This window comes from Aliirhizobium sp. YIM B11859, from assembly GCF_057163345.1.
Window position 1 is genome coordinate 672,944 of the sequence record NZ_JBXHAY010000002.1, and the last position, 56,651, is coordinate 729,594.

Sequence of the window (56,651 nt, forward strand, 5' to 3'; positions counted from 1 at the left end):
AGCGATTTTTTCGCAGGCTTTGGCGGGTAGTCGTAAAAGCCCTGGCCGTTCTTGCGGCCGCGGCGATCCAGCTCGTTGACCATCTTGTCGATCAGCGCCATGTGACCGGGCTTGACCGAGGCCTCGCCCAGATCGGCGATCGAGGCCCTCATGATCTTCTGGGACAGATCGACGGCGACCTCGTCGTTGAGCGACAGCGGCCCGACCGGCATGCCGGCCATCTTGGCCGCATTTTCGATCATCGCCGCCGGTACGCCTTCGGCCAGCATGTCATAGGCCTCGTTGATATAGCGGAAGACACAGCGGTTGACGAAGAAACCGCGGGTATCGTTGACGACAATCGGTGTCTTCCTGATCTTCGCGACGAAATCCAGCGCGACGGCCAGCGCCTTGTCGCCACTCTGTTTGCCGAGGATAACTTCGGTCAGCATCATCTTTTCGACCGGCGAGAAAAAATGCACCCCGATAAACTGGTCCGGCCGCTTCGAGTTTTCGGCAAGGCCCGAGATCGGCAGGGTGGAGGTGTTGGAGGCGAAGATGGTGCTGGCCGGGATGACCGCCTCTACCTGCTCGATCACCGCCTTCTTGACAGCGCGGTCCTCGAAGACGGCTTCGATGACGAGATCAGCATCGGCAAGAGTGGAATAGTCCGGCGTGGGGGTGACGAGCGAAAGCAGCTTTTCGCCCTCTTCCTTGCCCAGGCGACCCTTGGCGATGCTATCGGCAACCAGCTTTTCGGAAACGGATTTCCCCTTGTCGGCCGCTTCCTGGGTCTGGTCGATGAGAACGACGGGAATGCCGGCGGCGGCCGTGACATAGGCGATCGAGGCACCCATGAAGCCCGCGCCGACAATGCCGACTTTCTTGAATTCACTCTTTGGAACGCCGGCCGGGCGGCGGGCACCCTTGCCGAGTTCCTGCATCGAGATGAACAGCGAGCGGATCATCGAGAAGGCTTCGGTCGTCTGCAGAACTTCGGTGAAATAACGCTGTTCGACCTTGAGTGCCGTATCGAAAGGTAGCTGCAGGCCTTCATAGACACATTTCAGGATCGCCAGCGCGCCGGGATAATTGCCGGCGGTCTCGCGTCGCAGGATCGCCGGGGCGGCCGGAAAAAGTTGAGCCGCCTGAGGCGTCCAGACACCGCCGCCGGGGGCCTTGAAGCCCTTTTCATCCCATGGGGCGATGGGCTTGAGGCCATCCCTGATCATCTGTTTTGCCGCGGTGACGAGCTGATCCGGCTCGACCACCTGATGCACGAGGCCCATCGACTTGGCACGTTGCGGGGTGAGCGACTGGCCGGTCGTCATCATCTGCAGGGCGGACTGGGCGTCGGTGAGGCGCGAGACGCGCTGGGTGCCGCCGGCGCCCGGGAAGATGCCGACCTTGACCTCGGGAAGCGCCAGTTTCACCGACTTGGCATTGGACGCGACACGGCCGTGGCAGGCGAGCGACAGTTCGAAAGCGCCACCCATGCAGGTGCCGTTGATGGCCGAGACCCAAGGCTTGCCGTTGGTTTCGATGGCGCGGAACAGCCAGGTCATGCGGCCGGCGGTATCGAACAGCTTTTGGGCAGCATTCGCCGGGTCCTTGGCGCGCTCATCCTGGAGCATCGAGAACATGCCGCGGATCATGGTGAGATCGGCACCGCCGGAGAAAGAGGACTTTCCGCTGGTGAAGACGACGCCCTTGATGGCGGCGTCTTCGACGGTTGTTTTAAGGATCGCCTCGAGTTCGTCCATCACCTCCTGCGTGAAGACGTTCATCGATTTGCCGGGCATGTCCCAGGTGACAAGTGCTATGCCGTCTGCATCGGTCTCGATGGTGAAATTGGTGTAGGTGCTCATGATGGGATTTCCTCTTCCCTGAAATTTCTGTCCGCGGGTGGGGCGTGCCCCTCATCCGGCTGCCGCCACCTTCTCCCCGCTTGCGGGGAGAAGGACCCGCGTTGCGGCCTCCCCGTCCCCTCCGGTGTCGACCGGGGCACGTCCCCTCGCCCCGTTTACGGGGGAGAGGGCTAGGGTGAGGGGCAAGCCACGGGCGCCAAACTCAAACCCTCTCTATGACCGTTGCCGTACCCATGCCGGCGCCGATGCAGAGCGTGACCAGCGCAGTGTTCAAATCGCGCCGTTCCAGTTCGTCGAGAACCGTGCCTAAAATCATCGCGCCGGTGGCGCCGAGCGGGTGGCCCATGGCAATCGCCCCGCCATTGACGTTGATCATGTCGTGGGAAATGTCGAAAGCCTGCATGTAACGCAGGACGACGGCGGCAAAGGCCTCGTTCAACTCGAACAGATCGATATCGGCAATCGTCATGCCGGTGCGGGCGAGCAGCTTTTCGGTGACATCGACCGGGCCGGTCAGCATGAGTGCCGGGTCCGAGCCGATATTGGCAAAGGCGCGGATGCGGGCGCGAGGTTTGATGCCCATGCTCTCACCACCCGCCTTGGAGCCGATCAAAACGGCCGCCGCACCATCGACGATTCCGGAAGAATTGCCGGCGTGGTGGACGTAATTGATCTTTTCGATTTCCGGATGGGCCTGAATGCCGACCGCTTCGAAACCGCCCATTTCGCCCGGCATCTGGAAGGAGGCATTGAGCGAGGCGAGCGCCTGCATGTCGGTGCCGGGGCGCATATGTTCGTCACGATCAAGAATGATCAGACCGTTCTGGTCCTTGACCGGGATAACCGAGTTCCTGAAATAACCGGCATCCCAGGCCTTTGCGGCGCGCTTCTGGCTTTCGACGGCATAGGCATCGACGTCATCGCGGGAAAAACCGTATTTGGTGGCGATCAGATCGGCGGAAACGCCCTGCGGCATGAAATAAGCCGGGAAATTGACCGAAGGGTCCATATACCAGGCACCGCCGGACATGCCCATGCCGACGCGCGACATCGATTCGATCCCCCCGGCGATAACGATGTCGTCGGACCCGGCGGCGATCTTGGCTGCACCGAAATTGATGGCATCGAGGCCCGAGGCGCAGAAACGGGAGATCTGCATGCCCGGCGCTTTGGTCGAATAACCCGCCTCGAAGGCGGCCGCCTTGGGGATGACGGCGCCACTGTCCATCACCGGATCGACGCAGCCCATGATGATGTCATCGACGGTCGATGTGTCGAGGTTGTTGCGGTCGCGGATGGCCTCCAGCGTTTTTGCGGCGAGACGCACGGAAGGCACCTCGTGCAGCGATCCATCCTTCTTGCCGCGACCGCGTGGCGTGCGCACATGGTCGTAAATGAAGACTTCGGTCATGCTGTCATCTCTCCCTACAGCCGTCACCGGCAGCTAGTATTATTTCAGAGTCCATTTCCCTCGCCGGTCGTCGTCGGCTGGGACCATTAAACCCTTTTTTCTGAGTTCGGTGGCAGCCCACCGCATGTCGTATTGCCAAGAATAAAACAGGTCATGACCTTGGAGATCCTTTTCGTGATGATCCCAAATATGGCGAGCGACATACAGGATCGATGCCTCCCCACCATTGGATTTAAGGGCATCAACCACCCAGCCAGTCAGATCAGCCTTTGCCACCATCAAAGTCCCTTCCCTGCCTCTCCCCACAAGGTGAGGAAGCGCCATGGCGCAGATCAAAACGCCTCGGCTGCCAGTTCCATCACGCTATCCGCACCGGCCTCGATGCGCAGCTTGCGCAACGCCGTTTCCGGCATCAGCTTCTCCATAAAGAACTTTGCGGTAATCAGCTTATTCTTCAAATACGCCTCACGCGGGTCTCCCGCTGCAAGCCTCTCCTGCGCAGTTTTTGCCATCTTGGCCCACATGTAGCCGAGCGTCACGAGGCCGAAGAGGTGCATGTAGTCGGTGGAACCGGCGCCGGCATTGTCGGGTCTGGCCATGGCGTTCTGCATAAACCACATGGTCGATGCCTGCAGGTCGTTCAAGCCCTTCTTCAATCCCTTGGTATAGAGAACCATCGCTTCGTCGGCGCGATTGTCCTCACAGAAATCGCCGATTTCCTTGAACATGGCCATGACGGCGCGGCCGCCATTCAAGGCCAGCTTGCGGCCGACCAGATCGAGCGCCTGGATGCCGTTTGCGCCCTCATAGATCATGGTGATGCGGGCATCGCGGACATACTGGCTCATGCCGTGTTCCTCGATGTAACCGTGGCCACCGAACACCTGCTGGGCCATGACGGCGTGGTCAAAACCCTTGTCGGTCAGGACACCCTTCAGGATCGGGGTCGCAAGGCTCAGGAGATCGTCGGCATTCTGGCGTTCCGCTTCGTCCGGCGAGCGGTGGGCGATGTCGGATTTCAGTGCCGTCCAGAGAAGGAAGGCGCGGCCGGCCTCGTTGAAGGCTCTGATGGTCATCAGCGCGCGGCGGATATCCGGGTGGAAGATGATCGGATCGGCCTGTCTGTCCGGTGCCTTGGCGCCGGACAGCGACCGGCCCTGGATACGCTCGTTGGCGTAGGCGACGGCATTCTGGTAGGCGGTCTCGGCGATCGACAGGCCCTGCAGGCCGACGCCAAGCCGGGCCTCGTTCATCATCACGAACATGGCCGAGAGGCCCTTGTTCTCCGTGCCGATCAGATAGCCGGTGGCATCGTCGTAATTCATCACGCAGGTGGAATTGCCGTGAATGCCCATCTTTTCCTCGATGGCGCCACAGGTGACGGTGTTACGGGTGCCGGATGAGCCATCTTCATTGACCATGAACTTCGGCACGATGAAAAGTGAGATGCCCTTGGTACCCTCGGGCGCGCCTTCGATGCGGGCAAGAACCAGATGGACGATATTGTCGGTCATCGAATGTTCGCCGGCGGAGATGAAGATCTTCTGGCCGGAAATCCTGTATGAGCCATCGCCCTGCGGCACAGCCTTGGTGCGCAGAAGGCCGAGATCGGTGCCGCAATGGGGTTCGGTCAGGTTCATCGTGCCGGACCATGTGCCTTCGATCATTTTCGGCAGATAGGTGGCCTTCTGTTCGTCCGAACCGTGGACAAGGATGGCGGCGATCGCGCCTTGTGTCAGGCCCGGATACATCATCAGCGACATATTGGCCGAAGACATATATTCGCCGACGGCGGCATGCAGCGTGTAGGGCAGCCCCTGCCCGCCGAATTCCTCCGGCACCGCCAAACCGATCCAGCCGCCCTGACAATACTGGTCGTAAGCCTGCTTGAAACCCTTCGGCACCGAAACCGTGCCATCATCATGGCGCGTGCAGCCTTCCTGATCGCCGGAAAGATTAAGCGGGAAGAGTTCTTGCTCGGCCAGGCGGGCGGCCTCTGCGACGATTGCCTCGACCATGTCCGGCGAGGCATCGGCGAAACCGGGAAGGTTGCCGTAACGCTCCAGGCCCAGGACGTCGTTCAGAATGAAAAGCGTATCGGCAGTCGGCGCCTTGTAGACTGGCATAGATGGACATCCTCCCTGTCATCATGGCCCGCAGCGTCACTCCCAGATGCTGCGAACTCTTGCATTGGTCATTTAATTGACGTGCGCGTAAACGTCAATCGGTGGCGAAGATCAATTCCGGGCGAAGATGTCGAGATACAGGGGGGTTGAGGCCGAACGCAGTCGGCATCACCCATATTAGGATATTATGAAATGGTTAAGACGCGGCACATTCTTAACGGCTTATTTACCATGTTTTCGCACATAGTGGGCGATATGGCGGCGTGAAGCATTTAGCTGAAAAGGCTTCACATCGTCACAATGGCAAGTCTTGCGTAAGGTTCATCTAATATTCGAACTTACTTATGGAGGAATACCTCCCGGGGGAAGTTCGGATTCGAACCGGCAGGATCAACGTCGAAGCGAGCGAGCACATGAACGGATCACGATCGGCACCCCCACGTCATGGCGACCGAGACCGCTCGTCCCTGGATGCGCTGAACCGCACCATAGAGGGACTGGAAGCGCGTATTCAGGGCTTGATGGCCGGGGTCGGCCGACAGGCGGCACCGCCGGCAGCGCCTGTGCGCGTGGCCGATACGGCGCGCGTGCCGGCGCCACAACAGCCTGTCGCTCCAGCCGCTACCCTGCCTCTGGGACTGCAGCGTTCTCAGGCCGCCGCCTCGCCACGCCCCCCACTTCCCCGTGACCCGCTGGCCGAAATCCGCGAGCGGCAGCGTATTCTCGAACAGGCGAACCAGCCCGCGCACCGAAACGAATCACCAAGAGGCAATGTTGCGCCGGTTGAAAGCCCGCGGTTTGCCGAGATGCGTGTGGAAGGTCGCCCCGAAGGTCGCATTGCCACCCCGACCCGCCGGGAAGACCTGCGACAGCCGGCAATCTCCACCCGGGTTGCCGAAGCCAACCAGCGCCGCGCGGATCTGCGCGAGTTCACCGATGCGCTGACCAGTCTGCGACAGGACCTGAAGCAGGATATTTCCGACGGGCTTTCGCGTGACATGCAGGCGCTGAGAGAAGAAGTGCGCGCCATCAAGACACAGGCGGAAGACCAGCATTTTGCCCAGGACGTGCAGGCCGACATCGCGCGGCTTTCGCAGAGCATCGATCAGCTGACCATGATGCAAGCGACGCCGGACGCAGCCAAGCTGCGCGCCGACTTCGACGACCTGCGCTCCGTCATGGACGGGCTTGCCCGCGAAGAATCGCTGCGGCAGATGCAGGACCAGTGGATCGGTCTGGAAGAACGCATCCAGGATACCGACACCGTTTCCGCGATGCGCGAGGAACTGGTTGCGCTCGCTTACCGGATCGACGATATCCGCAACCAGCTCGGCCTGATGGCCGACAGCCCGGTCATCCGGGCGCTTGAACAGAAGCTTCTTTCCGTCGCCGGCATGATGGAGCAGCTCGGCTCGCGAATGAAGCCTTCGGACACGGCGTTCGTCGAACAGTTCGGCCAGCTCGACCAGCGCCTCGACGAGATCACCCGGGCGATCGCCGCCAACGCCCGCACCGCCACCAGCGCGCAGGACGAGCTTTCGATGCAGCGGCTCGAAGGTGGGCTTTCGGCGCTGATGGACCATGTCGAGACGATCGGCCGCTCCGCATCCGACCGCAGCGCCACGGACGGGCTTTCGCAGCGGATCGAGCTGCTTGCCGGCAGAATCGAGCAGATGGCGGAAGAACAGGCTGCGGTCAGGCTGGAAGAGCGGATCGAGCAGCTTTCGGCCCTCGTGGTTCAGCTGCAGCCGTCGGGACAGCAGGACGAATTCGCCGGTTATCTTTCCGACATTTCACGCAAGATCGATGCGCTGGACAGCAGTTTCACTGCCGAAGGTCTCGGCGACCGGCTGGACTATCTTGCCCGCCGGATCGAGGAAATGGAACAACAGCCGCGACCGCAGGACGGTGCCGAGGAGGCCGCCTTCGGCCGAATCGAAGACAGGCTGAGCGACATCGCAGCACGGCTGGATGAGGCGAGCAATACGCCGCACAGCAATGACGAGGCCCTGCGCGGTCTCGAAGCCCAGATCGCCAATCTCTCGTCGCTGATTTCCGAGCCGAACGGCGCTTCCGTCAGCTGGCCGCCGGAATTCGACAACCGGATGGCTGCGATCGAAGGCTATATGGCGACCAATGACGAATATATCGTCGAGGCGGCCCGGCAGGCGGCCGAAGCCGTCGTCGAGGCCTATTCGCGCAATGTCGGAACAGGGACGAATGTCTCGGCGCCGGACATGGCAGCACTTGCCGCACTCGCCGAAGATCTGAAACATCTCGAAGACCTGACGCGCGGCTCCGAAAGCCGCACGCACCAGACATTCGAAGCGCTGCATGGCACGCTGGTTCAGATCGCCGACCGGTTGGACCATCTCGAAGGCCACGTCACGACTGCAGCAGCGATATCCTACCGCGCCGAAGAACCGGTGCGACAGCCGGCGTTTGCCGCAGCGCCGATCCACCGGGAGGCGCCTGTCGCACGCGACGCTGCGATGCCGGCGCTTTCGGCAGAGGTCGCGCACGAACTGGCAAGCCTCGACATGCCACGCACGGAGGCCCGCCTGCGCGAGACCAGCGCGATCGGCTCGACCATGTCCGAGCATATCCCGGCCCTCTTGAAGCCTGCAGAACCGGAAACCGAATACGAAGAAGACGACAAGCCGGCGAAGAAAAGCCTGCTCGGCGGCCTTGCTCGCCGTTTCCGTCCGGCCGCCAAACAGAAGGACGACACGAGCGCGCGCACCTATGTGGAGCCGACGCCTTCCATCGATCCGTCGATGGAGCCGGACGACGTTCTGTCTGCCGAAAGTGAAAACGAACTTCTGGAGCCGGGTTCGGGTGCTCCCGATGTGAAGAAGATCCTCGAAAGGGTCCGGGCGAGCCAGGCCGCCGGCGAATTTAGCGGCGACCGGACCGGCGACAGGGCAGATTATATCGCCGCCGCGCGCCGCGCTGCCAAGGCCGCAGCACAGGAAGCCGACCCGTCGCAGATGGGCTCGATGCCGAAGGGCCAGGTCAAGCTCGCCAAACCGAAGCCGGGTCAGGCGAAGGATACCAAGGGAACGCCCGGCATATCGGCATTTTCGCGCCATCGCCGGCCGATCCTGATGGCGGTCGGTGCCGTGTTGCTGGCGTTGATGGCGATGCCGCTGATCAAGACGGTGACGGGTGGCGGCAACGCTCCACAGGTGGCGACGATCGAGCGCCCGGCCGCGTCGGTCAGCGCGTCATCGACTGGAACGCCAAGCAATCCGGCGGTTGCGGTTGCACCGCAGGCCTCCGAGACACAGACAAACGCACCGGTTGCCGATCTTGGCCCGTCGCCCGAGGTTCCGGCAGACGGCGCGGTTACGAGTGCGCCGCTTGGAGCACCTTTGGCGCCGGACAGCGCACCCGATACGGTAGCCGAGGCCCCCGCAGCGGAAAGCGTACCGGCGGCACCGGATGTTTCCACCAATATTGCACAGGCACAGCCCTCTGCCGGCATCGACGTTCCGGCCGGGATCGAGCCGCAGTCGCTTGCAAGTGCCGCGGCGGGCGGTGATGCCAATGCATTGTTCGAAATCGGCGCCCGCTACAGCGAAGGCCGCGGCGTCACCACGGATATGGCTGAGGCGGCCAAATGGTATCGCCTTGCCGCCGATCGCGGCCTGCCGCCGGCCCAGTACCGAATGGGCAACATCCTGGAAAAGGGAACCGGCGTCCAGCGCAACCTCAACGAGGCGATCTCCTATTACCAGGCGGCAGCCAATGCCGGCAATGCGAGCTCCATGCACAATCTCGCCGTGCTCTACGCTTCAGGTGCTGCAGGGCAGCCGGACTATGCGAAAGCCGTCTCATGGTTCAGCAAGGCGGCAGAACTCGGGGTGGCCGACAGCCAGTTCAATCTCGCCATCCTCTATGCCCGCGGCAATGGCGTGAAGCAGGATCTGGAAGAGAGCTACAAGTGGTTCGGCGTCGCTGCCAAGGGCGGCGATACGGATGCCGCCGCCAAGCGCGACGAAGTGGCCAAGGCGATGCGCAAGGAACAGCTGGACAGTGCCCGCGCCAAGCTTGACGGCTGGGTTGCCAAGCCGCTCGATCCGCGCGCCAATGCCGTCAACCTTCCCGACGAATGGGCGTCCGGCAAGAAGCTGACCACTGCTTCGGTCGACATGACCAAGGCGATCCGCAATATCCAGGCGATCCTCAACAAGAACGGCTTCGATGCCGGCACGCCGGACGGCAAGATGGGTGCAAAAACAGTTTCGGCGATCAAGGCATTCCAGACGTCGATCGGCCATGAGCCGACCGGCCAGGTGGATGATGCCATGGTGCGTGAACTGCTGGCACGAAACGGATGAGCTCCAGTCGCTGGGCCGGATGCCGATCCTTTGGATCCCATCCGGTCCGGCTCTTTTTTGACAACGGACGCTTTGAGCAAGCTGTGCATCGCAGTTTGCGAAAACCCCACGCGATCTTAAGGCCGATGCAGCCCCCCAATCACGACTAAACCGACCGGGTAACGGGTGACGAGGCATATTCGCCACGCCGTGAATAAATCGGCAAATCAAGGGCTTGCGGAACCGTTTGGAGCCTTACCGGGTTTGACTTGGCGCACGCCCTGACGGCATGAGGGGGAGACATCTTCATGCCTTGTTCACCCGGCATGTGAGAGACTTTCCAGCCAGCAGATCGGACAGGCCTATCATCGCCTGCCGGATGCCGTCGTCCTGTTTCGCCTTGTCGGGGTCTGCCGTGACAATCTACCTGCCCATAGCAGAGCTGTCGGTGAACATCTTCATCATCCTCGGCATGGGTGCGGCCGTCGGTTTTCTGTCCGGCATGTTCGGCGTCGGCGGCGGATTTCTGATCACGCCGCTGCTGATCTTCTACAACATTCCGCCGGTCGTGGCGGTGGCAACCGGTGCCAACCAGGTGGTCGCCTCATCGGTTTCCGGCGCAATCACCCATTTCCGGCGCGGCACGCTGGACATGAAGCTCGGCACGGTGCTTCTGGTCGGCGGTCTTGTCGGCGCCACTGTCGGCGTCTGGATCTTTTCCTGGCTGCGCAGCATCGGCCAGCTCGACCTGTTCATCTCGCTGCTCTATGTCGTGCTGCTGACGACGATCGGCACGCTGATGCTGCAGGAAAGCCTGCGCGCGATGCGCAAGGCGAAGCTCAACCAGCCGCTTCCGCTGAAACGTCCCGGCCAGCATAACTGGGTGCACCGGCTGCCGCTGAAGATGCGGTTCAAGAAATCGAAGATCTATCTCTCGGCCATTCCAGTGGTGCTGCTCGGCTTTATGATCGGTATCCTGACCTCGATCATGGGTGTAGGCGGCGGCTTCATCATGGTGCCGGCGATGATCTATCTCTTGCGCATCCCGACCAATGTCGTCGTCGGAACGTCGCTGTTCCAGATCATCTTCGTCACCGCCTACACGACGATCGTGCAGGCCGCGACCAACTATTCCGTCGATATCGTGCTCGCCTTCATGCTGATGGTGGCGGGCGTGATCGGAGCGCAATACGGGGTCAGGGTCGGGCAGAAGCTGCGCGGTGAACAGCTGCGCGCATTGCTGGCACTGCTGGTCCTGGCGGTCGGCATCCGCCTGGCGATCGGCCTGTTCATCCGGCCGCAGGATCTCTATTCGGTCATCGTCGGGGGATCATACTGATGTTTCCCCGGCTTGCGCACCTCCCTGCCCTTCTCGCCTGCCTGCTGCTGATGCCGGCCGGGCAGAGCCTGGCGCAAATGCCATTCGGCGAGGCCTCGAGCGCGAAAGAAGGGCTCGATATCGGTGTGTCGACGACGGAAATCGCCATCACCTCGGATTTTCGCGGCGCCGATCTCACCGTCTTCGGCGCCATGACCAATCCCGACGACCTGCTGCTTGCGATCGGCAATTACGATATCATCGTGACGCTCGAAGGGCCGCGCGACTATGCAACCGTGCGCAAGAAGGAGCGGATCTTCGGCGTCTGGGTTAATACGGATTCGATGACCTTCGAACAGGTACCGGAAAGCTATTCGATCGCCAGTACCCGACAGCTCGACGATCCGACGCAACTGCCGCCGATCGATCCTGCCGGCGTCGGGATCGAGCATCTTCCACTCAACCCGACCGGCTATATCCGCGATGTCGGCGAGCTCTCCGATTTTCGCGAGGCCTATCGCCGGCTCAAGCTTTCAGGCGGGCTCTATCAGAAGGAGGCGAGCGGTGTACGCTTCGTTTCCTCCAGTCTGTTCCGCGCGTCGCTCAGACTGCCGGCCAACGTGCCCGACGGCGTCCATATCGTGCATGCATATCTGTTCAAGGGTGGATCGCTGCTTACCCAGCGAGAAATTCCGCTCAGGGTGACCAAGACAGGCCTCGAACAGGCAATCACCGACGCGGCACATAACCAGCCACTGCTCTATGGTCTGTTCAGCGTGCTGATCGCGCTTCTGACCGGCTGGGCCGCGAGTATCGCCTTCCGCAAGGACTGACCGCTTTGCTTCACCCTTTGCTGCTCTAATTAGGGCCTATCGTCGCCCGTCCCGTACCAGACCACATTGCCATCATGCTGAAACATATCGTCGACCGACTGCCCGATTTCCGCCACCTGTTGAAACCGGCACAGTTGCGTGTGCTGATCAGGCGCAGCGAATTCGGCCTGATCCTGGTTGCGGCAATCGTCGGCCTGCTCGCCGGCCTGGCCGTCGCGGCAATGAGCTTCATCGCCCATGAACTGCAGGTGCTGATCTTCGATATCGGTGCGGGTGAAAGGCTCAGCGCCGCCGCCAACCTGCGTCCGATGGTGGTCCTGTGGGCGCCGGCGGCCGGTGGCGTGGTGATGGGTGGGCTTTTGCTCATTCTGCGCAAGTGGCGCAAGAAACCGATGGTCGACCCGATCGAGGCCAATGCGCTTCACGGCGGGCGGCTGTCACTGACCGATAGTATCGTGGTTGCGGTGCAGAACCTGATCTCCAACGGCTTCGGTGCGTCGATCGGGCTTGAGGCCGGTTACACCCAGCTTTCCTCGGGGATCGCCTCCAAGATCGGTCTGCTTCTGCAGTTGCGACGTGGCGATGTCAGGATCCTGGTCGGCTGCGGCGCAGCGGCCGCCATCGCGTCCGCCTTTCACGCACCGCTGACGGGCGCGTTTTACGCGTTCGAGCTGATCATCGGTACCTACACGATCATGAGCCTTGCGCCGGTTGTCGTCTCGGCACTGGCGGCGACCTTCGTGACACGGCTGTTCGTTGGCGATGCCTTCCTGATCGATATCGACAGCATCGGCACCGTGGTGCCGGCCGACTATCTGCCGGCCGTCGTGCTGGGCATGATCTGCGCCGGCGGCGGCATTCTTTTGATGAACGGCGTGAGCTATGTGGAGGAACTGGCACGCAAGAGTTCGATCTCGCCGATCTTCCGGCCGGCGATCGGCGGGGTGGTGGTCGGCCTTCTGGCACTCATCGACACACGGGTGCTATCAGCCGGTCACGGAGCGCTGCACGAGAGCCTCAACCAGCATATGGCGATCGGCGCCGTCGTCGCCCTGCTGCTGTTGAAATCCGTCGCCTCGGCGATCAGCATCGGTGCCGGCTTCCGCGGCGGGCTGTTTTTTGCCTCGCTGTTCCTCGGCGCGCTGATCGGCAAGCTGTTTGCCTATTCAACGCCCTTCCTGTTTGCCAATGCGACGCTTGCGCCGGTCACCTACGCAATCGTCGGCATGAGCGCATTGTCGGTGGCGGTGATCGGCGGGCCGCTGACGATGACGTTCCTGGCGCTGGAGGTGACCGGCGACTTTCCGATCACGGCGCTGGCGCTTGCCGCCGTCATCACCTCATCGGTCGTGGTGCGCACCACATTCGGCTATTCGTTCGCGACATGGCGTTTTCACCTTCGTGGTGAAAGCATCAGAAGTGCCCACGATATCGGCTGGATCCGCAACCTGACGGTCGACAAATTGATGCGTGCCGACGTGAAGACGGCGAAAGCGGGCATGACGATGGACGAATTCCGCAAGGAGTTTCCGCTCGGCTCGACGCAGCGGGTGATCGTGATCGATGAGAACGACAAATATGTCGGCATGATCCTGACGCCGGAAATCTATGCGGCACCACGAGATGACGGAGAGGAGGCGCCGGAACTCTCATCTTTCCTGCGCTACAGGAACGACGTGCTTTTGCGGAGCATGAATGCCAAGCAGGCTGCCGCGATGTTCGACAGGACGGAGTCCGAAGCGCTGGCGGTGGTCAACAACCAGATCGAGCGCAGGGTGGTGGGCCAGCTTTCCGAAAGCCATACGCTACGGCGCTACACCGAAGAACTCGACCGACGGCGGCGCGAGATTTCCGGCGAACTCTGATCCCGGCTGGTTGAACGAGGGGCACGGAAATTTCTGCGCCCCTCGTCCCTTGCGTCACATTGCCGGAAGAACGGCGATGTCACGCACCTCGTTTTCAACGCCGGTAATGGCTCCGACTTCGGTTGCCGCGCCGGTTTCAAGGTTGACCGTGTAGAGCATCTTGTTTGCCGCGAGATAGGCGGTGTTCTTGCCACCTTCCATGCCTTGGATATCGAAGGCATAGGTCGCCGGCATGGCCTTGATGCCGAGCTTGCCGATCGCCTTCAGCGTGCCGTCATTCGGCTTGGTCTGCTGAACCAGCGCGCCGATGGTGGCATCGATATTGTACATCGCGGTCTTTTCAGGCTTGCCGACCGAATTGGTATAGCCGGCCGCGACAATGTTCGGGGTCTCACCCTTGTGCATATCGCCATCCTCATAAGCGAGGACGCCATCGACGGTGACAGCACCAGTATCCGGATGGACGCGGTGGTTGGTGGTGCCGGTCATGAAGCGCAGACGATCAGCCATCGGATTGAAATCGACCACGACCGGCGCCTGCGTCAGGGTCAGCATCTTGTCCATCTTGGCGACTTCGGTGGCGGCGCCGGTCTCAAGATTGATGGAGACGATCGTGTGTTCCGGCGTGACACCGATGACGGTTTTCGTGCCGGGGCGATAGTCGATACCAACAAGCTTGGTCACGCCGGTGACATCCATGGTCTTGGTGACGGCAGGCTTTTCAGTGTCGAACATGACGAGCGTCTTGTCTCCCGTCAGACCGAGAACCGGAGCAGCGGAGACGGCAGCGGCCGATGCGGCGAGGATGGTGGAAGCGGCGAGGATGGTGCGAGCGATGTTCATGGCTTTCTCCCGTTGTGTTTCCAAAATCGTGGAGAGCGATCCGGCACTCAGCCTGTGAACCACTCTCGGAAGGGAAGACACACGGGGCGATGCGTCTGGATGCAGCGCTTGAAAATATTTATTCGCCTGCATCCATTTCCTCATTCGCCGTGTCTTCCATATGCGGCCCTGTAGCGGCTGCGGGAAACTTCAAGGACTGGACGAGCGCATGTCCGCCGTGGCAACAGCAGAGATGGAATATTCGCGAATGCGCGAATACCTGGGGAGAGAGGACGACCGGGCCTTGGCGACAGACCAATCGACGGATCTCGCAGCAGCGCTTTTTGCCTGCGCGAAAGGCGATCGCGGCGGATTGCGTCGCATCTTCGACCACGAGGCCGGCCGGCTGGTCGCCGTTGCACAGCGGATCGTCAAGCGCCGCGAGCTCGCCGAAGACGTGGTGCAGGAGGCCTTCATCCGCATCTGGACCCATGCGCATCAATACAGCCCCGAGCGCGGATCGGCGCGCGGCTGGATTTACGCGATCGTGCGCAATCGTGCGCTCAACATGGTGCGTGACGGAAAACGCGAAGATCTGGTCGGCGCAGACCGGCTGGAGGTGCTGCAGGACGATGAACAGCTGGCGCAGATCATGGCGGCCTGGAACCGCCTGGACCGCAACAGCCGGCTGAAGGAATGCCTCGGCCGGCTTGATGAGATCAAACGGCGCGGCATCCTGATGGCCTATGTCGGCGGTTATACGCATGGCGAAATCGCCGGCCGCCTGAGTCTGCCGCTCGGCACCGCGAAATCCTGGATCCGGCGCGGGTTACTGACGCTGCGGGAGTGCATGGCATGAAGCTTACTCCCGAAAACCTTGCCGCTATCGCCGACGAATACGTGCTTGGACTTCTCGACGACGCCGATATGGCGCAGGTGGAAGAAGAGAGCCAGAATAATGCCCTTCTGGCCGAAGCAGTGGCGGAAGCCCGCGAGCGGTTTCTGCCGCTGGATACCGGTATCGAACCGGCATCCATATCACCGGCGTTATGGGAGAAGATCGAGACACGGCTACCGAACAACGAGCCGGATGTTCCATCGATCGCTGACGTTTCTCCGAGATTTCCGGTCGCTCTAAACGACAATCGGCGCGGCGGCTGGCGGGCGACGGCAATCTCGGCGATTGCCGCCTCGCTGATGCTGGCCGTCGGGCTGGTGTGGAGTGTCGGCCGCACCGTCGAGCCATTGGTCGTGGCCGTGCTCTTGAACGAGAGGGGAGAGGTGCAGGCGGTGGTCGAGGATTTCGGCAACGATACGGCCAGTATCAAGCTGCTTACCGACTTCACCGTTCCCGCCGACAAGACGATGCAGGTCTGGACCCTGCCATCGCGTGAGATGGGACCGATGTCGCTCGGCCTTCTGGATGACAGGCATTCGGCCAGACTGAGCGGGTGGACGCTGCCGCGGCCTCAGGATGCGCAGCTTTACGAGATCACGCTCGAACAGGCGGGAGGCTCGCCGAGCGGGCGTCCGACCGGGCCGATCCTCGCCAAGGGATTTGCCAGACTGGCACGCTGACCGGTCGCCTCCGGAACGAGGCGGTCAATCGACGGGTCGGGGAACCGGTTTGAGACAGGTCAATGTGCGGCACCGTGCCGGTGCGAAGATGACCTTGACCAGGGAGGTCACCCAAGGAGGTCAAAAAATGTTCAAACATATTCTCATCCCGACCGACGGTTCGCCGCTTTCCACACAGGCGCTTGAAAAGGCATTCGACTTTGCCCGTGAAAGCAATTCGCAGGTGACGGTTCTGGCGGTGATCGAACCGCTGCAGGTGTTTACCGTCTACCCGGTCGGCATGGACATCGCCTATGCCGAATACGAGCAGCGGGCAAACGAACAGGCAGACGGCATCTTGGCCGATGCCAAGACGGCCGCGCAACATCGCAACCTTACCTGCGAGATCGTCAAGAAACAAAGCGTCGACGCAGCTGGCTGCATCGTCAAGACGGCGGAGGCTCAGGGCTGCGACGCGATCGTCATGGCATCGCATGGACGCTCGGGCTTCAAGGCCTTCATGCTCGGCAGCGTGACGATGAAGGTGCTGGCCGGATCGAAACTGCCGGTGCTGGTTTATCGGTGATCGGGGACATAGCTGAGAAGATCGATCGGAGCCCCGATGATCATCCGGGGAATTCCGACTTCGTCGAACCGGCAGTCTGCAATGGTGAGGTCCACATATTGAATCGGGCCTCCCTCCAGATAACCGTCTCTGGCTGCTCTGCCGTCACCGCAATCAAGGCGGAACTCGGATTCACCGTATCCGGCGCGGAAAATAGACCATGTCGTGCCGCTGCCGGCGGGTAGCTGCACGACATGATCCCACGCGCTCAGTTGACCGCCCGCGAAATTGTCGCGGGTGATGCGCAGCACCAACACGTCGGACCGACAGCCAATGGCGATGAGGAGTACCAAGGCCGGGACTACGGCGATGACGATCTTGGTTGCCCGACGCATGTCAGCCCATCAGACTCCCATAGCGCACGGAATAGATGCGATCGCGGCCGAGGAGATGGGCGACCAGCGTTTCGCGGGCGAACAGGCCCTGCAGCGCCCGATGGCGCAGATCGAGGCCGCCGGTCAGGACGCCGAAGGCGGGCATGAGCAAACGATGGCCATCGCTGGCGAAACACGGGCGGCGAACCGACTTTTCGCGGCGGCGGACGGTGGCCGCAGGATGAAGATGGCCGGCAATCTCTCCCTTTGACGATATCAGGCTCGGTTCGTGGCGGAAGGTAAGGCCGCCATGGACGAGTTCGTCGCTCGACAGGCCCGGCAGACCGGTGGTGCCGTCGGGATCGTGGTTGCCGTTGATCCAGATCCAGTCGCGGCCGCGCGCCATATCGGAGATCGTCTTCCTGAGATCGACGGGCAGGTGTTCGGAGCCGCGGCGGTCGTGGAAATTATCGCCCAGCGATATGACGATTTTCGGATCGTAGCGGGCAATGACGGCAGCCAAAATGTTGAGGGTCGCGATCGTATCATAGGGCGGCAGCAGCATGCCGCGGCGAGCGAAGGCGGCCCCCTTTTCAAGATGCAGATCGGAGACGACGAGGGTTGCGGTATCGGGCAGGTAGAGGCCACCCAGCGGATCGCAGACGGCTGCAACACCGTGGACGAGGATGTCCTCGGTGCCGGCGGGCTGGCCTGCGATCATGGTGCGGGCGGCAAGCCCGAGGCGGTGCATCACGGTGGTATCGTCTTCCTGTTCCATTCGGGTAAGAACCCGACACTACAATCCGGCCTCCGCAATCAACTCGTCCGCCGCTTCCTGCAGCACCGCCTCATGCGCTTCGCCCGGAATGTTTTCCTTGCCGATCTCCAGCATGATCGGCACCGCGAGCGGCGATACACGATCGAGGTCACGATGGGTGATGTGCCCCTTGATTCGAGACAGCATATCGCCCAACCGGCCGATATCCAAAAGTCCCGAGGCTGCATCACGCCGTGTCGCCTCCAGAAGCACGTGATCCGGTTCGTGGGTACGCAGCACGTCGTAGATCAGGTCGGTCGAGACCGTCACCTGCCGGCCGGTCTTTTCCTTGCCCGGATGGCGCCGCTCGATCAAACCGGAAATCACGGCACAATTGCGGAAGGTGCGCTTGAGCATGTAGCTTTCGTCAAGCCAAGCTTCGAGATCATCGCCCAGCATGTCCTCGTCGAACAGGTCGGAGAGGCTCAAGGTGCCTTCGTCGATCATGGCGCCCATGTCGTTCAGACCCCAGATCGCCAACGAATAGTCTGTCGCGACGAAACCAAGCGGGCGGGCGCCTAGGCGCTCCAGCCGTCGGGTGAGAAGCATGCCGAGCGTCTGATGCGCCAGGCGGCCTTCGAAACAATAGGCGATCATGAAAAAGCGTTTGCCGCGTGGAAAGGTCTCGATCAGCAGCTCATCCTGTTTCGGCAGCATGGAGCGCTCGCGCTGCATCGACAGCCAGTCGCGGACCTGATCCGGCAGGCCGGTGCGACGGTCGGGATCGGCCAGCATGGCACGCACCTGGTCGGCCAGATAGGTGGTGAGCGGAAACTTTCCGCCGGCATAAGCCGGGATTTTCGGGTCGAGCGAAAAGGCATTGGAGACCAGGCAGGTGTTTTCGCGGATGCCTTCGAAACGCAGAACCTTGCCGGCGAACAAGAAGGTGTCGCCCTGTACCAGCTGTTCGAGAAAATATTCCTCGACCTTGCCCAAGGTCATGCTTCCCCTGCCAAGGGTGCCTTTGGCATTGCGCTTGACGAGCCGGACATTGAGCTCGGCAGCCTCGACGATGGTGCCGAGGTTCATGCGGTATTGCTGGGCGATCTGCGGATTGGAGACGCGCCAGCGACCATCGTCCATCCTGCGGATCTTTGCGTAACGTTCATAGCTGCGCAGCGCATAACCGCCGGTCGCAACAAAATCGACGATGCGCTCGAACATTTCCCAGGAGAGGTCGCGATAGGGCGAGGCCGAGGTGATCTCTTCATAAAGTTCGAGCGGATCGAAAGGCTCGGCGCAGGCCATGCCGAGAACATGCTGGGCCAGCACATCGAGCGCGCCCTCGCCGACCGGCGGCGTGTCCTGGGCGCCGAGATAGTTGGCGTCGAGGGCAGCCTGGCATTCCATCACCTCGAAACGGTTGGCCGGCACGAGGATCGCCTTGGACGGTTCGTCCATGCGGTGATTGGCGCGACCGATGCGCTGGGCAAGGCGCGAAGCGCCCTTTGGCGCGCCGACATGGACGACGAGATCGATATCGCCCCAGTCGATGCCCATGTCGAGCGTCGAGGTGGCGACGACAGCGCGCAGCTTGTTGTCGGCCATCGCTGCCTCCACCTTGCGGCGCTGGCTGGCATCGAGAGAACCGTGATGCAGCGCGATGGGCAGATTGTCCTCGTTGATGGTCCAGAGCGTCTGGAACAGGAGCTCGGCCTGGAAGCGGGTATTGACGAAGATCAACGTTGTCTTGTGGCGGCGGATCTCCTCGTAGACCTCGGGGATGGCATAGGTGGAGACGTGGCCGGACCAGGGAATGCGGGTCTCGGTGGAAAGAATGGTGATGTCGGGGGCGGCCCCGCCGGTGACATGGACGAGCCCGGCGGGAGGAGCCGGATTTTCGCCTTGCGGAACCAGCCAGCGCTGCAGATCCATCGGATCGGCGACGGTTGCCGAGAGGCCGATCGTCTGCATGTCCGGTGCATGTCTGCGCAGGCGGGCAAGGCCGAGCGACAGGAGATGGCCGCGCTTGGAGGTGACCAATGAATGCAGTTCGTCGAGGACGACATATTTCAGGTCCCTGAAAAACCGCTCCGCCTCCTTGTTGGCCAGAAGCAGCGCCAGCTGTTCGGGCGTGGTCAGCAGGATATCGGGCGGGTTGAGCTTCTGGCGCTGGCGCTTGGCCTGCGGCGTGTCGCCGGTGCGGTTTTCGACCGTGACGGCAAGCCCCATCTCGTTGACCGGCTTCATCAGGTTGCGCTCGATATCGACGGTAAGCGCCTTGAGCGGCGAGATGTAGAGCGTGTGGATGCCGGTGAAGGCGGAACCCGGCGGAATTTTTCCGCGTGTAACGAGATCGGTGAGCGAGGGCAGGAAACCGGCCAGCGTCTTACCGGCACCGGTCGGGGCGATCAGGAGCATGTTCTCGCCGGCTTGCGCGCGGGCCAGAAGTTCCAGCTGATGGGCGCGCGGCTGCCAGCCCTTGTTCGCGAACCATTTCAGGAACGGCCGGGGCAGTGTCACGGCGTCATGGCCGGAAATTTTGGTGTCGACGAGATCCACGCTACCAAAGATAAGCCTTAGACCGCGGAAAAGAAGATCGGCTACCGGACGATGTAGCGGTCGGTGCGGTGGTTGATGGCGAGCGTCAGGTTAAGCGTCAATGCGGCAGCGACCGAACAGGCGATGACGAAGGGGCCGGCGACAAAGAAGGACAGGACGAGCACGACGCAGTCCAGTCCCAACTGGACGAAGCCCGCACGCCAGCCGAACCTGTCCTGCAGATAAAGCGCCAGGATGCCGAAACCGCCGAGCGAGGCGCGGTGGCGGAACAGGACAAGCATGCCGCAACCGATCAGCAGGCCGCCGAAAAGCGCGGCGGTGATCGGCTCGAGGCTGCCGAAGGTGATGAGCTGCGGCAGGACACCAGTCAGCACCGAGGTGAGCGCCACGGCGGCAAAGGTCTTGACCGTGAAAACAGCGCCGAGACGTTTATAGGCGAGCCAATAGAATGGCAGGTTCATGGTGAAGAAGGCCAGGCCGAAGCTGACGCCGGTCGAATAACGCAGCAGAAAACCGAGGCCGGCGGTGCCGCCGATCAAGAGATGGGCCGCCTGCAGCATGATGACACCGAGGGCTGCGAGCATGGAGCCGGCAATGACGCCCTGGATATCCTCGATGATCGAATGTCTTTCCGTCGAGGAGGCCCAGAAGCCGATCGGGCTTTTCTTCTCGGAAACACGTGTCATCAGCGCACCGCGATATACCGGTCGGACCGGTGGTTGATGGTGAGAAGCAGGTTGAGGACCACGGCGCTCAGAAGCGACCACATGACCGTCACCGGGCTGACGACGAAAAAGGCGGCAGCCATGACGCAGAGATCGAAGGCGAGCTGGACAAGGCCGGCCGGGATCTTGAACCGGTCCTGAATGTAGATTGCCAGAATGCCGATGCCGCCGAGCGAAGAGCGGTGACGGTAAAGCCCGAGCAGACCGAAGCCGAGCAGAATGCCGCCGAGAAGGGCCGTCCAGAACGGGTCGAGATGGCTGAAAGTGATGAACCGGTGTTCCAGTTCCGCAATGATCGATACCAGCCCGATGGCGACGAAGGTCTTGAAGGAAAACCCGATGCCGAGCCTGCGGATCGACAGGTAATAGAACGGCAGGTTGACGATGAAGAAAAGCAGGCCGAAGGACCAGCCGAAAGCATAATGCAGAAGAAAGGCAACGCCCGCGATGCCGCTGGTCAAAAGTCCGACCTGGTTGAGCATATAGAGACCAAGGGCTGCGACCATGGCACTGATGAAAATGCCCTGCGCATCCTCAAGCGGCGTATGACGCGCCGGATCCATGCTGTAGAAGCCCAAGCGGCGCTTCTGTGCGCCCTGTTCGTCAGCCAAATTCGTCCCCTTTTTTTGCGGCGATTGTGCATCGCGATAGCGGCTTCTTCAAGCGCCATCAACACGGCGTGATGGGGGGACGCAAAATCGCAAGAAAACGCCCATTCAGGCTGTTTTGCGCGACACAATCATAATGCCTTCGACCGGCTTTTCGGCATCCATGCGAATGGTGGTGCGCTCCAGGTTCAGCAATTCGAACCGGTGGCGGGCAAGAGCCAGGCGAAGATAGGCTTCGGTATGGGCATAACGCAGGCTGTCACGCAGCACCAAGCCGTGTACCTGGTTTTCCTCGTCGAGCGCATCCTCTACCGAAAAGGCAAACAGCCCGTCTTGGGCAAGCAGGCCGCTCGCCAGCAGGAAGACGTTTTCCAGGGAGCCGAGATACATCATCACGTCGGCGGACGACACGAGATCGGCACGGTGCGCAGGCAGGTTCGGGCCGAAAAGACCACTCTCATCTGCCGCAAGGTTCAAGTCGGTCTGGCCGAGATGGTCGTAGAGGCCCTTTTCCTCGGCCTTGGCCAGCATGTTCTGGGAGATGTCGAAACCTTCCAGCCGCAGGCTGAGCCCGCGAAGTTCGGCGCCGAGCAATCCGGTGCCGCAACCGAGATCAATCGTCAGCGCAAACGGCCCGTGCGGAGCAACGAGCGCTGCCAGCTTGCCGGGAATGGAATAATGAAGCTTTTCGACGAGCGACGTTTCAAAGCGGTCGGCGTATTGGTCAAACAGGCTTTCGACATAACGGCTCGGCGGCTGGTCGGGCGTATTTTCGGCACCGATGACCGCGAGTTTCAGGGTCGAACCGAAGACATCGTCCGGTTCAAGCTGCAGGGCCTGACGATAGGCGTGTTCCGCACTTCCAAGCTCGGCCTTCTCGCGATATTCGCCAAGGCGGAACCAGCCCGCGGCCCAGCCGGGCGTCAGTTCAAGTGCCTGCTCCATCAGTTCGGCAGCGGCAACGAAGTCCCGCCCTTCCGCCAGCATGCGGGCATAATCGGCGCGACGGTCGGCGATCACGTCACCGGAAGAGAACTGGCTCATCTTTTATTGTCCTGAAGTGTCGCCGGTCATTGCCGAAGCCACAAAAAAACTCAAGTTCTATTTGAGGAGCGAGCCAGAGTGACTATCTGAAGGTTGAACGCCGCTGCTGCTGCGGCTATGGCATCTGGACGCAACGGAGACGATCGAGAATGGCGGACGGCATGAACAGGTTCCTCGGCGATTCCATCGGTCGCACGATCATCAAGCTGATCGTCGTGTGTCTCATCGTCGGTTTCGTGCTCGCCTTCTTCGGCTTCACGCCCGACAATATCGTCGACAGTATCCGATACTACTTCCTCGACCTCTGGTATAACGGTTTCCGCGCGCTCGGACGCGTCGGCGACTATCTGCTGCTTGGCGCGATCATCGTTATTCCAATCTTCGTCGTCCTTCGCCTGATGAGCTATCGCCGCTGACATGACTGGAAATGCTGTTTCTTCACGGCGAGGTTTTCTCGCTCTCTCCGGCCTGACACTGGCCGGAACAGGCCTGATGCTGGCCGGCTGTTCCACCACGACGGCGCTTGCGCCGACGCCGGGTTCGAAAGACGATACCGTGGCAGCGTTGCCGATGGTCAACAAGCTCAGGGCCAGCAAGGGGCTTTCCGCGCTGACGCTGGATGCACCGGCCCGCACGGCAGCGGCCATTCAGGCGATCCGGATGGCCAAGGCCGAGGAGATGAAACACCTGATCGGGATCGGCGACGATTTCGGCGCCCGCATGAAGCGCAGCGACGTCAAGCTTCCGGCGGCGGAAAACATCGCCAGCGGCCAGCATTCGGTGGAAGCCGCGGTTCAGGCCTGGATCGATTCCCCCAAGCATCTGGAAAACATGCTCGGACACTATCGTGGCCTCGGCGTTGCCATGGCGACAGCTGCGGACGGGCGTTCCTACTGGTCGATGGTTCTGTCCGGCTGACGCCGAAAGACTGAGGCGGGGGCTTTTCACATGTCGGGGACGATGGGCCAACAGTCAGGCGAGCATGGCGGCACCGGCGGCGATCCGGCAATGCGCCCGTTCACGGTGACCCACAAGGCCGTGCTGTCGATCGCACTGCCCATGACGCTCGGTTACCTCACAACACCGCTGCTCGGGCTTACCGCAACCGGCGTCGTCGGCAGGCTCGGTGATCCGGCAGCACTTGCGGGGCTTGCCATCGGCGCCATCCTTTTCGACCTCATCTTCGGCAGTCTGAGCTTCTTTCGTACCTCGACCACCGGGCTTACGGCGCAGGCCTATGGCCGGGGCGATGGCCGAGAGGAGCAGGCCGTATTCTGGCGCGCCTTCATCAGCGCGATCGGGCTCGGCCTGATGATGCTTCTTGCGACACCGCTGATCATTGCCCATGCGCCCGGACTGATGACGGATGATGCAGCCGTCGGCGACGTGACGCGACATTATTTCGGCATTCGGGTGTTGAGCAGCCCGGCGACATTCATCAATTTCGCCATTCTCGGTTATGTGCTGGGACGCGGCCAGGGCATGACCGGGCTTGTGCTGCAGATCGTCATCAACGGCAGCAATATCGTCCTGTCTATCCTGCTCGGGCTGCATTTCGGCTGGGGCGTGGACGGGGTTGCATGGGGCACGGCCTGTGCCGAGACGATCGGCGCCCTGGTCGGGCTGGCAATCGTTTTTGCGCAGCTTCGGGCGATACCGGGCAACAGACCAAGCCTTGCCGAAATTCTCGACCGAGACCGGCTGAAAGCGTTGTTCCAGCTCAATGCCGACATCCTGATCCGCACGCTGGTGCTCAACAGCGCCTATGCGATCATCACCCGGATAGGCGCCAGCTTCGGCGCCGTGACGCTTGCGGCCAATGCGGTGTTGATGAACGTCTTCATGCTGTGCTCGTTTTTTCTCGACGGACTGGCGGGCGCGGCCGAGCAACTGGCCGGGCGCGCCATCGGTGCGCGCTACCGCCCGGCCTTCGACGAGGCACTGAAACTGACGGCCCTGTGGTCTTTTGCCATGGCGGGACTGCTCGCGTTGTTCTTCGTGATCTTCGGCGCGGATATCATCGCGCTGTTGACGACATCGGAGCCGGTGCGCGCCGAGGCGCAGGCGCATCTCGGCTGGGCAGCGCTGACCGGCATTACCGGGGCGCTCGCCTTCCAGCTAGACGGCGTGTTCATCGGGGCGACATGGTCACGGGCGATGCGCAACATGATGCTGGTTTCGCTTGCCGGCTTCTGCATCAGCCTTGCCGTGTTCGTGCCGGCTTTTGCCAATCACGGCCTGTGGCTGTCGCTCAACCTTTTTCTGGGCATGCGCGGCCTGTTGCTGCTCGCCATGCTGCCATCGAAGATTCGCCAGAGCTTTTAGCTAGATTGTCAGAGAGGCCCAGTGATCGACGCGGCTATCGCGCAGATCGCGGATCGATTTCACGCCTTCGCGGTCGAGAAGCTTCGACAGCCCGCGGGTGATGGCGCCCGGCAGGCCCGGGCCTTCATAAACCATGCAGGAATAGACCTGGACGAGATCGGCACCGGCGCGGATCTTTTCCAGTGCATCCTCGGCACTGCCGACACCGCCGACGCCGATGATCGGCAGGTCGGGACCGACGCGCTTGCGCATGCGTGCAAGAACCGCCGTCGAGCGGGCAAAAAGCGGCGCGCCGGACATGCCGCCCGCCTCCTTCGCCTGGACTTGATCCTTCAGGCCCTCGCGCGACAGGGTGGTGTTGGAAACGATCAGGCCGTCAAGCTCATGCGCCAGCACTTCGGCGGCGATATCGTCCAAACCTTCCTCGGTGAGATCCGGCGCGATCTTGAGAAAGACAGGCACTTTTCGGCCCGACTTCTGCGCCTCTTCATTGCGCGCGGAAAGCGTTGCCGACAGAAGTGCATTCAGGCTTTCGCGCGCCTGCAGGTCGCGCAGGCCGGGCGTGTTGGGAGAGGAAATATTGGCGGTGAAATAGGAGGCGACCGAGGCGAAGCGGCGAATGCCGGCGACGTAATCGGCGATCCGGTCTTCGCTGTCCTTGTTGGCACCGATATTGACGCCGATAATTCCGCCGGTGGCGCCCCCGCGGCCGATCTTCGACAGGCGCGCGAAGGCGGCTTCATGCCCCTCGCTGTTGAAACCGAAGCGGTTGATGACGGCCCTGTCCTCGACCAGCCGAAACAGCCGCGGCTTCGGATTTCCGGGCTGCGGCTTCGGTGTGACAGTGCCGATTTCGACATGGCCGAAACCGAGTTTCAGCAGCGTCTCCGGCACTTCGGCATTCTTGTCATACCCAGCGGCAAGGCCGATCGGATTGTCGAAGCGGATGCCGGCTATCGTCTGCGCCTGGCGCGGGTCCGGCTTCGGGGCGCATACCGGTGTGATGCCGGTCTTCAGCGCGGCGATCGACAGGCCATGGGCGGTTTCGGGATCAAAGACGAAAAGACTGCGGGAGGCAATTCCCGCAAGGCGGCCGATCATGGCATTTTCTCCGGAAAGGCATGCTGGCCATCAACGCCGATCAGAAGCGGCATTTCCCAAAGGACGGCCGTCAGCGGCAAGGTGCCATAAAGGTGAGGAAAGAGATCGCCGCCGCGGGACGGCTCGAATCTCAACGCCTCCCCGAGGGCGAGTGCATTGACGGCCACCAGGATCAACCCGGTCAGGCCGGAAAAATGCAGCCGGGCCGTTTCCCGCGCCTGGATACCCGTCGAAAAATGGATGTAGCCGTCACGGTGGTCGATCTCGGCGCCATCGAAGACACCCTTGGTCTTGGCGTCACGCCAAATGCTGTCCGGCACGATTTTGTAAACGGTATCCGTCATCACACATCTCCAGAGCGAGACTGGCCTCGTGATCATCAGGCCTTCGAGAACTTTGGGCGCCGCAAGCCGTTAACCCCGACAGGCGGCGGGTGCCGACCGTTTGCCGCAAAGGAAGCCAAATGTCCATCACTATCGGAGGAGACAAATATGCGCAGATTGGCAATCATCGTGGCCGGCCTCGTTCCGGCAGCATTGCTCGCCGCCGGTGGGGTGGAGGCGCAGCAGCGGTTTCAACTGGAGCGGACGGACCAGGGGATCATACGACTGGACACCGAGACCGGCGCCCTGACGACATGTCATGACCAGAACGGCGAACTGACCTGCCGGATGGCTCCGGACGAACGGGCCGCCTACGAGAAGGAACTCGACCTTCTGGAAAAGCGGGTGACCGCGCTGGAGGAGCGCCTCAGTCAGACGCCTCCCGACCAGCTGCCGGGCGACGCCGAGGTCGACCGGTCGCTTTCGATCATGGAGCGGTTCATGCGAGCCTTCATGGGGATCGTACGCGAATTCACGGACGGGAAGCCTGAGGAGCCGCAACCGGATCGGACCTGAAAGAGACTCGTGCCGTCTGCCCGGATCGCCATTGTCGCAAAACCGCGACACATTGCGGCAGACGAGGCTGTGATGACGCAAAAGTCCACAGGCCGCGCCTGAACGGCGCCCTTGTTTCGAAACGTCAAGAAGGTTACAAATTTAGGCAAGGCCTTGAGGAGGGCCCCGGGATATCCATCCCAGCACAACTATGCCTTTGGGAGGAGGCGTGGGAATGCAGACATTCACAATCATCATCGCAGACGACCATCCCTTGTTTCGCGGCGCGCTCGTCCAGGCCCTGCAGGCCATGGCGGAGGATGTCGTGATCATCGAATGCGGCGAGTTTTCCGCCGCACTCAAGGCGGGCGAGGATAATCCCGACGCCGACCTTTTGCTGCTCGACCTCGCGATGCCGGGCGTCAGCGGCTTTTCCGGGCTGATGACGCTGAGAGCACAGCTTTCGACCTTACCGATCGTCATCGTCTCTGCCACCGACGACTGTGCCACCGTGCGCCGATCGATCGAGCTCGGCGCTTCGGGTTTCATTCCGAAATCCTCGGGCCTCGACGATATCCGCAACGGTATCCGCACGGTGCTCGAAGGCGGCATATTCATGCCCGGCGGCGATGCCGGTCCTGCCGACGACGACCCGGCGGTGAACGAGATCTTCGACCGGCTGAAAACGCTGACGCCGCAGCAGAACCGGGTCCTGACGATGCTCGCGGAGGGGTTGCTCAACAAGCAGATCGCTTATGAGCTCGGCGTTTCGGAGGCAACGATCAAGGCGCATGTTTCGGCCATCCTGTTGAAGCTTAATGTCGACAGCCGCACCCAGGCGGTGATCAAGCTCGGCAAGATCAATATGGCGATGGTGGCGTAAGACCGATAAAAGGATTTTATTCCTCTCATCCCTTTACGCCGGGAGGCTGCTCGGCTAAAATCCCGATTGCCGGAGACGATCGTTTCCGGCACCAATGCAGGCTGGCAGATGCCGGCTGCTTCACGTTTGGCCGACGCCTTGGCACCATGCTGCTCCGATCGATTGCGATCCATGCCGATTGACCGGCAGCGCAGGAGGGCCAGGGCAAGGTGCCGGGCAAAGACCGGGGCATGAGCCACGATGCTGTCACATGATGCCATATGGAGCGCGATCGACAGGCTGGCCGAGGGTCATCAGCTGACGCCTTCCGGCCTTGCGAGAAGAGCGGGTCTCGACCCGACATCGTTCAACCGGTCCAAGCGGCTCGGCCCCGATGGACGGCTGAGATGGCCATCGACGGAATCGATCTCCAAGGTGCTCGACGCCACGGGCGCGACGATCGACCAGTTCATGAGCTACCTGCCGGCAAGCGGCCGCAACCAGATCCCCGACGGCAGCTTTCCGCCGCAGGCCGGCACGATCCCGCTGCTCGGCTTCGCCCAGGCGGGGGCCGGCGGCTTTTTCGACGATGGCGGATTTCCGGCCGGCCAGGGCTGGGATGTGGTGGAATTTCCGGTGGACCCGTCCCGCAAGGCCGGCGTCTACGCGCTCGAAGTGCAGGGCGAATCGATGATGCCGCTTTATCGCGATGGCGACGTGCTGATCGTCGAGCCCGGTGCACAGGTGAGACGCGGCGACCGGGTGGTGTTGAAAACCCGCGAGGGCGAGGTGATGGCCAAGGTTCTCGCCCGCCAGAGCCCACGTAGCGTGGAAGTGATGTCGCTCAATCCCGATCATCCCAACCGGGTGTTCGAGCTTTCCGACGTGGAGTGGATGGCGCGCATTATCTGGGCAAGCCAGTGAGGCACGCGGCAGACCGCTTTTGCGGGACGGCGGACAGGCTTGGAGCGGATCAGGTTGCGGTTTCGCCTGGACGGAGACTGGCTCCCCAACGGGATGAGGAACAAATTCCCAGACCTCAATAGAGGCCGTTGGGGAAATAACGCAGGTAGAGATCCTGCAGCCGGCCATTGCGCGACAGCTCCGCCAATGCCTGATCGAAGGCTGAGACGAGAAGCGGATCGGTTTTGCGGACCATGACCGACAGGCCCTCCCCGAGAAACCGCTCCGACACATAAGGTCCGTCGAACAGGGCGCAGCATTTCGCCGAAGCCTCGCTCGACACCCAGAATGGTAGCCGCAAGCCGTCGGAAAAAGCGAGATCGACGGCCCCGTCCTTCAAGGCTGCCGTCATCTCCTGCTCGGTCGCAAAGGGAACCGCCGTGACGACCGGAAAGAAGGCTTTCAGCATCGCTTCATGGGCGCTGTCCTTCACCACGCCGACACGCTGGGTGGTCAGAGCGGCGGCAGTATCGCCCGGCATGACCATTGCCCGCCTTCTGGCAAAACGGGCCGGAATGCCGATATAGGGGCGCGAAAACAGAAAACGCTGGCGCAGTTCCGGTGTCACGGCAATGCCGGCCATGACCGCCTCGCCGCCATTGGCCTCAAGGGTATTTTCGAGGTCCTCGAAAGGCAGCGCCTGGATCTGGCATTTCGCCTCCAGTTTCAGCTCGGCGCAGATTTCGCGGGCAAGATCGACGTTGAAGCCGGACAGCCGACCGGTCTGGTCGGCGAAATTGAAGGGCGGAAAGTCGACTGTGGTCAAAATGCGGATGCGAACGACGGCCGACAGATCGGGCCGCGCCAGCCGCTCGCGATTGTCGAACATCAAGGGAAGTGTACCTGCCGCATCGCTGCCATTTGCAGCCTGAGGCTCGGCCGCCGGCACCTTTGCGGGTATCAAAAACATGACCGCAACCCCGAGGCAAGCTGCCAAGAGATTGCGTGCCCCCTGCCAAACTGGGGATGTAATCATCCGGTGCCCCTTTATGATGCCATGCGGGATAGGGTCGGGCGTCCCAGCCGGGATGCCTTAGGGGACGGTGTAACAGAACCATGCGCATCGGGGAATATCCGCCGCAGGGGGCGGTAGCTTGCGACGATCGTTTGGCCGCGGACGGCGGCACGGCGGAACAGACAGAAGACCAAACGACAGAACCGGATTTGTTGGTATCAGAACCCGGTGCGCTGGCGGCACTCGGCTTTTCCAAGCCGATGATTGCTGCCTTGCGCGAGCGTGCGCTTGCCAATGGCACCTCGCTGGAAGCCGAACTGCTTGTCTCCGGTGAAGTTCACGAGGCTGCCTATTACGGTGCGATCGCGCGACTTTTGCGACTGCCCTTCGTGGACGAGATCGATGCCGACCTGGTGAAGGACGCGTCAGGGCTCGACAGCCAGCTCAAGCGGCCGACAATGGTGCGTCTCGCCCACCGCAATCGCTCGCCGGAGACTGCGATCGTGCCACAGGCGGGCAGGCTCGCAGCGCTCGCCGCCGCACTCGCCACCATGCCGCTTCTCGGGCGCGACCTGCTCGTCACCACCCCCTCCGCCATCCGCCGTGCGGTCTGGTCGGCAGGTGCAGGGCGACGTGGCCGGCAGGCGAGCAATGCCCTTTTCGAAACGCTGCCGCATTTTTCGGCGCGGGTGGTGATGTCGGGTGGGCAAGGCTTCACCGCCGGGACGATTGCCGCGACGACAGCGGCGGCACTGCTGATCGCACCGATGCCTGCTCTTTTTCTCCTGCATGTGGTGTTGTCGCTGACCTATCTCGCGTCGATGCTGCTGCGGCTGGTGGCGCTGGCGATCAAGATGCAGCGCCCTGCGGCGGCAGGCGGGATCGAGATGCCGCCCGGGCCGCTGCCGCGCTATACGGTGATGGCGGCGCTTTACAGGGAGGCGCCGGTCGCCGGTCAGCTGGTGGCGAGCCTGTCGCGGCTCGACTGGCCGCATGCGCTGCTCGAGATCAAGCTGATCTGCGAAGAGGATGATGCGGAAACGATCCGTGCGATCGAGGCGCTCAATCCCGGCCCGCTGTTCGAGATCGTCAAAGTGCCACCAATCGGGCCGCGGACAAAACCGAAGGCGCTCACCTATGCGCTTTCCTGCGCAAGCGGCGAATATCTGGCGATCTTCGACGCGGAGGACCGGCCGCATCCGCATCAGCTGCGCGAGGCCTATGCGCGCTTTCATGCCGGTCCGCCGGAACTTGCCTGCCTGCAGGCGCCGCTGATCATCGCCAATCCCCGGCAATCCTTCATCAGCGCGCTGTTTTCACTGGAATATTCGGCGCTGTTCCGGGGGCTTCTGCCGCTTCTGGCGGAAAAGCGGATGCCGCTGCCGCTGGGCGGGACCTCCAATCATTTCAAGACGAAGATCCTGAAGGACGCGGGCGGTTGGGATCCTTTCAATGTCACCGAAGATGCCGATATCGGGCTTCGCCTCTATCGGCTCGGCTACCGATCCGACGTGATTACACGGCAGACGCTGGAGGATGCACCGGTCGAGATACGGGTATGGATGGCGCAGCGCTCCCGCTGGTTCAAAGGTTGGTTGCAGACATGGTTGGTGCTGATGCGCGAACCTTTGAAACTGATGCAGCAGATGGGGCCGACCGCCTTTTTCACCTTTCAGCTTCTGGTGGGCGGCATGCTGGTCTCCGCCCTGCTCCACCCGCTGATCTTCATCTTTCTCTGGCTCGGGGCCTCAGCCCTTCTGGACGCACCGAAGGAAGACCTGCCGCTGGGAACGCTGTCGCTGTTCGCCATGGATTTCGTCAACATTCTCGGCAGCTATCTGATCTTTCTGGGGCTTGGCGTCGGGTCGATGATCGACCACGAGAAACGACTGATCGGCTGGCGCTGGGCTCTTATCCCTTTTTACTGGCTGATGATATCGGCGGCCAGCTGGCGGGCGGCGATCGAGCTCAAAACCAAGCCATTCCACTGGAACAAGACGCCGCATACACCGTCCACGAAGGCATGAAACCTTGATGCGAACCTTACGGGCCGGCGAGAAGCGCCTTCATGCGTGGATCATCGGCGGTTGCGCCGCTGAAATCCTGGACATCGGGACCGCCCGGATCAAGCGCATACCAAAAACCCTGATCGGGCGTGTGATAGCCTTGTTGCCCGGCATAGACCCCGAACCAGGTGTAGCCGGTCCAGACATCCTTGTTGTTGCCAAGATAGGCCAGCATGTCGGAAAGCTCGCGGTAGCAGGCCTCGTTGCGTCCAACCGCGAACTCACCGAGGAAAAGCCGCTGGTTGTTGGTTCGTGCCCAGTTGGTCGCATCGACAAGGCTCGAGGCGCCCGATCCGGGAATGCAGGTCTCTTTCTGGCCGGCGCTATAGTCATCGAGATATCTGTGAACATCGATGACCATGTTGTTGCCGGGATCGCGCACCAGCGCACCAAGCGGGGTACCGCGTTTCTCGCCCGACCAGGAAAGGTCATAAGCAAAGCCGAGGCCATCCAGGAGGACCGTGTTGGTGGCGCCAGTCGCGCGAATTTCCTTGAGAACCGTGTTGTAGGTAGCAGCCAACGTCGGACCATCGACATCGTGCGGTTCATTCATGATGCCGAACATGATCTTCGGGTTCGACTTGAATTTCTCCGCGAGCCTCACCCACAGATCGGCGAAATGAAAGGCCGAGACGGCGGGGGTCTCGCCGATGATGACCTCCTGCTTGGGAACGGGGCGGCTCGGGCGTTTTTCGAAACTGAGATCGAGGCGCATGAAGTTATGAACATCGATGATGACCGAGGCACCGGCGCCGGTCAGGAAATCGACTTCCTTCTGCAAAGCGGCGACGACCGTCCTGTCGAGATCGCGACCGAGCCTGGGCTGCAACCATTCCCAAGGCACGACGACGCGGAAAACCTTCATTCCCTTGCCGAGATAATAGTTCATCCCGGCCGGCGTCGCCCAGGTGGTCGAGTTCGAATAAAATGCATGATTGCCGACAAGATTGACGCCGCGCCCGAACTGGAAGTCGTCAGCCAAAGCCTGGATAGTGGTGCCTGAAAGGCCGATCAGGACCGCCAACGCACCCAGAAACTGCCGCATGTCATTTTCCTCAAACTTCGAGTGTCGACCAATTGCCCCTGCACCGGTCATCGCGACCTGGCATGCTTCCGGCTTCACTTTATTGCGCCGCACCCAAATCGCAAGTGCAAGCCTGCCGACAGTGGCGCATCGCCTTATCGAAACCGCCCAAACCAGGATACCTTCAAGATCACTCTTCCGCAGGAATGACTGCCATGCGGTATTTTTCGAGTGAATATCACAATTCTACTTTCGGTATATTCGAGAAGGCGGTACGCTACCGATACGGAATTCCACAAAACCGACATTCTAGAATCTCTAAACTTCAATCAGCTCAACAAGTTCTGAAAAGATCCATTTCTCTTTGCGAGATAACGACAGACGGGATGGTAAACCATGCGTATCCATCTGACATCGAAACTTATCGACTGGGTCGAATATGACGCGATTTCCTCGCGGATGACGCTGTTCATGACCAACGGGCAGGTTCGCGAATTCTACGAAGTTCCCGCCTATGTGGTTGACGATCTTCGCGATACGAGTTCGCCGGGAAGCTATTACATGCGGCTGATCCGCAATCGCTACCCGAGGCCTTCGTGAATCCTCCCGCCACGGAGAAAGCCGCCTTTCCATCAAGACTGCATGTGTCGGATGGACAGCTCTCATTCCCCTGGCGCGGGGGATCGCCCTCCGGCCTATAACTTGAGTAGCGCGCCATCCGGGTGAAGGATTGGCGTTGGCAATCAGCCGTCCATGCGTCCACCTGCGTCCCGCCACCTGCCCGCCGTCCGATAGGATCTTGGCACTTGACCCACGCGGCTTGCAGCGCCGAATTAAACTAGATAAAACCACTCAGATTATATCGCTATCCGGTGTAGGACGACGTCTGCGCAGCGAAAAACGAGCTTGCGAGTTTTCCTGCACGCATAGTCGGCAATTGTTCGCTGAAGTGGATTGGGAAATTGAACTTCTGGCACTCCATGGTCTGGAAAACCGATGGGATACAGGTCGTTGAACCGGTGAAATGGCGATGCCTGGATGGCCTTGTCAGCGTGCTTTGGGAGGCGGAAAGCCAACCCGGCGCCAGTGGCTATTATCTGGCTGAAGATCCGCGCATCATGATCTTCTTCAACGACGTTTCGTCACGTGTCAGGATTTCCAACGAGAACGGCGACTTCTCGCGCGATCATCGGCCGATGACGCGGGCGATCTATATTCCGGCCGGCATGCCGATGTGGACGAACAGCCGATCACAGCACCGTTTCTCCCATCTCAACCTGCATATTCACAAGGACAGGCTGATGCGGTTTCTGGCACCGTCGATCGGCAGTTCGGCGGCGGCGGCAAGCTTGCGTCGCCCGGTCGAAATCCAGGACATCGGACCGATCGAGACGCTGGCCGACCTGCTCGTCGACGAAATTGCCACTCCATCCCGCCACGCGGTTTATGCGGAAAGCCTGGTGGGCAGCATCGTCACCGGATTGCTCGATATTCCGCATGCAGAGAACCGGACCGCCAACGGGCGCCTGACCCAGGCGCAGATGAACAAGCTTATCGCCCGGGCAGATGCTTCCAGCGATTGCCGGTTGACGATCGCCGAGATGGCCGGGACTGTCGGGTTGTCGGAAAGCTGGTTTGCCAATGTCTTCAAGCAGACGACCGGGAAGACGCCGCTGCAATGGCAACTCGGCAAGCGCATCGAGCTTGCCAAGAAGCTTCTGCTTGAACGGGATCTGGCTGTGGCGGAGATCGCGGCACATCTCGGCTTCACCGACCAGGCGCACCTGACCAAGGCATTTCGGCAGGTCGTCGGTGATACGCCGGCCGCCTGGCGGCGGATGCAGGAAATCGATTAACGACCAGCGCAAAGCGCCTCCAGATCCAAACGCCCTCTTCAAGAAAGAATGGCCCGCCCGACTGATGCCGGGCGAGACCTCATGCCGTTACCAGGTCTGTCGAAGCGTCGCGTAGATCGTCCGGCCCTGATTGTAATACACACCACCCGAATCCTCGTTGGTGATGTGCTTCTCGTCGAACACGTTATTGACGTTCAGCTGGAAGCTGGTGTTCTTCTGGATGTTGTAGGTGAAGGCCGCATCGAAGACGACGGCGCTGTCGGATTTTCCAGAATTGGCGAGATCGAAGTAATAGGAGTCGATGTAGCGGGCACCTACACCAAAGGTCATGTCGCCGCGAATGCCTTCGCCTTGCAGCTTGTAGGTGCCCCAAAGGGACGCGATGTGCTTTGGCACCCGCATGAGGCGGTTGCCGTCATCGCTCTGGCCGGGATCCTCGACCTTAGAGTCGACGTAGTTGTAAGCGGCGATCAGGTTGATGTCGTTCGTCACCTCCGCCTTGGCTTCAAGCTCGATACCGCGATGGCGGACCTTGTTGACGGTCGCCGGCAGATAGGTGACGCCGTCATAGACGGTGATATTGCCCTTGGTCAGGTCATAGATCGACGCGGTGAACAGAGCCGGGAAGGCGTCCGGGCGGTATTTGATACCCAGTTCGTACTGCTTGCCGGTGGTCGGATCGGTGCCGACACCGGGAGGGGCGGCAGATTCGGCGTAGCTGGCATAGGGGGCCAGTTCATCGGTGATCTTGTAGCTGACGCCGATGCGCTTGGTGAACTTGCTGCTGCTGTCGGACGTCGTGCCGGCGCCGAACAGGTCGGTCTCGCTGAGATCGAACCAGTCGTTGCGTGCGCCGAGGCTTACCGTCAGCCGGTCGTCAAAGGTGAAGTCCTGCTGCAGATAGATCGCCTTGGTCTTCTGATTGTCCCGCGTGCCGTAGCTCGGCGCGGTCGAGGCGGGCCCGCCGGAATAGACCGGGTTCAGCCAGTTGATGGGTGGAGCGGACGGATCATAAAGGCCGTAATTTTCCGATTCGAAATGGTTGTATTCCACTCCGCCGAGCGTGCGGCTTTCGACATTGTCGAAGCTCGTCTCGTAAACCAGATTGGCATCGATGATGAACTGTTCGGTGGTCGTATCGCTGCCGAAGTAATAGCGGTCGGCGATATTCGAGCCATCGGTGCGCGTATTCGACAGATAAGCGCTGCCGAAATTGTTGCGCCCCTTGGAATAACGAGCCGTGGAGCCGAAACTCAAACCGTTACCGAAGTCGTGGTCGAACTTCAGACTGTAGGTGTTGCGGTTGGTGTTCATGAAATAGTAGTCCGGCTCACCGAAGAAATCGCTCCGGTCGAAATCGCTACCGAGCGGTTGGCCACCACTGCCGGGCACACCTTCCCTGCTCAGGTGATCGAAGACGAAGGACAGGCTGGTCATGTCGGTCGGGCGCCAAGTCAGGCCACCCATGATGAACTTCTCGTTGTTTTTCGAGTAGTCATATTCTGCGTCGGCGTTCTGCAGTTTGGTCGTCAGGCGATAGGAAAGCGTGTCGTCGTCGGTGATGTTGTCACCGAAATCCAGGCCGGCTTCCTTATGGCTGTAGGAGCCGCCGGTAACGTAAGCCTCGCCGAAACGTTCGGTCTTGGGCAGTTTCGTCACATAGTTGATAGAACCGCCCGGCTCAGCTGCACCAAAGCCGGCAGAGCTGGTCCCCTTGAGCACCTCGATGCGCTCGAAGGCATAGGGCTCTTCCTTGGTGCCGCCGAAGGTCCGGCCGATCGCCAGTCCGTCGCGGTATGTATAGGGCTCGAAGCCACGGATATTGATGTAATCATAACGGTCATCGCCGCCGTAATAGCCGGTATTGACGCCGGCAGAATAGCGCACGGCCTCGACGATACTGGTGGTGCGGCGCTCCTCCATTTCCTTGGAGGTGATGACGGAAACGGCGGCGGGTGCCACGAGGATATCGGTCGGCATCTTGCCAACGCCCGTCGTTTCCGTCGCGACGATCGAGTTGGAATCGTTGCTGGTGTCCAGCACCGTGCGGGATCCCTTGAGGACGATCGGCGCAAGCGTGGTGCCGGAACCGGCGGTTGACGCGTCGGCATCCTGGGCTGCAGCAAATGTCGGCACTAGCGCGGCGAGCGCCGTGCATCCGAGCAGCACCGTCCTCCTGTAGCGATCAAGGACCCGTCTCGGATTTTCGCTCGTGCGTTCTGTGTTCATGTCCATCTTCCAACATTGATCCGAAGATTGCGGGCTTCGGGAGGAAACCGCCGCAACCGATATCTGGTGAGGAGAAGAATGGCCTGCGCTCGAACTTGCCGGGATGATCGCACGTTGTCTCTCGATCCCGTCGACCGCAAAAGCCCCCAATTTGTGTCCCCGACAATGCCCTAACTTGAGTAGCATTATCCAGTATTGTAGTTTTTCAGAGTTTTGTAGGATTCAACGGAAATTTAACGAAAGATTCCAGCCCGGCGACGCATCGCCGTTGACGCCGCCGGCTTAACCTGAAAGTGGAGATCCACTTATCCCGATACAGATGCGGAGGGCGCGCCATGCTGCCATTCATCACTTCACTCGTGCGGGCGGTGACCATTTCCTGCATGCTGTTCGTTGCAGTCGGTTCCGCAGGGGCCGCCGACGAGCAAACCTATCCGATCACCATCAAGCATGCCTTCGGCACCACGGTGATCACCAAGAAGCCGGAGCGGGTGGCGACGGTCGACTGGGCGAATTACGAGGTCCCTTTGGCGCTTGGCATCGTGCCGGTGGGTATGGCGAAAGCGAATTTCGGCGATGACGACGGCGACGGGCTGCTGCCCTGGGTCAAGCAGAAGCTGAGCGAGCTTCATGCGCCGACCCCGGTTCTTTTCGACGAGGGGGACGGCGTCGATTTCGAAGCGATTGCAGCGACCCATCCCGACGTGATCCTGGCCGCCTATTCCGGCATCAGCAAGTCGGATTACGAGACCTTGAGCCAGATCGCCCCAGTGGTCGCCTATCCGGATTCACCATGGTCGACCGACTGGCGCACGACAATCCGGATGAACAGTCTCGGCCTCGGCATGCCGGCCGAAGGCGAGGCGCTGATCACCAAGATCGAGGCGGAAATTGCCGACGCCGTTGCCGATCACCCGGAACTGCGTGGCAAAACGGCGATGTTCATCACCCATCTCAACGCGTCGGACCTCAGCACAATCAATTTCTACACAACGAACGACACACGGGTAAAATACTTCGCCGATCTTGGCCTCACCTCGCCGAAAAGCGTGCTGCAGGCCTCCCAGCCGGGCAAATTCGCCGGCTCTGTCAGCGCTGAACGGATCGACGATTTTGATGATGTCGATATCGTCGTCACCTATGGTGATGCGAAACTCCTGCATGCGCTGATGGCAAACCCGCTGACATCGAGAATGGCGGCAGTCAAGCGTGGTGCGCTGGTAACGCTGCCGGGCAGCACCCTCGGCACGGCCGCAAATCCGACGCCACTATCCATCTCCTGGGTGCTCAAGGATTATGTGGCGCTGCTTTCAGAAGCCGCCAAGAAACCCAAATGACTGCGAGCCGAATGCCATCTCTCGCCCGGCCGATTGTTGCATCGGGCCGCGGGAACCGCAGCGTGTGGCTCATTGCTCTCGTCGTGCTTCTCGTTCTGCTCAGTGCCGCATCTGTGACGGTCGGCACACGGGACGTCGGCTGGATCGACATCACGCTGGCGCTTCGCGGCCATGTCGACACGATCGGACAGGCGGCGGTGGCACTCCGCATTCCGCGCACGCTGCTCGCGCTGCTGGCCGGTTCCGCGCTTGGACTTGCGGGCGCCATCATGCAGGGGGTGACGCGCAACCCGCTTGCGGATCCTGGTATTCTCGGCGTCAATATGGGCGCCTCGCTTGCAGTCGTCGTCGGCGTGGCGTGGTACGGCATGACATCGGCTTCGGCCTATATCTGGACGGCGATCGCGGGTGCAGCGCTTGCCGCCACTTTCGTCTACACGATCGGCTCGCTCGGACGCGGCGGCGCGACACCTTTGAAACTCGCGCTTGCGGGTGCGGCAACCTCTGTCGCCTTTTCCTCGCTGGTGATCGCCATCGTCCTGCCGCGCGGCGACATTGCCGGCGGCATCCGTTCCTGGCAGATCGGCGGCGTGGGTGGAGCGACCTTCGAACGGATCGATCCCGTTCTTCCCTTTCTCGCCGTCGGCTTCGCTATCAGCCTCCTCTCGGCCCGCAAGCTGAATTCGCTGGCGCTTGGCGACGAACTGGCGGCCGGGCTTGGCGAGAGGGTCGTGCTGGCACGTGCCACGGCATCGCTCGGCGCCATTCTGCTTTGCGGTGCCACGACGGCTGTCTGCGGACCGATCGGCTTTCTCGGCCTCGTCATCCCGCATGTATGCCGAATGCTCGTCGGCGTCGATCATCGCTGGCTTTTGCCGTTCTCGGCCCTCAGTGGCGCCTGCCTGCTCCTCGCAGCCGATATCGTCGGGCGTATCGTTGCACGGCCGGCCGAACTTGATGTCGGCATCATCACCGCGCTGATCGGGGCACCTTTCTTCATCTGGATCGTCCGGCGCCAGAGGGTACGCGAACTTTGACGACAATCTCCCCGACCTCCTCCCCGGCTTCGTCCCCCTGCGGCACGCTCGGCATCATCGTTGCCAGCCGGCACCGGCGGCGACGCAAATACCGGCTGGTGATCGCGGTGCTGGCGATCCTGATTGCCGCGTTCTTCGCGCTGACGCTATGCCTCGGGCAATCGTTCACCCCGCCGGGGGAAGTGCTGCGTGTGCTGATGGGAGAGAATGTGCCGGGCGCGAGCTTCACGGTCGGCCAGCTCCGGCTGCCGCGCGCCGTGCTGTGTGTGCTGGCGGGGCTGAGCTTCGGGCTCGGCGGCGTCGCATTCCAGATCATGCTGCGCAATCCGCTGGCGAGCCCCGACATCATCGGCATCAGCTCCGGTGCCAGTGCTGCGGCGGTATTTGCCATCGTCGTTCTGTCGCTGAAGGGGCCGATCGTTTCGGTTCTGGCGGTCTCCGCCGGGCTCGGTGTCGCGCTTGCGGTCTATGGCCTTTCCTTCCGCAACGGCGTGGCCGGCACGCGGCTCATCCTTGTCGGCATCGGAGTATCGGCGATGCTCGAAAGCGTCGTCTCCTACATCCTGTCGCAGGCGCCGGCCTGGAGCCTGCAGGAGGCAATGCGCTGGCTGACCGGCAGCGTCAACGGCGCGCAGCTCAACCAGTCGATCACGCTCGCTTTGGCGCTGGTCGTCTTCGGCGGCCTGCTGATCAGCCGCGGACGTGATATCGAAGCGCTGAGACTTGGCGACGACATGGCGGCGGCGCTGGGTGTGCGGGTTTCGGCAACACGGGTGATCGTCATCGTCGCGACCGTCGGCCTGATCGCCTGCTCGACGGCGGTGACCGGCCCGATCGCCTTCGTTGCCTTCCTGTCCGGGCCGATCGCCGCGCGCATTGTCGGTGACAGCGGGCCACTTCTTTTGCCGGCTGCACTGGTCGGTGCGCTTCTGGTGCTTGCCGGCGACTATGCCGGCCAGTTCCTTCTCGCCAGCCGTTATCCGGTCGGCGTCGTCACCGGCGCACTCGGCGCGCCCTATCTGATCTACCTCATCATCCGCGTAAACCGGGCCGGAGGCTCGCTATGACCGCCTACTCACCGCTTGCTCACTCCTTGACCGTCAATGGGCTTTCCGCCGGATATGGCGACAGCGATATCCTGCGCGACCTCGACATCAAGGTGCCACCGGCAAGGATCACGGTCATTGTCGGCGCCAATGCCTGCGGCAAGTCCACGCTGCTGAGGTCGATGTCGCGGCTGCTCGTGCCGCGCCATGGCCAGGTCCTGCTCGACGGAAAATCGGTGCATCAGACACCACCGCGGGAACTCGCACGCAAGCTGGGCCTCCTGCCCCAATCTCCGATCGCGCCGGAGGGTATCACCGTGGCGGATCTCGTCAGCCGCGGACGCCATCCGCATCAAGGCCTGTTCTCGCGCTGGACGCACAAGGACGACGAGGCGGTGCAGTCCGCCCTCGACGCGACCAAGACCGCCGATCTGGCGGACAGGCCGGTGGACGAGCTTTCAGGCGGCCAGCGGCAGCGGGTGTGGATCGCCATGGCGCTGGCGCAGCAGACGGAAATCCTGCTACTCGACGAGCCGACGACCTTTCTCGACATCAACCACCAGATCGAGGTGCTGGACCTGTTGACCGACCTCAACCGGGCGCGCGGGACGACCATCGTGATGGTGCTGCACGACCTCAACCTTGCTGCCCGTTATGCCGATCATCTGGTGGCGATGGCGAACGGCCGCATCCATGATGCCGGCACGCCCGAGGCCGTACTGACGGAAGAAAATGTGCGGCAGGTGTTCGGTCTCGAAAGCCGGGTCATCACCGATCCCACCTGCGGCCGGCCGATGATGCTGCCGCTTGGGCGCCATCACGTCATCGCTGCGCCCTGATCAACGCCAGTGGTCAGCAACCCAAGGGGTCTTGCGGATGAAGTGGCGCAAATACTGGAAGAACCCCTTGTCTTTCCGCTTCTGCGGATCGAAGACGCCGGCGATATGCTCAAGCGGGCTTTCGGCCGGCGCATTGTAGCCGTATCGCCCCTCTATGGCATGCTGAGGCAGGAGACCGCGCGGGAATATGACGACGCGGGCGCTCGACGGCAGTCTCGGCACGAGCAGATAGTTGAGCGGGAACGGCCAGCGGCAATCCTGACGGAAGTGCAGTACCCATTTGCGCGGGAAAAGCTTGATGCCACCTGGGGCGCAGCGGCTGACATAGCGCTGCTCATAACGGTAAGTATCGGCTACCCATTGCGGGTTTTCCTTGAACTTTTCCTGCAGCGGCAGGAGCTTGCCGACCGGGAAGCGGAACAGCGAGGTCTGGCCCAGCCGCTCGAAGGGCGTCGTCTGGTTCTTTGCAAGGACAATGTCGTCGCCGTCGCCAAGTTCGAAGAAGGGATCGAGAGAGGAGACGATTACCAGGTCGAGGTCAAGAAACAGGACCGGGCCCTTGAGCGAGCCGAGCGTCGGCCCCCAAAGACGCGACTTCGGCCAGATGCCGCGGGTATTGACCGGCATCTCGACTTCGATCGGCGGCAGGTCTTCGCAGAGGATTTCCGGATGAAGCCCTTCGCGATTATCGGTGAAGCAGGTGAAGGTGAAGGGTGGAGTGATGTTCCGTTCCACCATGTTGTAAAGGCGGTTGATGAACGGCGCACCGTATTTCGTCCCCCAGCTGATGCAGATGACCTGCTTGACGCCACCGCTTGCTGCCAAAACTGCCGAGCTCATCCAGGAACATCCATTTCCGGTTATACCAAGCCCCAACGCCGAGAGGGTTCCCAGCCCCCAAAGGCAAAGCTTGCCGGTGCGGGGTGAAGCCTCCGATGGCAGGTGCATCGCTTGTCTTCCTCTGTGGGGGGCTGTATTCGACTGGCGTCGGAAATACAAGCGCGCTCGACCGGTGCGGGCGCCGAGGGGCCTATGGGATTTTTCGGATTTAAGCGTTCACGCCACGTCACCAGAGAGATCGGCATCACGCCTCCCAAGCCCGGCAAGGACCGGCACGGCATTGCCATCATGTCCTGCGTCAAGAACGAGGAGCGCTACATCGCCGAATGGGTGCATTTCCATAAAGCCATCGGCGTGCGCCACTTCATCCTCTATGACGACCAGTCGACCGACGGAACGCTCGCGGAACTGGGCAAGGCTTTGTCGCCGGACGAATTCACTGTGATTCCGTGGTCGATGCGCATGCGGGATGCAAACAGCGATCAGCCTCTCAACGGTCAGGCGGTAGCCTTTGCCCATGCGATCATGAATTATGGTGCTTCATTCGAGCGTATGGCGTTCATCGACGTCGACGAATTTCTCCTGCCGAAAAGCGGCACGACCCTGCAGGTGGCACTTGAAGCGTCGAACGGCTTTCCGAACGTCTCGCTGCCCTGGCATATGTTCGGGCATGGCGGGCATGATGAAACGCCCGGTCTCCCAGTTAGCATGGCCTATACAATGCGCGTGGCGGACCCTAAAAAACGGCATGTGCATGCGAGCAATTTCAAGTGCATCGTCGACCCCTGCGAAGTTACCCAGGTCTCTGTCCACCATTTCGAGACCCGATCGTTCGGTGACAGGACGGCGAACGATGCGGGCGCCCTTTCCGACCGGCGCGAACGCAAGGAGCCGGCATTTTATTCGGCCGAGCACATCCAGCTCAATCATTACTATTCCAAGTCGCGCGAGGAGTTTCGCCGCAAGATGGACAGAGGCTGGTCCTACGATCGCGAAGCGGCAAAATACCGCGACAAGGCGCTCGCAACCTCGAAATATCTCGAGGACAATGCCGCGCAGGACAGATCTATGGTGGAGTTTCTGGAAAAAACAGGCATCAAACTCGGCTGAGCATTGAGGCGCCTGCGGGCGCAAAGGCATTTGCCGCGACTGGACGGAGGCTGGAGCGGGTGAAGGGAATCGAACCCTCGTATTCAGCTTGGGAAGCTGCTGCTCTACCATTGAGCTACACCCGCGATGCGTCCTCAGGTTTCCAACAACCGGCCGTCTCTGTCAAGACCGGACAGTCGACGTCTGCGGGGCGTGGAACCGGAGGGCCGGATCAGCCGCGAAAATGCTTCGACAGCTTGAGACCCTGGGCCTGATAATTGGAACCGAGCCCAGTGCCATAAAGGCCCTCGGGGTGTTCCTGCATGTGCTCATAGACAAGGCGGCCGACGATCTGGCTGTCTTCGAGAATGAACGGAACCTCGTGGCTGCGCACTTCCAGCACGGCGCGGCTGCCACGACCGCCTGCGGCTTCATGTCCGAAGCCGGGATCGAAAAAGCCGGCATAATGAACGCGGAATTCGCCGACCAACGGGTCGAAGGGCGTCATTTCGGCGGCATAGAGAGGCGGCACATGCACGGCCTCGCGCGAGACGAGAATGTAGAACTCGTCCGGATCGAGGATCAATTCATTGCGGCCGCGGCTGTAGAGCGGTTCCCAGAAATCGAACAGGTCGTGCTGTGCCTTCTTGTCGACATCGACGACGGCCGTGTGATGCTTGCCGCGGTACCCAATCAGGCCGTTTGCATCACCCTTGAGATCGATTGACAGGGCAATACCGCCGCCGGAGACATTCGGTTTTGCCGATGCAACCAGAGTTTCGGCCTCATGCAGCTGCAGCAATTCCGGCTCGCCGAGAAGCGCATTGCCGATGCGGAAGCGGATCTGCGACAGACGCGAGCCCTGGCGCACGACGATCGGGAACGTGCGCGGCGAGATTTCGAGATAGAGCGGACCGGAATAACCGGCCGGGATCTTGTCGAACTCCTGAGCGTAATCGGTAATGACGCGGGTGAAGATATCGAGGCGCCCGGTCGAGGACTTCGGATTGGCCGAGGCCGACATTCCGGCCGGCAGATCGAGGCGCTCCATCAGCGGCACGATATAAACGCAGCCGGTTTCCAGCACCGCTCCTTCGGAGAGATCGACGACATGCAGCTTCAGTCGGTCGAGCTTGTCGGATACGAGGCTTTGCGGGCCAGGCATGAAGGATGCCCGCACCCGGAACGCCTTGGTACCGAGGCGCAGGTCGAGGCTCGCCGGCTGGATCTGGTCGCGATCGAGTTCGCGCTCGGAGATCAACCGCCCCGTTTCGAAAAGCGCCGCGATAGCGCGGTCCGCCAGAATTCCCGTTTCCCGAGCCATCATGTCTCTCTGTTATTTTGCCGGCGACAAAACCAAATGCGGACCATTGACGCAAGCAGGTGCGAGGCGTAAGCCAGATTTATCCCGTGGTCATTTGCCGGTCGGCTTGCAGCCACGTTAAACAAGTGGCTAAAAAGACCGGGTTGCTAAAACCGGTCTGCTTTCGCGGCCGGTTTTTTTGTTTTGGACTGAGGATTGGCATGACAAACAAATGGCGCCCGGCAACCACGCTCGTTCACGGCGGTACACTGCGCTCGCAATATGGCGAGATGTCGGAAGCGATCTACCTGACACAGGGCTTTGCCTACGATAGTTCAGAAGCTGCCGAGGCACGCTTCAAGGGCGAGACGGAGGGCTATATCTACGCCCGTTACGGCAGCCCGACCAATGACATGTTCGAAAAGCGCATGTGCGCGCTGGAAGGCGCCGAAGAAGCACGCGCCACCGCATCCGGCATGGCTGCGGTCACCGCCGCATTGCTCTGCCAGCTGAAGGCCGGCGATCATATCGTCGCGGCCCGCGCCCTGTTCGGTTCCTGCCGCTGGGTGGTCGAGACGCTCGCTCCCCGCTACGGCATCGAATGCACGCTGATCGACGGGCGTGATCTCGCCAATTGGGAAAAGGCGATCCAGAAAAATACCAAGGTGTTCTTCCTCGAAAGCCCGACCAACCCGACGCTCGAAATCGTCGATATTGCCGGCGTTGCAAAACTTGCCAACCAGATCGGCGCCAAGGTTGTCGTCGACAACGTGTTCGCCACCCCGCTCTTCCAGAAGCCTTTGGAACTCGGTGCGCATATCGTCGTCTATTCGGCCACCAAACATATCGACGGTCAGGGCCGCAGCCTTGCCGGCGTGATCCTTTCCGACAAGGAATGGGTGACCGAGCATCTGCAGGATTATTACCGCCATACCGGTCCGGCCATGTCGCCGTTTACCGCCTGGACGCTGATCAAGGGACTTGAGACCTTGCCGATCCGCGTCAAGGCGCAGACGGAGAATGCCTCGAAAATCGCCGATTTCCTCGCCGAACATAATCACGTGGCGAAGGTGATCTATCCCGGCCGCAAGGACCACCCGCAGGCCGATATCATCGCCAAGCAGATGACGGGCGGCTCGACACTCGTATGCTTCGAGCTGAAGGGTGGCAAGGAAGCGGCCTTCAAGCTGCAGAATGCGCTGGAAGTGGTCACCATTTCCAACAATCTCGGCGACACGCGCAGCCTGATCACCCACCCGGCGACAACGACGCACAAGAACCTGACGGACGAGGCCCGTGCGGAACTCGGCATCTCGCCCGGCACCGTGCGGTTCTCCGCCGGCATCGAGGATGCCCAGGATCTGCTGGAAGACTTCGCCAAGGCAATGGCTGCGATCTGACGGCCTATCGGCCTCGATATGGTGAAACCCACATCAGGGATTCACCATATCAGTTATCCCTAATTTCAAGAATAGGTCGCGGTTTCTTGCGTAACCCGCGAGTTTTCTTGACCTTTGGCGCGCCCTATACGATATGCGGGGACGTAAAGTTGAGGTGTTGTCCATGTATCGCGCCCGGACAAGAGACATAGAAGTGGCCGTAGAGCCCTACTATCTTGAAGAGCAATCCAGCCCAGAAGAAAGCCGTTATGTCTGGGGCTATCGTATCGTGATCGAGAACCACTCGATCCATACGGTGAAGCTCGTGCATCGCTATTGGCACATCACCGACCAGAACGGACTGGTGGATGAGGTCGATGGACTAGGCGTCGTCGGAGAACAGCCACGACTGCAACCCGGTGATACCTACGAGTATAATTCCGGCTGCCCGCTCGACACGCCGTCAGGCATGATGTTCGGCCATTACGACATGCAGACCGAAGAAGGCGAAGTGTTCAAGGTCGACATCCCCGCCTTCTCGCTGGATTCACCCGGACTGACCCGGGTGCTGAACTAACACGAATAAGAGCCGCTTCAGGCCTTCGCGGCTGTATTCCCTACGACTTCAAATTCCGCCAACTCGTAACGGTAGGTCGTCGAGCAGAACTCGCAGGTGACGGAAATTCCGCCATCTTCCTCGCTGGCCTCGATCTCTTCCGCCGTGAAGCCCGCAAGCACGCCCTTGATCTTGTCGCGCGAGCAGCTGCAGCGGTCGAATACCGTCTGCGGCTCATAGACCCTCACCCCACGTTCGTGGAAGAGCCTGTAGAGCAGCCGTTCGATCGCCACCTGAGGATCGGTCAACTCATCCGTATCAATCGTTTCGACCAGCGACCGGGCCTCGTTCCAGGCATCGTCTGTGACCTCGGTCTGACGCTCATCGCCGTCACCGCCATGAAGATCCGGAAGCCGCATGCGCTCGGGGGCCTGAGGCAGGAACTGGGCGATAAGACCACCGGCCCGCCAGTTATGGCGCGGCTTGCCCTCGGCATCACGGTCGTAAAGCTCGGCCACGCCAAGCCGGACGCTTGTCGGGATCTGTTCCGACTGACGGAAATATACGCCGGCGATCTGCTCCAGCGACGAACCGTCAAGCGGGACGATGCCCTGATAGGGCTGCATGCCCTTGCCCTGATCGATGGTGAAGGCGAGCACACCCTGACCGAGAAGCTCGGCCGGAGACATCCGCCCCTCCTTGATCGCCAAAGCCAGTGCATCTTCGTCGTAACGGGCATAGGCGCGCAACGCATCCGGCGACGAGAAATCGGCGACGAGAAGATCGACCGGGCCATCGCCCTTGGTCTGGACGGTAAACTTGCCTTCGAACTTCAGCGAAGTGCCAAGCAGTGCGGTCAAAACAGCCGCTTCGGCGAGAAGTCGGGCAACCGGCGCCGGGTAATCGTGCCGAGCGAGAATCGTGTTCAGCATCGGCCCCATCTGCACGGCACGGCCGCGCACATCCAACCCTTCGACCTGGAAGGGTACGACCTTGTCGTCTCCTGCAAAGCGGAGATCGTTCAGATCCACAGTCGCTTCCGCCATCATTCTCTCCTTAGCGCCGATAGCACGACCTTTTACACAAACGGCGTGCCAAGCGGAACCGCTGGCCGCCGGAAAAGGTCTCGGCAATGTGTGTTGAAGCGCCAGAGGCTGCCTTTGGCAGACGTCCAGCGCGCCGGAAAGCCGACAAATGGTGTGGCTTTCCGCTCAATTCAAGATCAGGTGAGGAACCGGCTCAGACGGCGCCGAAACACCAGGCCAGAATGGACTTCTGGGCGTGAAGGCGGTTTTCCGCCTCGTCGAAGACGACCGACTGGGGACCATCGATCACGGCATCGGTGACTTCCTCGCCGCGATGAGCCGGCAGGCAGTGCATGAACAGCGCGTCGTCATTGGCACGCTTCATCAAGGCCTCGTTGACCTGGTAAGGCTGGAAGATGTTGTGGCCGCGCGCCTTGTGCTCCTGGTTCATCGAAACCCAGGTGTCGGTGACGACGACGTCTGCGCCATCCACGGCCTTTTCCGCATCATGGCTGAGCATGATGTTGCCGCCATTGTTGCGTGCCCAGTTGAGGATCTTGTCGTCAGGCTCGGACCCCATCGGCACCGCCATGTTCATGCGATAGCCGAAACGGGCCGATCCCTCGACCAGCGAATGGAGCACGTTGTTGCCGTCGCCGGTCCAGGCGATCGTCTTGCCGGCAACCGGTCCGCGATGTTCCTCGAAGGTCATCAGGTCTGCCATGATCTGGCAGGGATGTGTGAGGTCGGTCAGCGCGTTGATGACCGGGACGGTGGCATGCTCGGCCATTTCCATCAGCCGCGAATGATCGGTCGTGCGGATCATGATCGCATCCACATACCGCGACAGGACCCTCGCCGTATCGCCGATCGTCTCGGCGCGACCAAGCTGCATCTCCGTGCCCGACAGGAACAGCGTCTCGCCGCCGAGCTGGCGCATGCCGACATCGAAGGAAACGCGGGTTCGGGTTGATGGCTTTTCGAAGATCATCGCCAACATCTTGCCGGCGAGAGGCTTGTCTGCCGTGCCGGCCTTGGTCGCCTGTTTGCGCGTCTTTGCATCATCGAGAATGGTGCGAAGATCGGCCGACGAAACGGCGGAGAGATCGAGAAAATGCTTCGGTGATGCCATTACCTGGTTCCCTAACGAGGGAACCAGAAAAGGCGCCCTCTCCCTTGACCCTTAAGCGGATCTTTTCAGCTGTTCTGCGGAAAGCGTTTCCGCGGCCCGCTCGATGCGCGCCAAACCTTCACGCGCTTCTTCGGCGGTGACGACGAGTGGCGGCAAGATACGCACGACGTTGTCGCCGGCCATCACGGCCAGCGTCTTTTCATCGCGCATACCGGCAATCAGATCACCGGCGGGCACCTTGGCCTTGATGCCGAGCAGAAGGCCTTCGCCACGGATATCCTCGATGACCGCCGGGAACCGATCCTTGAGGGCTGCGAGGCCCTGGCGGAAGACCAGCGCGACATCACGGACATTTTCCAGGAAGCCTTCAGCGAGCACGATGTCGAGCACCGCATTGCCGCAAGCCATGGCCAGCGGATTGCCGCCATAGGTGGTGCCGTGAATGCCTGGTTTCATGCCGGAGGCTGCTTCTGCCGTGGCAAGGCAAGCCCCGAAGGGAAACCCGCCGCCGATACCCTTGGCAATCGCCATGATGTCGGGCGTGATGCCGGCCCACTCATGGGCAAAAAACTTGCCGGTACGGCCGACGCCGGTCTGCACTTCATCAAGGATCAGCAGCAGGCCCTTTTCGTCGCAGATGCGGCGAAGCTCGCGCATGAACTCCTTCGGAACGGGGCGTACACCGCCCTCCCCCTGGATCGGCTCGATCAGCAGGGCGCCGGTGTTTTCGTTGATCGCCGCGTTCAGTGCATCAAGGTCACCAAAGGGCACCTGATCAAAGCCCTGGGCCTTCGGGCCGAAGCCCTCCATGTATTTTTCCTGCCCACCGGCCGCGATCGTGGCGATGGTCCGGCCGTGGAAGGCACCTTCGAAAGTGATGATATGGAATTTCTCGGGATTGCCCTTGGAGAAGTGATAACGGCGTGCCGTCTTGATGGCGCATTCCAGCGCTTCCGCGCCCGAATTGGTGAAGAACACCTTGTCAGCAAAAGTCGCTTCCGTCAGCCGCTCTGCGAGGCGCTCCTGACCCGGAATCTCGTAAAGATTCGAGACATGCCAGACCTTCTCGGCCTGCGACTTCAGCGCATCCACCAGATGAGGGTTGGCGTGACCGCAGGAGGTAACCGCAACGCCTGCACCGAAATCGAGATATCGCTCGCCGCTGTCCGTCACCAGCCATACGCCCTCACCGCGCTCGAAGCGCAGAGGAGCCCGGGCAAAAGTGTCGTAAAGCGCAGATTCAGCCATGGCGACATCACTCCTAAGGTGTCCGGCAAAGGACATTTAAGACGTCCAGCAAAGGACATTCCAAAAAATCAAAATGCCGCCCACAGGGCGGCGGCGGCACTATCGCCACTCACCTTTTGAAAGTCAACAAAACTCGCGAAAATACGGGGGTCCGAGGCGCATTTCGGCCGCTCTTTCAGCCCCGGCTTCGAGCTGCCGATCGCTGTGACAAAAATGACTCGCCCACAAAGCAAGTTGGGGACAAACCCCAAAATCGATTCGCGGTGATTCCCGGGACTCTTGTCACGGAGTCTGCCTACCTCTAGGTTAATGATCAATTACTAGACTGCATGCGGCGGAACTAGTCACCAATAGCATAGATATAGTGCCTGTTGCGGAATGTTTTCCGCGACATTGGTGAGGGATTCTGCATGCCACCAACGTTCAAAGGCGGAGAGCGGGCATGAACTGGACGGACGAGCGCGTCGAGAAACTCAAGAGACTCTGGGCCGAAGGCCTGAGCGCCAGCCAGATCGCAGCGCAGCTAGGCGGCGTGAGCCGCAACGCTGTGATCGGCAAGGTTCATCGTCTCAATCTGCCGGGCCGCGCGAAAGCCGGTGGCACTGTTCCGACGAACCGCGCACCCAAACGCCCTGCTGCAACAACCGCTGCACGCCCTTCGAACTTCGCATCCCGCGTCGCCACCCGTACGGTTGCCCGTCCGGTCGGTGCAACGGCTGTCAAGGAAGAGATCGAATTCGACGCGGCACAGGAAATCCAGTACCGCCCGGCATCCAACGTCGTCGTTCCGATCTCGCGCAAGCTCGCCCTGACCGAACTGACGGAACGCACCTGCAAATGGCCGGTCGGTGATCCGCTGACCGATGAGTTCCACTTCTGCGGCTGCGAATCCCCGGATGCGTCGCCGTACTGCAACTATCACGCCAAGCTCGCCTATCAGCCGGTCCACGACCGCCGCAGGGCTGCATCCCGCTCCTGATCCAGGACGCGAACATCCAAAAAGCGGGCTCGATGCCCGCTTTTTTGTTTGTCCAGGCCTAACATGTCCCATCTGCAATGCAGCCTTGCCGGCTGCCGGCTTGCTGATTGACTTCGGAATCCCTATTTATGTACCAGCGAGGACGGCCTCCCCCAGCATGGGTACCAATCGTCGGGACGACCCGGCAGAACCCATGGGGTCAAAGTCATGCGCAGCACGGGCGACCGTATCCGTCACGCCATCAGCTTCGAAGTCATCGGACTGGCAATCTTCACACCGCTCGCGGCCTTCGTATTCGGATTGCCTGTGGAGCATGTGGGTGTCGTGGGCATTGTTTCGGCAACGCTGGCGACCGGATGGAACTATTTCTACAATCTGGGCTTCGATCACTTGATGCAGAAATATCGAGGCGGAACGCAGAAGGGGCTGGCGCTCCGCGTTCTGCATGCCGTGCTGTTCGAGCTCGGCCTGTTGATCGTGCTGATGCCGTTCATCGCCTGGTATCTCGGCATCAGCCTGATGCAGGCGCTGGTGATGGATATATCCTTCGCCCTGTTTTACCTGGTCTATGCGTTCTTCTTCAATATCGCTTATGACCGGCTGTTTCCGCTGCCCGAGTGGCAGAAGGAAGCGAAGGCCTGAGAACTGCCCGGCTAAACAGTTCAGCCCGAGGCGGAGGACCGCGCCCGGGCTGAAAACACAAAGGCAGGCCTGATTTGGAGATCAGGATTCCATCGAATAACCTGCACCGCGGACGGTGCGGATGACATCCTGCATGTTGGAGAAGTTGAGCGCCTTGCGCAGGCGGCCGACATGGACGTCGACAGTGCGTTCGTCGACATAGATGTCATGACCCCAGACGCCATCCAGAAGCTGCGAACGGGAGAAGACGCGGCCCGGCGACACCATCAGGAATTCCAGAAGACGGAATTCCGTCGGGCCGAGTCGAACCTCACGGCTCTTGCGGTGGACGCGGTGGGTTTCGCGATCAAGCTCGATATCGCCACAGCGCAGCACGCTGGAGAGAACCTCGGGCTTGGCGCGGCGCAGCATTGCCTTGACCCGCGCCATCAGCTCCGGCGTCGAGAAGGGCTTGACGACATAGTCGTCGGCGCCGGTCGCAAGACCACGGACCCGCTCGCTTTCCTCGCCCCGGGCCGTCAGCATAATGACCGGAAGCCGCTCGGTTTCCGGCCGCATGCGCAGTCGCCGGCAAAGTTCGATGCCGGAGACGCCAGGCAACATCCAGTCAAGGATCAGCAGGTCGGGTGTGCGCTCCTGCAGCCGGATCTCGGCCTCGTCGCCTCTCAGTATCGTTTCAACCTCGTAGCCCTCGGCTTCGAGATTATAGCGAAGAAGCACGCTCAGTGCTTCTTCGTCTTCCACGACCGCTATTCTTGGCTGCATACTCAATTTGCTCCGTCACATCACCCCAATCGGCTCCCGATCGGGGCTTACTCCGCTATGGCGCCGACCGTGTTCGACGTGTCGTCCTTCGGACGCTCACCTTCGAGCTGCGCACCTGTCGTCATGTAGTAGATGGTTTCAGCGATGTTGGTCGCGTGGTCGCCGATGCGCTCGATATTCTTGGCGCAGAACAGCAGATGCGTGCAGGTGGTGATGTTGCGCGGATCTTCCATCATGTAGGTCAGGAGTTCACGGAACAGCGACGTGTACATCGCGTCGATCTCTTCGTCGCGAAGCCTGATGATTTCCGCCTTTTCAGCCGAACGGCTTGCATAAACGTCCAGCACATCCTTGAGCTGCACCGCAGCAAGATCCGAAAGATGCTCCAGGCCGCGTGCGAGCTTGCGGGGTACACCCGTTCCCTGCACGGCGATAACGCGCTTGGCGGTATTCTTTCCGAGATCGCCAACACGCTCGAGGTCAGCTGCGATACGCAGCGTGCCGATGATTTCGCGCAGGTCGGCAGCCATCGGCTGGCGCTTGGCGATCGTGACGATTGCCTTGTCCTGGATCTCGCGTTCGGCGTGATCGAGAATGACGTCGTCAGAAATCACCTTCTGTGCAAGCGCGGAGTCGGAATTGACCAGCGCACGCACGGCGTCGCCGCACATCTGTTCCGCAAGACCACCCATCTCGGAGATGCGGCGGCGGAGATATTTCAATTCTTCGTCGTAGGCCGACAGGATATGACTTGATACCATTTTCTTGTCCTTAAGATCCGTGAAAGGCAGCAGGCGTCGGCGATCAATCAGCCGAAGCGGCCCATGATGTAGTCCTGGGTGCGCTGGTCATCCGGATTGGTGAACATCTTGTCCGTGTCGTTTTCCTCGACGAGCTGGCCGAGGTGGAACATGGCGGTGCGCTGCGAGACGCGGGCGGCCTGCTGCATCGAATGCGTGACGATGACGATCGTGTAGTTGGCGCGCAGTTCGTGGATCAGTTCCTCGACCTTGGCGGTTGCGATCGGATCGAGTGCCGAGCAGGGCTCGTCCATCAGGATGACTTCCGGCGAGACGGCGATGGCACGCGCAATGCAGAGACGCTGCTGCTGACCGCCCGAAAGCCCGGTGCCGCCTTCATGCAGACGATCCTTGACCTCCGTCCACAGGCCGGCGCGCTGAAGGCTTGCCTCGACGATCTGGTCCATATCGGACTTGCCGCGGGCAAGGCCATGGATGCGCGGGCCATAGGCAATGTTCTCGTAGATGGACTTCGGGAACGGGTTCGGCTTCTGGAAGACCATGCCGACACGGGCACGCAGTTCCACGACATCGATTTCCTTGTCGTAGATATCGTCCGTATCGAGCGTGATCTTGCCGGTGACCCGGCAGCTCTCGATCGTGTCATTCATGCGGTTCAACGTGCGCAGGAAGGTCGACTTGCCGCAGCCGGAAGGTCCGATGAGGGCGGTGACCGTGTTTTCGCGAACGTTGAGGTTCACGTCGAAAAGCGCGCGCTTTTCGCCGTAATAAACCGACACGTCCTTGCCAATCATCTTGTACGCGACTTCATTCATCTTCTTGTCCAGCGCCTTCTCAACTGCTGCTTCTGACAACATATTCATTGTGTCGATCTCCTACCACCGGCGCTCGAACCGCCGCCGCAACAGAATTGCACCCACGTTCATGACGATCAGGAACAGGAGCAGGATGATGATTGCTCCCGAGGTTCTTTCGACGAAGGCGCGTTCCGCCTCGTTTGCCCACATGTAGATCTGCACCGGCAGCGCGGTCGACGGATCGAGCGGCGTCGTCGGATAATTGGCGACGAAGGCCACCATGCCGATCAGCAGAAGCGGCGCGGTTTCGCCGAGCGCATGCGCAAGGCCGATGATCGTGCCGGTCAGAATGCCTGGCATGGCGAGCGGCAGGACGTGATGGAAGATGGTCTGCATCTTCGACGCGCCAAGGCCAAGTGCGGCCGCCCGGATCGACGGAGGAACTGCCTTCAGCGCCGCACGGGTGGCGATGATGATTGTCGGCAGGGTCATCAGCGTCAACACCAGGCCGCCGACGAGCGATGCCGAGCGCGGCAGGCCCATGAAGTTGATGAAGACCGCGAGACCGAGGAGACCGTAGACAATCGACGGCACGGCCGCCAGATTGTTGATGTTGACCTCGATCAGGTCAGTAAACCGGTTTTTCGGTGCGAATTCCTCAAGATAGATCGAGGCAGCGACACCGATCGGCAGGGCGAGCACCAGCACGATCACCATCATGTAGAAGGAGCCGATCAGGGCGACGCCGACGCCGGCTGCTTCCGGACGGCTGGAATTGCCGTTGGCGAAGATGCCGGTGTTGAAATGCTTGGCCAGCGCACCACTCGACGCGAGCTGGTTCATCCAGGCGACCTGCTGGTCGGAAACCTTGCGGTTGCTTTCCGTGACCGAGAGATCGATCTGGCCCTTGAAGGCCGAGTCGATATCGCCGGCAGCCAGCAAGGACACAGTCTGGGTGGTGCCGATGATTTGCGGATTGGCGATGACCATGTCGCGCAGCTCGCCACGCACACCGTCGGAAACCATCTGACTGACTGCGCGAAGGCCCTGACGATCGCTTTCGGCGACGCCGAGAGCCTTGGCCACCGCGTTGCGGGCGATGAGCGGATAGTTCGCCGTCATCAATTTGGTAGGGTTGCTGGCGCGCTCGTTATCCTTGTCGATGATCTGCTCGGAAAACTCGACCGGAACGGTGATCATCGTCTGCTGGAAGGCGGTATAGCCCTTGGACACAACCGACCACAGCAGAAGGAAAAGGAAGAGGATGCCGAAGGCGAGCGCCAGCATGCCATAGGCACGGAAACGTCGTTCTGCAGCATAACGGCGCTTGATGCCGATATCGCGGCGAGCGGGCCTTGCGGCGGCGCCGGCGGGGATCGAAACCACGTCGGTCATTCGTACTGCTCCCGGTATTTGCGCACGATATAGAGCGCGTAGATATTGAGGCAAAGCGTGATCACAAAGAGCGTGATGCCGAGCGCGAAGGCCACAAGCGTCTGGGGCGAGGTGAACTCCAGATCGCCCGTCAGCTGGTTGACGATCTTGACCGTCACCGTCGTCATGGGCTCGAACGGATTGAGCTGCATGCGGGCGGCAACACCGGCGGCCAGCACGACGATCATGGTTTCACCGACGGCACGCGACGCGGTCATCAAAAGAGCGCCGACGATGCCCGGCAGAGCCGCCGGCAAGACGACCTTCTTGATGGTTTCGGAGCGGGTTGCACCCAGGCCCAGCGAACCGTCACGCAGGGCCCGTGGGACCGCGGTGATGATGTCGTCCGACAGCGAGGAGACGTAGGGGATGAGCATGATGCCCATGACAAAGCCGGCTGTCAGCACGCTCTGTGCCTGGATGAAATTGGCATAATCGCCGGTCACGAGACCGTTCAGCTGCGACGAGATATCCCGTAGGAAGGGCCCGACCGTGGTCAGCGCGAAGAAACCGTAGACGATGGTCGGAATACCGGCCAGAACCTCGAGCAGCGGCTTTGCGACGGCCCGAACCTTCGGGGCCGCATATTCCGACATGTAGATTGCCGAAAACAGGCCGCTCGGAACCGCAACGAGCATGGCGACGAAGCCGATATAAAGCGTGCCCAGCAGAAGCGGGATGAGGCCGAACTGACCTTCCGAGGCCGTTGCACCGGCTGCGGCAAAACGCGGATCCCAGACCGTGCCGAAGAAGAATTCCCATGCCGGTACGCGGCCGAAGAAGTGGGCCGCCTCCGACAACATCGACATGATGATGCCGACGGTGGTCAGAATGGCGATCGAGGAGGCGACGACCAGCGACCAGAGGATCACTCGTTCGACCCTGTTGCGGGCCCTGAAACGCGGCGCGATCCGAACGTAGGACAGTCCCGCGCCGACAAGTGCTGCAATCAGGACGACGGCCGTCATGATGCGGACGCTGATCTTGTTCATCGCATTGAGGTCGCCGGCCGAGCCGACCATGTAAGGCTCCGGATCGCCAGCGAGCGGGATGCCCTTGGCGCCGAGCGCGTTGCGCAACTCGACCGGATTGCTGCCGACACGATCGATTTCATCGAGTGTCAGCGCATTCATGCCGCGGGCAAGCGAGCTTACCATGCCGAAGCTCAAGCCCTGCTCCGCCGGCGTGCGGGCCTTCACCTCATCGGGGAAGCCGTCGCGGATGACGGAATTGACATAGAGGGGGCTGGCGATGAGCCATGCTGCAAGAATGAGCGCGGCCGGAAGGACGGCGCAAATTGCAACGAAGGAACCGTAATAACCGGGGCGGGAATGCATCTTCGACGATACACCGCCGGAGATCGCCAAAGCCTGCCGCATCCCGGCAACGTAACAGACGATCGCGATGATCGCCAAAATCAACAAGATCAGTGGTGTGCTCATCACAA

51 protein-coding genes, 1 tRNA gene and 1 riboswitch (1 of these 53 cut by a window edge) are annotated in these 56,651 nt (G+C 61.1%); of the genes, 25 read left to right on the top strand and 27 right to left on the bottom strand.

Features of this window, described 5'->3' with window-relative positions; genetic code table 11:
* The 4 genes from AC2GXZ_RS09480 to AC2GXZ_RS09495 form a co-directional block, all read right to left on the bottom strand.
* Positions 1-1,847, bottom strand: the 5' portion of a protein-coding gene (locus AC2GXZ_RS09480; RefSeq protein WP_483758905.1) for a 3-hydroxyacyl-CoA dehydrogenase NAD-binding domain-containing protein. Its footprint begins 370 nt before the window's first position; 1,847 of the gene's 2,217 nt are visible here — the first part of the coding sequence; it begins with the start codon at positions 1,845-1,847; the stop codon falls past the left edge of the window.
* A gap of 202 nt (positions 1,848-2,049) precedes the next feature.
* Positions 2,050-3,258, bottom strand: coding sequence for an acetyl-CoA C-acetyltransferase (locus tag AC2GXZ_RS09485; protein WP_483758906.1), 1,209 nt, complete (start codon positions 3,256-3,258; stop codon positions 2,050-2,052).
* 39 nt (positions 3,259-3,297) lie between these two features.
* Positions 3,298-3,537, bottom strand: coding sequence for a hypothetical protein (locus AC2GXZ_RS09490; protein WP_483758907.1), 240 nt, complete (start codon positions 3,535-3,537; stop codon positions 3,298-3,300).
* A 53-nt stretch (positions 3,538-3,590) separates the two neighbouring features.
* Positions 3,591-5,384: an acyl-CoA dehydrogenase C-terminal domain-containing protein gene (locus AC2GXZ_RS09495; RefSeq protein WP_483758908.1), complete on the bottom strand. Its 1,794-nt coding sequence runs from the start codon at positions 5,382-5,384 to the stop codon at positions 3,591-3,593.
* Between the two features lie 413 nt (positions 5,385-5,797).
* On the opposite strand from AC2GXZ_RS09495, the gene AC2GXZ_RS09500 reads away from it, so the two are divergent.
* The 4 genes from AC2GXZ_RS09500 to AC2GXZ_RS09515 all read left to right on the top strand — a co-directional run bounded on the left by AC2GXZ_RS09500 (position 5,798) and on the right by AC2GXZ_RS09515 (position 13,722).
* The gene (locus AC2GXZ_RS09500; RefSeq protein WP_483758909.1) at positions 5,798-9,727 is read left to right on the top strand and encodes a peptidoglycan-binding protein; all 3,930 of its coding nucleotides are present in this window, start codon (positions 5,798-5,800) and stop codon (positions 9,725-9,727) included.
* A gap of 394 nt (positions 9,728-10,121) precedes the next feature.
* Positions 10,122-11,045, top strand: a complete 924-nt coding sequence (locus tag AC2GXZ_RS09505) for a sulfite exporter TauE/SafE family protein (protein WP_483758910.1) — start codon at positions 10,122-10,124, stop codon at positions 11,043-11,045.
* Complete coding sequence (locus AC2GXZ_RS09510; protein WP_483758911.1) at positions 11,045-11,857, top strand: TIGR02186 family protein; 813 nt, start codon at positions 11,045-11,047, stop codon at positions 11,855-11,857. The genes AC2GXZ_RS09505 and AC2GXZ_RS09510 overlap by 1 nt, the downstream gene beginning before the upstream one ends.
* A 74-nt stretch (positions 11,858-11,931) precedes the next feature.
* Positions 11,932-13,722 carry a chloride channel protein gene (locus tag AC2GXZ_RS09515; protein ID WP_483758912.1) on the top strand — a complete coding sequence of 597 codons (1,791 nt, stop codon included), beginning with the start codon at positions 11,932-11,934 and terminating at the stop codon, positions 13,720-13,722.
* A gap of 54 nt (positions 13,723-13,776) precedes the next feature.
* On the opposite strand, the gene AC2GXZ_RS09520 is transcribed toward AC2GXZ_RS09515, so the two are convergent.
* Entirely contained in the window at positions 13,777-14,565 is a 789-nt protein-coding gene (locus AC2GXZ_RS09520) for a DUF4394 domain-containing protein (protein WP_483758913.1), read from the bottom strand.
* Between the two features lie 247 nt (positions 14,566-14,812).
* On the opposite strand from AC2GXZ_RS09520, the gene AC2GXZ_RS09525 reads away from it, so the two are divergent.
* The 3 genes from AC2GXZ_RS09525 to AC2GXZ_RS09535 all read left to right on the top strand — a co-directional run bounded on the left by AC2GXZ_RS09525 (position 14,813) and on the right by AC2GXZ_RS09535 (position 16,687).
* On the top strand, positions 14,813-15,403 hold the full coding sequence (locus AC2GXZ_RS09525; RefSeq protein ID WP_483759390.1) for a sigma-70 family RNA polymerase sigma factor: 591 nt from the start codon (positions 14,813-14,815) through the stop codon (positions 15,401-15,403).
* Entirely contained in the window at positions 15,400-16,122 is a 723-nt protein-coding gene (locus tag AC2GXZ_RS09530; RefSeq protein ID WP_483758914.1) for an anti-sigma factor, read from the top strand. The genes AC2GXZ_RS09525 and AC2GXZ_RS09530 overlap by 4 nt, the downstream gene beginning before the upstream one ends.
* Before the next feature lie 127 nt (positions 16,123-16,249).
* Positions 16,250-16,687: a universal stress protein gene (locus AC2GXZ_RS09535; protein WP_483758915.1), complete on the top strand. Its 438-nt coding sequence runs from the start codon at positions 16,250-16,252 to the stop codon at positions 16,685-16,687.
* Here AC2GXZ_RS09535 and AC2GXZ_RS09540 read toward each other — a convergent pair.
* The 6 genes from AC2GXZ_RS09540 to AC2GXZ_RS09565 form a co-directional block, all read right to left on the bottom strand.
* The gene (locus tag AC2GXZ_RS09540) at positions 16,678-17,061 is read right to left on the bottom strand and encodes a hypothetical protein (protein WP_483758916.1); all 384 of its coding nucleotides are present in this window, start codon (positions 17,059-17,061) and stop codon (positions 16,678-16,680) included. The two genes, AC2GXZ_RS09535 and AC2GXZ_RS09540, sit on opposite strands and share 10 nt — an antisense overlap.
* 1 nt (position 17,062) lies before the next feature.
* Positions 17,063-17,791 carry a ligase-associated DNA damage response endonuclease PdeM gene (gene pdeM, locus AC2GXZ_RS09545; RefSeq protein WP_483759391.1) on the bottom strand — a complete coding sequence of 243 codons (729 nt, stop codon included), beginning with the start codon at positions 17,789-17,791 and terminating at the stop codon, positions 17,063-17,065.
* Between the two features lie 45 nt (positions 17,792-17,836).
* The gene (locus tag AC2GXZ_RS09550; protein ID WP_483758917.1) at positions 17,837-20,359 is read right to left on the bottom strand and encodes a ligase-associated DNA damage response DEXH box helicase; all 2,523 of its coding nucleotides are present in this window, start codon (positions 20,357-20,359) and stop codon (positions 17,837-17,839) included.
* Between the two features lie 41 nt (positions 20,360-20,400).
* Positions 20,401-21,045 carry a YitT family protein gene (locus tag AC2GXZ_RS09555; protein ID WP_483758918.1) on the bottom strand — a complete coding sequence of 215 codons (645 nt, stop codon included), beginning with the start codon at positions 21,043-21,045 and terminating at the stop codon, positions 20,401-20,403.
* On the bottom strand, positions 21,045-21,647 hold the full coding sequence (locus tag AC2GXZ_RS09560) for a YitT family protein (protein ID WP_483759392.1): 603 nt from the start codon (positions 21,645-21,647) through the stop codon (positions 21,045-21,047). The genes AC2GXZ_RS09555 and AC2GXZ_RS09560 overlap by 1 nt, the downstream gene beginning before the upstream one ends.
* A 153-nt stretch (positions 21,648-21,800) precedes the next feature.
* Positions 21,801-22,736, bottom strand: a complete 936-nt coding sequence (locus AC2GXZ_RS09565; RefSeq protein ID WP_483758919.1) for a class I SAM-dependent DNA methyltransferase — start codon at positions 22,734-22,736, stop codon at positions 21,801-21,803.
* A gap of 149 nt (positions 22,737-22,885) precedes the next feature.
* Between AC2GXZ_RS09565 and AC2GXZ_RS09570 the strand changes: the two genes are divergently transcribed.
* From AC2GXZ_RS09570 to AC2GXZ_RS09580, 3 genes are read left to right on the top strand one after another with little or no spacing between them, the layout of a single operon-like run.
* Positions 22,886-23,152 carry a DUF6460 domain-containing protein gene (locus AC2GXZ_RS09570; protein ID WP_483758920.1) on the top strand — a complete coding sequence of 89 codons (267 nt, stop codon included), beginning with the start codon at positions 22,886-22,888 and terminating at the stop codon, positions 23,150-23,152.
* A 1-nt stretch (position 23,153) separates the two neighbouring features.
* Positions 23,154-23,654 carry a CAP domain-containing protein gene (locus tag AC2GXZ_RS09575; protein WP_483758921.1) on the top strand — a complete coding sequence of 167 codons (501 nt, stop codon included), beginning with the start codon at positions 23,154-23,156 and terminating at the stop codon, positions 23,652-23,654.
* A 42-nt stretch (positions 23,655-23,696) separates the two neighbouring features.
* Positions 23,697-25,061, top strand: coding sequence for an MATE family efflux transporter (locus AC2GXZ_RS09580; RefSeq protein WP_483759393.1), 1,365 nt, complete (start codon positions 23,697-23,699; stop codon positions 25,059-25,061).
* Here AC2GXZ_RS09580 and AC2GXZ_RS09585 read toward each other — a convergent pair whose 3' ends face one another.
* Complete coding sequence (locus tag AC2GXZ_RS09585) at positions 25,062-26,162, bottom strand: quinone-dependent dihydroorotate dehydrogenase (protein ID WP_483758922.1); 1,101 nt, start codon at positions 26,160-26,162, stop codon at positions 25,062-25,064. It lies immediately after the preceding gene.
* Positions 26,159-26,506 carry a DUF952 domain-containing protein gene (locus tag AC2GXZ_RS09590; protein WP_483758923.1) on the bottom strand — a complete coding sequence of 116 codons (348 nt, stop codon included), beginning with the start codon at positions 26,504-26,506 and terminating at the stop codon, positions 26,159-26,161. Before AC2GXZ_RS09590 ends, AC2GXZ_RS09585 begins: the two co-directional genes overlap by 4 nt.
* Before the next feature lie 147 nt (positions 26,507-26,653).
* On the opposite strand from AC2GXZ_RS09590, the gene AC2GXZ_RS09595 reads away from it, so the two are divergent.
* From AC2GXZ_RS09595 to AC2GXZ_RS09605, 3 genes are all read left to right on the top strand, one after another.
* Positions 26,654-27,061, top strand: coding sequence for a hypothetical protein (locus AC2GXZ_RS09595; protein ID WP_483758924.1), 408 nt, complete (start codon positions 26,654-26,656; stop codon positions 27,059-27,061).
* Positions 27,062-27,275: 214 nt separating this feature from the next.
* Positions 27,276-27,923, top strand: coding sequence for a response regulator transcription factor (locus AC2GXZ_RS09600; RefSeq protein WP_483758925.1), 648 nt, complete (start codon positions 27,276-27,278; stop codon positions 27,921-27,923).
* A 240-nt stretch (positions 27,924-28,163) separates the two neighbouring features.
* On the top strand, positions 28,164-28,826 hold the full coding sequence (locus AC2GXZ_RS09605; RefSeq protein ID WP_483758926.1) for a S24 family peptidase: 663 nt from the start codon (positions 28,164-28,166) through the stop codon (positions 28,824-28,826).
* A 115-nt stretch (positions 28,827-28,941) separates the two neighbouring features.
* On the opposite strand, the gene AC2GXZ_RS09610 is transcribed toward AC2GXZ_RS09605, so the two are convergent.
* Positions 28,942-29,775, bottom strand: coding sequence for a transporter substrate-binding domain-containing protein (locus AC2GXZ_RS09610; RefSeq protein ID WP_483758927.1), 834 nt, complete (start codon positions 29,773-29,775; stop codon positions 28,942-28,944).
* Between the two features lie 257 nt (positions 29,776-30,032).
* Here AC2GXZ_RS09610 and AC2GXZ_RS09615 point away from each other — a divergent pair, with 257 nt between their 5' ends.
* Positions 30,033-31,847, top strand: coding sequence for a glycosyltransferase family 2 protein (locus tag AC2GXZ_RS09615; RefSeq protein WP_483758928.1), 1,815 nt, complete (start codon positions 30,033-30,035; stop codon positions 31,845-31,847).
* 16 nt (positions 31,848-31,863) lie between these two features.
* Here AC2GXZ_RS09615 and AC2GXZ_RS09620 read toward each other — a convergent pair whose 3' ends face one another.
* A complete protein-coding gene (locus AC2GXZ_RS09620; RefSeq protein WP_483758929.1) occupies positions 31,864-32,931 on the bottom strand; it encodes a glycoside hydrolase family 5 protein in 1,068 nt (355 codons plus the stop codon).
* 375 nt (positions 32,932-33,306) lie between these two features.
* Here AC2GXZ_RS09620 and AC2GXZ_RS09625 point away from each other — a divergent pair, with 375 nt between their 5' ends.
* Entirely contained in the window at positions 33,307-33,510 is a 204-nt protein-coding gene (locus AC2GXZ_RS09625) for a KTSC domain-containing protein (protein WP_483758930.1), read from the top strand.
* A gap of 362 nt (positions 33,511-33,872) precedes the next feature.
* Positions 33,873-34,766, top strand: coding sequence for a helix-turn-helix domain-containing protein (locus tag AC2GXZ_RS09630; protein ID WP_483758931.1), 894 nt, complete (start codon positions 33,873-33,875; stop codon positions 34,764-34,766).
* An 87-nt stretch (positions 34,767-34,853) separates the two neighbouring features.
* Here the strand turns inward: AC2GXZ_RS09630 and AC2GXZ_RS09635 are convergent, their stop codons facing one another.
* Positions 34,854-36,995, bottom strand: coding sequence for a TonB-dependent siderophore receptor (locus AC2GXZ_RS09635; RefSeq protein WP_483758932.1), 2,142 nt, complete (start codon positions 36,993-36,995; stop codon positions 34,854-34,856).
* Between the two features lie 383 nt (positions 36,996-37,378).
* On the opposite strand from AC2GXZ_RS09635, the gene AC2GXZ_RS09640 reads away from it, so the two are divergent.
* From AC2GXZ_RS09640 to AC2GXZ_RS09655, 4 genes are read left to right on the top strand one after another with little or no spacing between them, the layout of a single operon-like run.
* Positions 37,379-38,332 carry an iron-siderophore ABC transporter substrate-binding protein gene (locus AC2GXZ_RS09640; protein WP_483759394.1) on the top strand — a complete coding sequence of 318 codons (954 nt, stop codon included), beginning with the start codon at positions 37,379-37,381 and terminating at the stop codon, positions 38,330-38,332.
* Complete coding sequence (locus AC2GXZ_RS09645) at positions 38,329-39,369, top strand: FecCD family ABC transporter permease (protein WP_483758933.1); 1,041 nt, start codon at positions 38,329-38,331, stop codon at positions 39,367-39,369. The genes AC2GXZ_RS09640 and AC2GXZ_RS09645 overlap by 4 nt, the downstream gene beginning before the upstream one ends.
* A gap of 53 nt (positions 39,370-39,422) precedes the next feature.
* Entirely contained in the window at positions 39,423-40,436 is a 1,014-nt protein-coding gene (locus tag AC2GXZ_RS09650) for a FecCD family ABC transporter permease (protein WP_483759395.1), read from the top strand.
* Positions 40,433-41,254 carry an ABC transporter ATP-binding protein gene (locus AC2GXZ_RS09655; RefSeq protein WP_483758934.1) on the top strand — a complete coding sequence of 274 codons (822 nt, stop codon included), beginning with the start codon at positions 40,433-40,435 and terminating at the stop codon, positions 41,252-41,254. Before AC2GXZ_RS09650 ends, AC2GXZ_RS09655 begins: the two co-directional genes overlap by 4 nt.
* On the opposite strand, the gene AC2GXZ_RS09660 is transcribed toward AC2GXZ_RS09655, so the two are convergent.
* Positions 41,255-42,094, bottom strand: coding sequence for a glycosyl transferase (locus AC2GXZ_RS09660; RefSeq protein WP_483758935.1), 840 nt, complete (start codon positions 42,092-42,094; stop codon positions 41,255-41,257). It abuts the gene before it with no gap.
* 192 nt (positions 42,095-42,286) lie between these two features.
* On the opposite strand from AC2GXZ_RS09660, the gene AC2GXZ_RS09665 reads away from it, so the two are divergent.
* On the top strand, positions 42,287-43,204 hold the full coding sequence (locus AC2GXZ_RS09665) for a glycosyltransferase family 92 protein (protein ID WP_483758936.1): 918 nt from the start codon (positions 42,287-42,289) through the stop codon (positions 43,202-43,204).
* 51 nt (positions 43,205-43,255) lie between these two features.
* Here AC2GXZ_RS09665 and AC2GXZ_RS09670 read toward each other — a convergent pair.
* Together AC2GXZ_RS09670 and AC2GXZ_RS09675 are read right to left on the bottom strand one after the other, a co-directional pair.
* Positions 43,256-43,329 (bottom strand) — tRNA-Gly (locus tag AC2GXZ_RS09670).
* Positions 43,330-43,415: 86 nt separating this feature from the next.
* The gene (locus tag AC2GXZ_RS09675) at positions 43,416-44,510 is read right to left on the bottom strand and encodes a 2'-deoxycytidine 5'-triphosphate deaminase (protein ID WP_483758937.1); all 1,095 of its coding nucleotides are present in this window, start codon (positions 44,508-44,510) and stop codon (positions 43,416-43,418) included.
* 73 nt (positions 44,511-44,583) lie between these two features.
* Positions 44,584-44,661: riboswitch (SAM riboswitch) on the top strand.
* A gap of 46 nt (positions 44,662-44,707) precedes the next feature.
* Here AC2GXZ_RS09675 and AC2GXZ_RS09680 point away from each other — a divergent pair.
* Complete coding sequence (locus AC2GXZ_RS09680; protein ID WP_483758938.1) at positions 44,708-45,886, top strand: O-succinylhomoserine sulfhydrylase; 1,179 nt, start codon at positions 44,708-44,710, stop codon at positions 45,884-45,886.
* Positions 45,887-46,049: 163 nt separating this feature from the next.
* The gene (gene apaG / locus AC2GXZ_RS09685) at positions 46,050-46,442 is read left to right on the top strand and encodes a Co2+/Mg2+ efflux protein ApaG (RefSeq protein ID WP_483758939.1); all 393 of its coding nucleotides are present in this window, start codon (positions 46,050-46,052) and stop codon (positions 46,440-46,442) included.
* 17 nt (positions 46,443-46,459) lie between these two features.
* Here the strand turns inward: apaG and AC2GXZ_RS09690 are convergent, their stop codons facing one another.
* The 3 genes from AC2GXZ_RS09690 to AC2GXZ_RS09700 form a co-directional block, all read right to left on the bottom strand.
* Positions 46,460-47,467: an Hsp33 family molecular chaperone gene (locus AC2GXZ_RS09690; protein WP_483758940.1), complete on the bottom strand. Its 1,008-nt coding sequence runs from the start codon at positions 47,465-47,467 to the stop codon at positions 46,460-46,462.
* 193 nt (positions 47,468-47,660) lie between these two features.
* Positions 47,661-48,578 carry an ornithine carbamoyltransferase gene (argF, locus tag AC2GXZ_RS09695; RefSeq protein WP_483758941.1) on the bottom strand — a complete coding sequence of 306 codons (918 nt, stop codon included), beginning with the start codon at positions 48,576-48,578 and terminating at the stop codon, positions 47,661-47,663.
* A 51-nt stretch (positions 48,579-48,629) separates the two neighbouring features.
* Positions 48,630-49,826: an acetylornithine transaminase gene (locus AC2GXZ_RS09700; RefSeq protein ID WP_483758942.1), complete on the bottom strand. Its 1,197-nt coding sequence runs from the start codon at positions 49,824-49,826 to the stop codon at positions 48,630-48,632.
* A 442-nt stretch (positions 49,827-50,268) separates the two neighbouring features.
* Between AC2GXZ_RS09700 and AC2GXZ_RS09705 the strand changes: the two genes are divergently transcribed.
* Together AC2GXZ_RS09705 and AC2GXZ_RS09710 are read left to right on the top strand one after the other, a co-directional pair.
* Entirely contained in the window at positions 50,269-50,805 is a 537-nt protein-coding gene (locus AC2GXZ_RS09705; RefSeq protein ID WP_483758943.1) for a GcrA family cell cycle regulator, read from the top strand.
* Between the two features lie 207 nt (positions 50,806-51,012).
* Positions 51,013-51,447 carry a PACE efflux transporter gene (locus tag AC2GXZ_RS09710; protein WP_483758944.1) on the top strand — a complete coding sequence of 145 codons (435 nt, stop codon included), beginning with the start codon at positions 51,013-51,015 and terminating at the stop codon, positions 51,445-51,447.
* 81 nt (positions 51,448-51,528) lie between these two features.
* On the opposite strand, the gene phoB is transcribed toward AC2GXZ_RS09710, so the two are convergent.
* The 5 genes from phoB to pstC are packed head-to-tail and all read right to left on the bottom strand — an operon-like array spanning position 51,529 to position 56,646.
* Complete coding sequence (gene phoB / locus AC2GXZ_RS09715) at positions 51,529-52,212, bottom strand: phosphate regulon transcriptional regulator PhoB (RefSeq protein ID WP_483758945.1); 684 nt, start codon at positions 52,210-52,212, stop codon at positions 51,529-51,531.
* Positions 52,213-52,259: 47 nt separating this feature from the next.
* On the bottom strand, positions 52,260-52,973 hold the full coding sequence (gene phoU, locus AC2GXZ_RS09720) for a phosphate signaling complex protein PhoU (RefSeq protein WP_483758946.1): 714 nt from the start codon (positions 52,971-52,973) through the stop codon (positions 52,260-52,262).
* Positions 52,974-53,020: 47 nt separating this feature from the next.
* The gene (pstB, locus tag AC2GXZ_RS09725; protein ID WP_483758947.1) at positions 53,021-53,836 is read right to left on the bottom strand and encodes a phosphate ABC transporter ATP-binding protein PstB; all 816 of its coding nucleotides are present in this window, start codon (positions 53,834-53,836) and stop codon (positions 53,021-53,023) included.
* A 12-nt stretch (positions 53,837-53,848) separates the two neighbouring features.
* The gene (gene pstA / locus AC2GXZ_RS09730) at positions 53,849-55,165 is read right to left on the bottom strand and encodes a phosphate ABC transporter permease PstA (RefSeq protein WP_483758948.1); all 1,317 of its coding nucleotides are present in this window, start codon (positions 55,163-55,165) and stop codon (positions 53,849-53,851) included.
* Positions 55,162-56,646, bottom strand: coding sequence for a phosphate ABC transporter permease subunit PstC (gene pstC / locus AC2GXZ_RS09735; protein WP_483758949.1), 1,485 nt, complete (start codon positions 56,644-56,646; stop codon positions 55,162-55,164). The genes pstA and pstC overlap by 4 nt, the downstream gene beginning before the upstream one ends.
* Positions 56,647-56,651 lie beyond the last annotated feature (5 nt).

Bases quoted from the DNA above. Each gene is read 5' to 3' on its own strand.
- AC2GXZ_RS09485 (WP_483758906.1), bottom strand. From the start codon at position 3,258: ATGACCGAAGTCTTCATTTACGACCATGTGCGCACGCCACGCGGTCGC.
- AC2GXZ_RS09490 (WP_483758907.1), bottom strand. From the start codon at position 3,537: ATGGTGGCAAAGGCTGATCTGACTGGCTGGGTGGTTGATGCCCTTAAA.
- AC2GXZ_RS09495 (WP_483758908.1), bottom strand. From the start codon at position 5,384: ATGCCAGTCTACAAGGCGCCGACTGCCGATACGCTTTTCATTCTGAAC.
- AC2GXZ_RS09500 (WP_483758909.1), top strand. From the start codon at position 5,798: ATGAACGGATCACGATCGGCACCCCCACGTCATGGCGACCGAGACCGC.
- AC2GXZ_RS09510 (WP_483758911.1), top strand. From the start codon at position 11,045: ATGTTTCCCCGGCTTGCGCACCTCCCTGCCCTTCTCGCCTGCCTGCTG.
- AC2GXZ_RS09515 (WP_483758912.1), top strand. From the start codon at position 11,932: ATGCTGAAACATATCGTCGACCGACTGCCCGATTTCCGCCACCTGTTG.
- AC2GXZ_RS09520 (WP_483758913.1), bottom strand. From the start codon at position 14,565: ATGAACATCGCTCGCACCATCCTCGCCGCTTCCACCATCCTCGCCGCA.
- AC2GXZ_RS09525 (WP_483759390.1), top strand. From the start codon at position 14,813: ATGCGCGAATACCTGGGGAGAGAGGACGACCGGGCCTTGGCGACAGAC.
- AC2GXZ_RS09530 (WP_483758914.1), top strand. From the start codon at position 15,400: ATGAAGCTTACTCCCGAAAACCTTGCCGCTATCGCCGACGAATACGTG.
- AC2GXZ_RS09535 (WP_483758915.1), top strand. From the start codon at position 16,250: ATGTTCAAACATATTCTCATCCCGACCGACGGTTCGCCGCTTTCCACA.
- AC2GXZ_RS09540 (WP_483758916.1), bottom strand. From the start codon at position 17,061: ATGCGTCGGGCAACCAAGATCGTCATCGCCGTAGTCCCGGCCTTGGTA.
- pdeM (WP_483759391.1), bottom strand. From the start codon at position 17,791: ATGCACCGCCTCGGGCTTGCCGCCCGCACCATGATCGCAGGCCAGCCC.
- AC2GXZ_RS09555 (WP_483758918.1), bottom strand. From the start codon at position 21,045: ATGACACGTGTTTCCGAGAAGAAAAGCCCGATCGGCTTCTGGGCCTCC.
- AC2GXZ_RS09560 (WP_483759392.1), bottom strand. From the start codon at position 21,647: ATGGATCCGGCGCGTCATACGCCGCTTGAGGATGCGCAGGGCATTTTC.
- AC2GXZ_RS09565 (WP_483758919.1), bottom strand. From the start codon at position 22,736: ATGAGCCAGTTCTCTTCCGGTGACGTGATCGCCGACCGTCGCGCCGAT.
- AC2GXZ_RS09570 (WP_483758920.1), top strand. From the start codon at position 22,886: ATGGCGGACGGCATGAACAGGTTCCTCGGCGATTCCATCGGTCGCACG.
- AC2GXZ_RS09575 (WP_483758921.1), top strand. From the start codon at position 23,154: ATGACTGGAAATGCTGTTTCTTCACGGCGAGGTTTTCTCGCTCTCTCC.
- AC2GXZ_RS09580 (WP_483759393.1), top strand. From the start codon at position 23,697: ATGGGCCAACAGTCAGGCGAGCATGGCGGCACCGGCGGCGATCCGGCA.
- AC2GXZ_RS09585 (WP_483758922.1), bottom strand. From the start codon at position 26,162: ATGATCGGCCGCCTTGCGGGAATTGCCTCCCGCAGTCTTTTCGTCTTT.
- AC2GXZ_RS09590 (WP_483758923.1), bottom strand. From the start codon at position 26,506: ATGACGGATACCGTTTACAAAATCGTGCCGGACAGCATTTGGCGTGAC.
- AC2GXZ_RS09595 (WP_483758924.1), top strand. From the start codon at position 26,654: ATGCGCAGATTGGCAATCATCGTGGCCGGCCTCGTTCCGGCAGCATTG.
- AC2GXZ_RS09600 (WP_483758925.1), top strand. From the start codon at position 27,276: ATGCAGACATTCACAATCATCATCGCAGACGACCATCCCTTGTTTCGC.
- AC2GXZ_RS09605 (WP_483758926.1), top strand. From the start codon at position 28,164: ATGCTGTCACATGATGCCATATGGAGCGCGATCGACAGGCTGGCCGAG.
- AC2GXZ_RS09610 (WP_483758927.1), bottom strand. From the start codon at position 29,775: ATGTTTTTGATACCCGCAAAGGTGCCGGCGGCCGAGCCTCAGGCTGCA.
- AC2GXZ_RS09620 (WP_483758929.1), bottom strand. From the start codon at position 32,931: ATGCGGCAGTTTCTGGGTGCGTTGGCGGTCCTGATCGGCCTTTCAGGC.
- AC2GXZ_RS09625 (WP_483758930.1), top strand. From the start codon at position 33,307: ATGCGTATCCATCTGACATCGAAACTTATCGACTGGGTCGAATATGAC.
- AC2GXZ_RS09635 (WP_483758932.1), bottom strand. From the start codon at position 36,995: ATGAACACAGAACGCACGAGCGAAAATCCGAGACGGGTCCTTGATCGC.
- AC2GXZ_RS09640 (WP_483759394.1), top strand. From the start codon at position 37,379: ATGCTGTTCGTTGCAGTCGGTTCCGCAGGGGCCGCCGACGAGCAAACC.
- AC2GXZ_RS09645 (WP_483758933.1), top strand. From the start codon at position 38,329: ATGACTGCGAGCCGAATGCCATCTCTCGCCCGGCCGATTGTTGCATCG.
- AC2GXZ_RS09655 (WP_483758934.1), top strand. From the start codon at position 40,433: ATGACCGCCTACTCACCGCTTGCTCACTCCTTGACCGTCAATGGGCTT.
- AC2GXZ_RS09660 (WP_483758935.1), bottom strand. From the start codon at position 42,094: ATGAGCTCGGCAGTTTTGGCAGCAAGCGGTGGCGTCAAGCAGGTCATC.
- AC2GXZ_RS09665 (WP_483758936.1), top strand. From the start codon at position 42,287: ATGGGATTTTTCGGATTTAAGCGTTCACGCCACGTCACCAGAGAGATC.
- AC2GXZ_RS09675 (WP_483758937.1), bottom strand. From the start codon at position 44,510: ATGATGGCTCGGGAAACGGGAATTCTGGCGGACCGCGCTATCGCGGCG.
- AC2GXZ_RS09680 (WP_483758938.1), top strand. From the start codon at position 44,708: ATGACAAACAAATGGCGCCCGGCAACCACGCTCGTTCACGGCGGTACA.
- apaG (WP_483758939.1), top strand. From the start codon at position 46,050: ATGTATCGCGCCCGGACAAGAGACATAGAAGTGGCCGTAGAGCCCTAC.
- AC2GXZ_RS09690 (WP_483758940.1), bottom strand. From the start codon at position 47,467: ATGGCGGAAGCGACTGTGGATCTGAACGATCTCCGCTTTGCAGGAGAC.
- argF (WP_483758941.1), bottom strand. From the start codon at position 48,578: ATGGCATCACCGAAGCATTTTCTCGATCTCTCCGCCGTTTCGTCGGCC.
- AC2GXZ_RS09700 (WP_483758942.1), bottom strand. From the start codon at position 49,826: ATGGCTGAATCTGCGCTTTACGACACTTTTGCCCGGGCTCCTCTGCGC.
- AC2GXZ_RS09705 (WP_483758943.1), top strand. From the start codon at position 50,269: ATGAACTGGACGGACGAGCGCGTCGAGAAACTCAAGAGACTCTGGGCC.
- AC2GXZ_RS09710 (WP_483758944.1), top strand. From the start codon at position 51,013: ATGCGCAGCACGGGCGACCGTATCCGTCACGCCATCAGCTTCGAAGTC.
- phoB (WP_483758945.1), bottom strand. From the start codon at position 52,212: ATGCAGCCAAGAATAGCGGTCGTGGAAGACGAAGAAGCACTGAGCGTG.
- phoU (WP_483758946.1), bottom strand. From the start codon at position 52,973: ATGGTATCAAGTCATATCCTGTCGGCCTACGACGAAGAATTGAAATAT.
- pstB (WP_483758947.1), bottom strand. From the start codon at position 53,836: ATGAATATGTTGTCAGAAGCAGCAGTTGAGAAGGCGCTGGACAAGAAG.
- pstA (WP_483758948.1), bottom strand. From the start codon at position 55,165: ATGACCGACGTGGTTTCGATCCCCGCCGGCGCCGCCGCAAGGCCCGCT.
- pstC (WP_483758949.1), bottom strand. From the start codon at position 56,646: ATGAGCACACCACTGATCTTGTTGATTTTGGCGATCATCGCGATCGTC.